The sequence below is a fragment of the Kitasatospora phosalacinea genome, from assembly GCF_000717185.1.
In the GTDB taxonomy this organism is placed as follows: Bacteria; Actinomycetota; Actinomycetes; order Streptomycetales; family Streptomycetaceae; genus Kitasatospora; species Kitasatospora phosalacinea_A.
In genome coordinates this window covers 1-54,768 of the sequence record NZ_JNYE01000042.1, presented here as the reverse complement: position 1 = coordinate 54,768, position 54,768 = coordinate 1, and the positions used below count along the sequence as shown (strand labels likewise).

The following is a 54,768-nucleotide window of genomic DNA, read 5'->3' as shown; positions in this document are numbered from 1 at the left end:
GTGGCGGGGGTGGTGGCGGGCGGGGTGGGGTTGTTGCACGCGGCGCGGCAGCGGGTGCCGGTGCGGGGGCCGTCGGCGGCGGGGGGCGGGGCGTGGGAGAAGGTGACGGAGGGGCTGACGGCGGCGTTGGCGGCGAAGGACGAGGAGGCGTTCGTCAAGCCGTTCGCGGCGGGGGCGACGAAGGAGAAGCAGCGGCTGGTGTTCCGCAACCTGGTCAGGATCCCGTGGGAGACGGCGCGGTGGGAACCGGGCCTGACGATCGACGGGCAGCTGACGGTGGACTTCGTGCACCAGGTGAAGGGGGTGGACAACTTCCCGGTCACCGAGCAGTACGGGTGGAAGGTGCTGTCCGCCGCCTCGGGCCCGAGCCCGGATCCGGTGGCGGGCCCGCCGCCGGGGATAGACGAGGTGGTCACCGAGGTCGGCGGGGTGAAGGACAGTCAGGGCAAGGACGCCGGGTTCGGCTACTACCCGGCCCCGTGGGACGCGTACGACGAGTTGGCGGTGCGGGTCCGCGACCACCTGGTGGTGATGTCGGACAAGGGGCAGGCGGCCGAACTGGACCGGGACGCGGACGTCCTGGCGCGGGCGGCGGAGGACGACCTGGCGGCCTGGCGGGAGTACGCTCCGGCGCCGACGGGCGAGCGCCGGGGGGCGAGCGGGTTCTTCGTGGTGCTGGAGAAGGACCGGGACGTCTACAACAAGCTGTACCGGGGCGACGGGAAGCCGGACGACAGCCTGGAGGCGGGCGTCAACATGCCGATGCCGGCCGCGGACGGGTCGAAGGCGGGCGGCGGCGACCTGCTGGTCGGCGGCAGCCGGATCGTGATGGACACCACCGGCAGCCGCTTCACCGGCGACCAGTGGCGGGACGGCGTGACGGACATCGGCCGGCACGAGATGGCGCACGCGATCGTCGCCCCGCTGCTCACGACCTCGGGCGGCTTCGACGGGAAGGGGGGCCCGCACGACTGGGTCTCCGAGGGCTTCGCGGAGTACATGGCGCTGCGCGGCAAGGACTCGCTGGCCCGCGACGAGCTGGACGCGTACCTGAGGGGCATCCCCTTCGACGGCCAACTGCCGGGCGACAGCGGCGAGTTCTACGCCGACGACGCCGACCGGAGGACGGCGAACTACACGCTGGCCGGTGACGCGCTGCGGTTCATGGCGTCGAAGCACGGCGACGCGAAGGTGTTCGCGTTCGTGGCGGCGCAGTACGGGCAGCCCGGGGAGTACGAGCAGCAGGTCACCGCGGCGACCGGCCAGCCCCTGGGGCAGTTCCGGGCGGCCTGGGCGGCGCACGTCCGCGCGGCCGTGCCCGCCCGGCGCTGACCCCCGCCCGGCGCTGACCCCCGTCGCGGAGGGGCCGCCCGTCGCGGAGGGGCCGCCGGGAGGGGCCGCCCGGGAGGGGCCGTCAGGCCGGCGCGATCGCGTCCTCCGGCAGGATCGGCAGCCGCCCCACCGGCAGCCCGGTCGCGGCCCGGACGGCGGCCGCGACCGCGGCGGGGGCGACCACGGCGGGCACGGCGCTGACGGCCTTGGCGCCGAAGGGGGCGACGACGTCGCGCTCCTCCAGCAGGGCGGCGATCCGGACGTCGGGGGTGTCCAGGGCGGTGGGGAGCCGGTAGCCGGTGAGCGAGGCGTTGACGGGGACGCCGCCCTCGGTGCGCAGGTTCTCCAGCAGGGCGAGTCCGACGCCCTGGGCGACGGCGCCCTCGATCCGGTCCTCGATCTGCCGGGGGTTGAGGGCCCGGCCGACCTCCTGGGCGACCGTGACGTCGACGACCCGGACGGCGCCGAGTTCGATGTCGACGTCGACGACGGCGCGCATCGCGCAGAACGCGATGGAGACGAAGGCGTCGCCCTGGCCGGTCTCGGGGTCGAGCGGCTCGGTGGGGTGCGGGCGGCACTGGGCGGTGGCCCAGAGCTCGCGGCCCTCCAGGGCCTCGCTGACCGGCATGCCGAGCACGCCGTCGTACGAGGTGATCTTCCCGTCGTTGATGGTGAGCAGTTCGACGGACATGCCGAAGTCGGCGGCGATCGGCTGCAGCATCTGGTGGCGGACCATCAGCGCGGCCCGTTCGACCGCGCCGCCGGAGACCCAGGTGTGGCGGCTGCGGGCGGACGGGCCGGCCGCGGACTGGTCGGAGTCGACGGGCGCGATGTAGACCTCGCTGACGCCGAGCACGCTCTGCACGATCTGCCGGGCGAGGGTGGCGAAGCCCTGGCCGGAGTCGACGGCGGCGCAGATGACGGTGGCGTGGTCGCCGGAGACCCGGACGGTCGCGGTGGCGACCTCGTCCTCGCCCTCGGCGCCGAGCATGTGCACCATGCCGACGGCGTAGCCGATGCCGCGCCGCACCGCGGCGGGGTCGCCCGCGCCGCCGGGGCCGCCGGGCAGCAGCCAGTCGGCCTCGGGGTCGTCGAGCGGGAGGGCGGGCAGCGGGGTGGTGTCGAGCGCGTCGAGCAGGGCCCCGACGGGGGCGGGGCAGGTGACGGCCTGGCCGGTGGGCAGCGGGTCGCCGGTGGTCATGGCGTTGCGGCGGCGGATCTCCACCGGGTCGATGCCGAGCTGCTTGGCGAGCTGGTCGAGCTGCGACTCGTACGCGAAGCAGGCCTGTAGGGCGCCCTCGCCGCGCATCCGGCCGGCCGGCGGGTTGTTGGTGCGCACCGCCCAGGCGTCGACGAAGACGTTGGGGCAGGTGTAGGGGCCGACCGAGAAGGCGACGGCGGAGGCCAGCGCCTCGGCGGAGACGTCGGCGTAGGCGCCGCCGTCGAGCAGGACCTGCGCCTCGACCTTGACCAGCCGGCCGTCGGCGTCGGCGTGGTGCCGGTAACGCAGCAGGGCGGGGTGGCGGGTGGTGTGGGCCTGGAAGGACTCGGCGCGGGTGAGGGTCATCTTGACCGGTCGGCCGGTGCGCAGCGCGAGCAGGGCGAGGGTGACCTGGAAGGAGAGGTCCTCGCGGTCGGTGGTGGCGCCGGGGACGCCGGTGCCGACGAGGCGGACCCGGTCGGGGTCGATGCCCAGGCAGGCGGCGGTGCGGTCGCGGTCGCCGTGCGGGTCGGTGGAGGACAGGTGCAGTTCGACGCCGCCGTCGGGGCGGGGCACGGCGAGGCCGGCCTCGGCGCCGATCGGGGCCGGGTCCTGGCGGCCGACCTGGTAGAGGCCCTCGACGACGACCTCGCCGACCGCGTCGGGGTCGCCGGTGCGCAGCGGCAGGTGCCGCAGCAGGTTGCCGTCGGGGTGCAGCGGCGGGGCGTGGAAGGCGGCCTCGGGGTCGGTGACGGGCTCCAGCGGCTCGTACTCGACGAGGATCGCGGCGGCGGCGAGCCGGGCGGTGTCGGGGTGGTCGGCGGCGACGGCGGCGACGGGTTCGCCGTGGTGGCGCACGACGCCCGCGGCGAGCACCGGGCGGTCGGCGGTGACCTGCCCGGTGGGGGCGCCGTCGGGGGTGCCGTCCGGTCCGGCGGGCAGGTCGGCGGCGGTGACCACGGCGTGCACGCCGGGGATCGCGAGGGCGGGGGCGGTGTCCACCGAGAGGATCCGGGCGTGCGGGTGCGGGGAGCGCAGCACGGCGCCCCAGAGCAGGCCCTCGGCCCACAGGTCGGCGGCGTACGGGTAGATGCCGAGGGCCTTGGGGAGGGCGTCGGTGCGCAGCGGGGAGGTGCCGAGGCCGGTGGTGCCCGTCCCGGGGTCCGCGGGGGCGGGCGCCGGGAGCTCGGTCGCGGAGGTCATGCGTTCTCGTCCTCGGGGAGGCGGATGCCGTGGGCGGGGGTGGCGTCGTAGCCGGGGTACGGGGTGCCGTAGCCGTCCGTGCCGTAGCCGTCGGTGGCGTAGACGGTGCCGTCGTAGGGGCCCGCGTCCTGGTACGTGGTGGTGCCGAACGGGTCGGTGGCGGCGGGGGCGGGGGCGGGCTGCCAGTCGGCCGGGACGGGGGTGCCGTGCGGCGGGGTGGGCGGGTAGGCGTAGCCGCCGGTGCGCGGGGTCTCGCCCTGCGGCTGGGCGGGGATCAGCTGGTCGGCCTCGTGCCAGAGCTCGGAGTCGGCGTACAGCGGGAGCTCGGCGCCGTGGTCGGGCTGCGGCGGGGCCGCGGCGGGGGGTGCGGCGGCCGGGCCCGCGGCGGCGGCCTGCGCGGCGGCGTCGAGTTCGGCTTCGAGGGCGGCCTCGCGGGCGTCGGCGACGGCCTGGACGGCGGCGAGCGCGCCGCGGTAGCCGGTGCAGCGGCACAGGTTGCCGCACAGCGCCTGGCGGGCCTCGACCTCGCCGGGGCGGTGGTTGCGCTGCAGCAGGTCGTGCACGGCCATGGCGAGGCCGGGGGTGCAGTAGCCGCACTGGACGGCGCCGGAGTCGGCGAGCGCCTGCTGGACGTCGCTGGCGCCGCCCGCGCCGGACAGGCCCTCGACGGTGCCGATCTCGCTGTCGGCGGCGAGCGCGGCGGGCACCAGGCAGCCGTTGACCAGCTGCCCGTCGACCTGGACCGAGCAGGCCCCGCACTCGCCCTGCTCGCAGCCGTCCTTGGCGCCGGCCAGGCCGAGCCGCTCGCGCAGCACGTAGAGCAGGCTCTCGCCGATCCAGGCGTCGGTGACGGGCCGCTCCACGCCGTTGACGCGCAGCGTGTACGAGGCGGTGGGGCGCACGTCGCCGGTGGGCGCCCCGGGGTGGTTCAGCAGTTCGTCCGTCACTTCAGCGCCCTTCCCAGTGCCCTGCGGGCCAGCACCGCCACGGTACGTCGCAGCCGGGCCGCGGCCGAGCCCGACCCCTCTCCGTGCGCCCCGCCCTCGGGGACGCACGCCCCGGCCACGTACTCGCCGAAGGCGGCGAGCGCGGCGGGGTCGATCAGGACCGCGCCCTCGGCGCCGCGGGCGTCCCAGTCGATGCAGCCGGCCACCCAGTTCTCGGCCTCCAGCGGCCGCAGCGGGACGGGGGCGACGGCGCCGACGGCGCAGCGCACGCCGCGCCGGGCGGGGTCGAGGACGAGGGCGACGGAGGCGGTGGCGCGGGCCGGGCCGCTGCGGCCGGTGGACTTCAGGAACACCTGGGGGGCGTGCAGCAGCGGGACCCGCACCCAGGTGAGGAGTTCGCCGGGGCGCAGCGGGTCGAGGCCGGTGAGCAGGTGGCTGACCGGCACCTCGCGGACGCCGCCGGCCCGGGCGAGGGTGGCGGTGGCTTCGAGGGCGGCGAGCACCGGGAGGGTGTCGCCGGCCGGGGCCGCGGTGGCGATGTTGCCGCCGAGGGTGCCGACGTTGCGCACCTGCGGGGGCCCGGCGGTGCGGGCGGCGTCGGCGAGGGCGGGGATGAGCGCGGCGAAGTCGGGGCGGTCCATCCGGGCGTGGGTGAGTCCGGCGCCGAGGACGGCGGTGCCGCCGTCCTCGTAGCGCCAGCCGCGCAGTTCGGTGATCCGGCCGAGTCCGATCAGCGCGGCGGGCCGCAGCCGGCCGGCGTTGACGGCCTCCATCAGGTCGGTGGCGCCCGCCACCGGCACCGCCCCCGGGGTGACGGCCAGCGCTTCGACCGCCTCGTCGACCGAGGCCGGCAACATGATCGTCCGGTTCACCAGGTTCCCACCGTGCTCCATTTGCAGTGCGGCCTGCCGCCCGTAGGGTACGGGCGATCGGTGCGGGTTGGGCAACTCTGGCACACAAAGACCGCTGATCACTTCCCGGGTCGCGGACAGGTCCGAACAACTCGGGACAACTCCGGACGCGACCGCGATCAGGTCGTGGCCGAGGTGATCGGTTGTTCACCCGGTCATGACGATCGGGCCTCGCCCGGAGTTCCCTCCTGCTGACGCTCCGTCACGGAGTCCGCGGGCTCACGGGGCGGTGCCCTCGCCGGACGGCCCGGGCGGGCCGTCCAGCGGGCGGCCGACGATGCCGGGCTTGCGCTGCCAGGGGCGCGGACCCTCCGGGTGGCGGTACTCGATGCCGAGCGCGTCCAGCCGCGGGTAGTGGGCGGCCATCCGGCGCTCGAAGCCGGCCCAGTCGCGCTCGGCCGGGTCGCGCGGCAGGTCGGACCAGGCGACCTCGGCGAACGCGGCCAGCCGCGGGAACGCCTTGTAGTCGACGTCGCGCCCGCTGTACATGAACTCGGTCCAGAGGTTCGCCTGGGTGCCGATGACGTGCGCGGCGGCGGCCGCGTCGAGCTGCGGCGGGACGGGCTCGAAGCGGTAGACGTCCTCCAGGGTGCGCACCCAGCCGACCGGGACCGGCTCGTCCTCGCCGTCGGCCTGCCGGTGGTCGAGGTAGACGTGCTGCTCGGGGCACATCACCACGTCGTGCCCGGCGTTCGCGGCGGCGATCCCGCCCTCGTAGCCGCGCCAGGAGGAGACGGCGGCGCCGGGGGCGAGGCCGCCCTCCAGGATCTCGTCCCAGCCGATCAGGCGGCGGCCGCGCGCGGCCAGCCAGCGGTCGAAGTGCCGGATGACGTGGCTCTGCAGTTCGAACTCGTCCTTGAGGCCGAGTTCGGCGATCCGGGCCTGCGCGGCGTCGGAGCGCTTCCACTGGTCCTTGGGGCACTCGTCGCCGCCGAGGTGCACGAAGGTCGAGGGGAAGACCTCCAGCAGCTCCTCCAGCACGTGCTCGTAGAAGCGCAGGGTGGCCTCGGAGGCGTTCAGGATGTTCTCGCTGACGCCCCAGTCGGTCCAGGTGCCGAGCGCGGCGGTGTCGACCACGTCGGTGTTGCCGAGCTCGGGGTACGCGGCGACGGCGGCCTGGTTGTGGCCGGGCAGGTCGATCTCGGGGACGACGGTGACGCCCCGGGCGGCCGCGTACGCGACGATCTCGCGCAGGTCGTCCTGGGTGTAGTGGCCGCCGTGCGGCTGGTCGTCGCGCCGCCCGCCCGCCCGGTAGCCGACCATCGAGCGCTCGCGCCAGCCGCCGACCTCGGTGAGCCTGGGGTAGCGCCTGACCTCGAACCGCCAGCCCTGGTCGTCGGTCAGGTGCAGGTGCAGGACGTTGAGCTTGTGCGCGGCGAGCTGGTCGACGAAGCGCAGCACCCCGGCCTTGGGCATGAAGTGCCGGGCGACGTCCAGCATGGCGCCGCGCCAGCCGAACCGGGGCGCGTCGTGGACCTCCACCGCGGGCACCGTCCAGCTCGCCCCGGGCAGCGGGGCGCTGCGGTACGCGGCGGGGCCGAGCAGCTGGCGCAGGGTCTGCGCGGCGTGCGCCAGGCCCGCGGCGCTGCCGCCGGTGAGCCGGACGGCGGCGGCGTCGGCGCTCAGCCGGTACTCCTCGGCGCCGAGCTCCGGGTCGAGGGCCAGCCGCAGGTCGCCGTCCTCGCCCGCGGGCGCCGGGTCGAGGTCGAAGCCGGTGGCGGCGGAGAGTTCGGCGCGCAGCCGGCGGGCGGGGGCCTCGGTGCCGGGGGCGGCGGCGATCCGGGAGCCGGCGTGCAGGACGAAGGGCGGGGCGCCGGTGCGGGCCTGGACGCGCAACGGGGCGGGGATGAGGTCCATGTGCCCCATCCTGCCCCGGACCGCCCCAACTGGCATAGACCAGTTGAGGGAGATTTCCGCAGGTCGCCCGCGGTCAGTCCTTCTTGTCGTCCCCGCCCTGGTTGTTCAGCCCGTCGAAGATCTCCTTGCACATCGGGCAGACCGGGTACTTCTTCGGGTCCCGCCCGGGCACCCAGACCTTGCCGCACAGCGCCACCACGGGGGACCCGGAGAGCGCGCTCTCCATGATCTTGTCCTTCTGGACGTAGTGGGCGAAGCGCTCGTGGTCGCCGTCCCCGTGCGAAGTCTGCGGGACGGGCTCGACCAGGGTGCCGGTGCCGAGACCGCGCTCGGGCTCAAGAGTGCTCATGGGTGCCAAGTCTATGGGGGCCGCCCGGAACCGGGCCACCACGGGAGGGCGGGCGGCCTCAGTTCAGCAGCGGGTCGTCGGGGTAGGTGGCGAGCATCGCCAGCGGGCCGCGCTGGCGGCGCAGCACCTCCCGCCAGAGCCGGTCGGGCCGGCTGCACGAGAGGTCACCCGCCTCGCAGTCGACCAGGTGCCAGGCGCCCTCGGCGATCTCGTCCTCCAGCTGCCCGGGCGACCAGCCCGAGTACCCGGCGAACACCCGCATCCCGCCGAGCACCCCGGCCAGCACCTCGGGCGGCGCCTCCAGGTCGACCAGGCCGATCGCGCCGTGCACCCGGCGCCAGCCGAGCGGGGCGTCGTGGTGGTCCTCGCCGGGGACGACGGCGACGGCGAGCGCGGAGTCCAGCGCGACCGGGCCGCCCTGGAACAGCACCGCCGGGTCGCCCGCCAGCGGCGCCCAGCCGTCCAGCACCGCGGCCACGTCCACCGGGGTGGGCCGGTTGAGGACCACGCCCAGCGCCCCCTGCGGGTCGTGGTCGAGCAGCAGGACCACCGACCTGGCGAAGTTCGGGTCGGTCAGCACGGGCGTCGCCACGAGCAGTCGCCCGGTGAGCGAGGGGGCCGCTTCCATGTCTGACATCATGCCCCGTACCGGCCTCCCCGGGACACCCGGCGGCCGTCCGCGCGGGCCACCCGTACGGACCAGCGGCGGTGCTGTGGAGCCGCTCCTACAGCATGATCACCATTAGGGCACACGGGAACCAATCGCCCACCCCCTACCATCTAGGGGTGGCGAGGGGCCCTTCCCCCGACTCCGCAGCCGAAAACCTCCTGCGCACCCGGATTGCGAGAACGATGACCGACGACGTCCTGCTGGTCCACGGCGGAAACCCGCTCGAAGGCGAGATCCAGATCCGCGGCGCCAAGAACCTGGTCCCCAAGGCCATGGTCGCCGCACTGCTCGGCCAGGGCCCCAGCAGACTGCGCAACGTGCCGGACATCCGGGACGTCAAGGTCGTCCGCGGCCTGCTGCAGCTGCACGGGGTCACCGTCCGCACCGGCGACGAGGACGGCGAGCTGATCCTCGACCCGTCGCACGTGGAGTCCGCCAACGTCGCGGACATCGACGCGCACGCCGGCTCCTCGCGGATCCCGATCCTGTTCTGCGGGCCGCTGCTGCACCGCCTGGGCCACGCGTTCATCCCGGGCCTGGGCGGCTGCGACATCGGCGGCCGGCCGGTCGACTTCCACTTCGAGGTGCTGCGCCAGTTCGGCGCGACCATCGAGAAGCACCCGCAGGGCACCTACCTGGTCGCCGCCCAGCGGCTGCGCGGCACCAAGATCGAGCTGCCCTACCCGTCGGTCGGCGCGACCGAGCAGGTGCTGCTGACCGCGGTCCTCGCCGAGGGCGTCACCGAGCTGCGCAACGCCGCGATCGAGCCGGAGATCGTCGACCTGATCTGCGTGCTGCAGAAGATGGGCGCGATCATCTCGCTGGGCACCGACCGCACCATCCTGGTCACCGGCGTGGACGAGCTCGACGGCTACACCCACCGGGCCCTGCCGGACCGCCTGGAGGCGGCGTCCTGGGCGTGCGCGGCGCTGGCCACCAAGGGCGACATCTACGTCCGCGGCGCCGAGCAGATCCCGATGATGACCTTCCTGAACACCTTCCGGAAGGTCGGCGGCGCCTACGAGATCGACGACGCGGGCATCCGCTTCTGGCACCCGGGCGGCGAGCTCAAGGCGATCGCCCTGGAGACCGACGTGCACCCGGGCTTCCAGACCGACTGGCAGCAGCCGCTGGTGGTGGCGCTGACCCAGGCCGCCGGCCTGTCCATCGTGCACGAGACGGTGTACGAGTCGCGGCTGGGCTTCACCGGGGCGCTGAACCAGATGGGCGCGCACATCCAGCTGTACAGCGAGTGCCTGGGCGGCACCCCGTGCCGGTTCGGGGCCCGCAACTTCAAGCACTCCGCGGTGGTCTCCGGCCCGTCCAAGCTGATGGGCGGCGAGCTGGTCATCCCCGACCTGCGCGGCGGCTTCTCGTACCTGATCGCGGCGCTGGCGGCCGAGGGCACCTCCACGGTGCACGGCATCGACCTGATCAACCGCGGCTACGAGAACTTCATGGACAAGCTGCGCGACCTGGGCGCGCACATCGAGCTGCCGTCGGCGGCCGAGACGGCCGAGGTCCAGCTGACCGCCTGAGCGCGGCCCGCGGAAAAGCCGGTGGCCGGCCTCCCCGAGGGGAGGCCGGCCACCGGTGCGTTCAGCTGCGGGGGGTCACTTGCCCTTGGCGGCTTCCTTCAGCTTCGAGCCGGCGCTCACCTTGACGCTGTAGCCCTCGGCGATCTGGATCGGCTCACCGGTCTGCGGGTTGCGGGCGGTGCGGGCGGCGCGCAGGGTGCGCTCGAAGGTCAGGAAACCGGGGATGGTGACCTTCTCGTCGCCCTTGGCGACGACCTCGCCGGTGATCTCGGCGAAGGCGGCCAGCACGGCGTCGGCGTCCTTGCGGGTCACCTCGGCGCGCTCGGCCAGCGCGGCCACCAGCTCACTGCGGTTCATGTGTACTCCTGTGGTCTGTTGCTCTGCCGTGCGCGGAGGCGTGGCCGGTCCGCGCGACGGTGTTCGTTCAGGCGAGGGGTGGTCAGGGGCCGGGCTCGCACCGCGAAGCGCCGCAAACTGCCCGCCTGGGTACGAATCCTGCCCCGACCGGCACTGAGAAAGCCAATCGGGAAGCGGCGCGGTTGACCCGAACAGCGCCCGCCCGGCGGAGGTGTGACGCTCCGTCGGCTCCGGCGGGGCCGGAACGGGCGGCGGCCGGGACGACACGCCGTGGCGCAACCGGGGACGTACCGTACTTGTCGGACACGCCTCCCCGTCGCAGGGCTACCGTACGCCCTGGCACCGACAAGCCCAAACACGCCCCTTGCCCTTGTGTCGCAAGGGCTCCGGTGCCCCCGCGCGCGGCGGGGGCGCCGGAGCGGCGGAGGTCAGAGCTGAACGGCCGGGAAAGCACCGGTGTCGAGCGTCCCGACGATGCCCGCGGTGGGCCGCTCCGGGGCCGCCTCGGCGTCGCCGCGGGCCGCCAGTGCGGCGTCCCGGACGGCGGCGGCGACGGTCTTGGCCACGCCGGGGTGGAAGACGCTGGGGATGATGTAGTTCGGGTTCAGCTCGTCGTCGGCGACGGTGGTGGCCAGCGCCCGGGCGGCGGCCAGCATCATCTCGGTGTCCACGCTGGCGCTCTGCGCGTCCAGCAGGCCGCGGAAGACGCCGGGGAAGACCAGCACGTTGTTGATCTGGTTCGGGAAGTCGCTGCGGCCGGTGGCGACCACCGCGGCGGTCTGCCGGGCCACCGCCGGGTCGACCTCCGGGTCGGGGTTGGCCAGCGCGAAGACGACCGCGTCCTTGGCCATGGTGGCCAGGTCGTCGCCGTCCAGCACGTTCGGGGCGGAGACGCCGATGAACACGTCGGCGTCGGCCACCGCCTCCTTGAGGGTGCCGGTGCGGCCGGAGCGGTTGGTGTTCTCGGCGATCCAGCGCAGGCTGCCGTCCAGGTCGTCGCGCCCCTGGTGGACCACGCCGCGGACGTCCGCCACGGTGGCGTGCGCGACGCCGGCCGCCATCAGCAGCTTGAGGATCGCGGTGCCCGCGGCGCCCGCGCCGCTCATCACCACCCGGATCTCGCCGATCTCCTTGCCGACCACCTTCAGCGCGTTGGTCAGCGCGGCCAGCACCACGATCGCGGTGCCGTGCTGGTCGTCGTGGAAGACCGGGATGTCCAGCGCCTCGCGCAGCCGGGCCTCGATCTCGAAGCAGCGCGGCGCCGAGATGTCCTCCAGGTTGATGCCCGCGAAGCCCGGCGCGATCGCCTTCACGATCGCCACGATCTCGTCGGCGTCCTGGGTGTCCAGGCACAGCGGCCAGGCGTCGATGCCCGCGAACCGCTTGAACAGGGCCGCCTTGCCCTCCATCACCGGCAGCGCGGCCTTCGGGCCGATGTTGCCCAGGCCCAGCACCGCCGAGCCGTCGGTGACCACCGCGACGCTGTTGCGCTTGATGGTCAGCCGGCGGGCGTCCTCCGGGTTCTCGGCGATCGCCATGCAGACCCGGGCCACGCCGGGGGTGTAGATCATGCTCAGGTCGTCGCGGTTGCGGATCGGCAGCTTCGAGGACATCTCGATCTTGCCGCCGAGGTGCATCAGGAAGGTGCGGTCGGAGACCTTGCCGATGCTCACGCCGTCGATGGTGCGCAGCTTCTCGACGATCTCCTGGCCGTGCGCGACCGAGGACGCCGCCACGGTGACGTCGATGCGCAGCGCCTCCAGGCCGGAGGCGGTGACGTCGAGGCCGGTGACCGAACCGCCGGAGGACTCCACCGCGGTGGTGATCGAGCTCACCGCGTTGCCGGTGGCCGGGACCTCCAACCGGACCGTGATCGAGTTCGAGACACTGGGCACCGTCGCCATCGACGTTCCTTCTTCCTGAATCAACAAATTGTTGAAGTTCATGCCGCTCGGCATGCTAGACCTCGATGGTCGCACCGACCAAGGGCTCGCCAGAAATAACGTGCGTTGAGTGTGCGGATCCGACAAACCGACCGGTCCGGACCTGCTCCTCCTTGCCCGTCGGCGCGGATGCGTTACATTGGAACGGCACCGGCTCGATCCAAGCCCCCGGGCCCAACCTTCGTCCCTTCGAGGGACCACTTGCCGCGAGGCGAGCATGGCGGGTCGGTGTTCAACGTGACGGAGGCCCCCACCCATCGGGTGGGGGCCTCCGGTCCTTCCTACCGCTACTTCAGCAGCGCGGGCACGCCCGCGGCGTCCGGCAGGTCGTCCGGGCCGGACAGCACCGTCAGCCGCTGGGTGGCCCGGGTCAGCGCCACGTACAGCACCCGCAGGCCCGCCTCCGACTCGCCCGCGATGCCGGTCGGGTCGGCCACCACCGTCGCGTCGTACTCCAGGCCCTTCGCCTCCAGGCTGCCCAGCGCCACCACCCGGTCGCCCAGGCCCTCGGTCCAGCCCGCCGCCTCGGCGCGGCGGTCCATCGGGACCACCACCGCGACGGTGCCGTCCACCTCGGCCAGCAGCCGCTCCAGCTCGGCCCGGGCCGCCGCGCCGAACGCCGCCGCGTCCGGCTCGCGGACCGCCGCGAACCGCGGGTGCGCGCCGGTGGCCCGCACCGCGCTCGGCGACGGGGTGCCCGGGGCGGCCAGCTCCAGCACCTTCGCCGCCACCTCGGCGATCTCCGCCGGGTTGCGGTAGTTCACGGTCAGCGTGTGCCGGCGGCGCGGCTTGCCCGCCAGCACCTCGTCCATCGCCGCCTGCGCCTCCTGCGGGAACGGCCAGGAGGACTGCGCGGGGTCGCCGACGATCGTCCAGGTCGCCATCCGCGAGCGGCGCCCGATCATCCGCCACTGCATCGGCGTCAGGTCCTGCGCCTCGTCCACGATCACGTGCGCGTACTCGCGCCGCTCCTCCGGCACCCGCTCGCGCTGGCGGTAGGCCCGCTCGCCGTACGTGGTGACCTCGTCCAGGCCGGTCAGCAGGTCGACCGCGTCCACCTCGCGCGCCTTCGGGCGGGCCGGCTCCCCGAGCAGCACCTGCAGCTCGTCCACCAGCGCCACGTCGTGCGCGGACAGCCCGCCCGCGCCGCGCTCGTCCAGGTGCCGCCAGGACGCGGCGAGCAGCCGGGACTCCTCCGGGGTGACCGCGCGGCGGGCGATCCGGTTGGTGTGCCGGTGCTGCTTGAGGGTGGCCAGCACCCGGCGCGGGGTCAGGGCGGGCCACCAGGCGTCCAGGAAGGCCAGGAACGGCGCCTCGTCGGACACGTACTCGTCGAAGGACTCGCGCTCCTCCTGGCGCTGCTCGCGCTCCGCGTACGTGCTCGGCTTCGGCAGGTCGCGGACCGCCTCCGACCAGAGCGCGTCCAGCAGCAGGCGGCGGGCCCGCGGGCGCAGCAGGTTCAGCGGCGTGCCGCCGCCGCCCACCACGTTGCCGCGCACCGCCTTCAGCCGGCCCGCGTCCAGCCGCAGCACCCGGCCGCGGGCGAACACCTTCAGCTCGGTCGGCGCGCCCAGCTCCAGGGCCCCCCGGGCGGCCCGGCGCAGCAGCTGCACCATCCGCGCCGAGCCCTTGATCCGGGCGGTCTCGGGGCTGTCGTACCGGGACGCCTCGATCCCGTCGACCAGGCTGCCGACCGCGCGGATCGCCACCTGCCCCTCCTCGCCCAGCGAGGGCAGCACGCCCTCGGTGTACGAGACCAGCAGCGGCGTCGGGCTGACCACCAGGATGCCGCCCGCGTACCGGCGGCGGTCCTGGTACAGCAGGAACGCGGCCCGGTGCAGCGCGACGGCGGTCTTCCCGGTGCCGGGGCCGCCGGTCACCAGGGTCGCGCCCGCGGCGGGCGCCCGGATCACCTCGTCCTGCTCCTTCTGGATGGACGAGACGATGTCGCGCATCGAGTGCCCGCGGGCCCGGCCCAGCGTCGCCATCAGCGCGCCGTCGCCGACCACGGCCAGCTCCTCGCCGCCCAGCGTCGGCGTCAGGTCGGGACGCAGCAGGTCGTCCTCGACGCCGATCACCTTCCGGCCCTTCGACCGGATCACCCGCCGCCGGACCACCCGGCCCGGCTCCAGCGGCGTCGCCCGGTAGAACGGCGCCGCCGCCGGGGCCCGCCAGTCGATCACCAGCGGGCCGAACTCGGCGTCCAGGACGCCGAGGCGCCCGATGTGCAGCGTCTCGGCGACCGCCGGGTCGGCCGGGTCCAGCGGGGTCTGGGACGGGATCCCGTGCTCCTCCGGCGCGTCGGCCTGCTGCAGGTCGACGCGCCCGAACAGGAAGTCCTCGAACTCGTTGTTCAACCGCTGCAGGTGCGCCCCGGCCCGGTACACCTGGGCGTCCCGCTCGGCGAGCGCGCCGGGCGTGCCGACCTGCACGCGCTTGGCGGCGTCCTCCAGGATGTACTCCGCCTCGGCGAGCTTCTCCTCGAGCCGCCGGTAGACGGTGTCGAGATGCTGCTGCTCCCCCGCGATCTCGCGGTCGCGGACAGTGTCGGATCGGTGCTCGGCTGTACCGTGCGCGCCCAAGGAGCCCCCAAAGGTGCGGAGAAAAAGGCGGACGGAAGATCTTACAGGGAAACCGGACACCTTTCCGACCGGCCGAGCCCCTGACGAGCCCTCCGGGGGGCCTGCTCAGTGGTCGAGGGTCAGCCGGTACCCGCGCTTGACGACGGTGGTGATCAGCCGCGGCACGCCGAGCGACTGGCGCAGCCGGGCCATCGCCGTCTCGACCGCGTGCTCGTCGTCGCCGCTGCCCGGCAGGGCCTTGAGCAGGTCGGCGCGCGGGACGACCCAGCCGGGGTGGCGGGCGAGGGTGCGCAGCAGGGCCATGCCGGCCGGGGGGACGGGGCGGAGGTGGCCGTCGACGAGGGCGGCCTGGCCGCGCAGTTCCAGGGTGTGGCCGGCCACCGGGAGGCGGCGGGCGCGCTCGGGGAGGGCGGCGGTGAGGGTCTGGACCATCGCGCCCAGCCGCATCCGCTCGGGCCAGACGGTGGGGACGTCCAGCTCGTCGAACGGGGCGGAGGTGACCGGGCCGACGCAGACCGCGAGGACGTCGCGGCGCAGGGCGTGCAGCAGTTCCGCGGTGCGGCCGCGCTCGGCGGCCCGGTCGAGCAGGCTGATCGCGGCGGGCGCGGAGGTGAAGGTGACGGCGTCCAGCGCGCCGGCGCAGGTCGCGTCCAGGAGGCGGTCGAGCGGGCCGGGGTCGGCGGGCGGGAGCCAGCGGTAGACCGGGACCTCGACGACCTCGGCCCCGGCGGTGCGCAGCGACTCGACGAAGCCGGGCAGCGGGGCGCCGTGCAGCTGGACGGCGATCCGGGCGCCGTCGACGCCCTGCTCCAGGAGGTGGGAGAGGACCTCCGCGGAGGACTCGGTGGCGGCGGAGAAGGACTCGCGCAGCCCGGCGGCGCGGATCGCGCCCTTGGCCTTGGGGCCGCGGGCGAGCACGGAGGCCCCGCCGAGGGCGGTGCGCAGGTCCTCGCCGAGGTCCCAGCCGTCGGCGGCCTCCATCCAGCCGCGGAAGCCGATGCCGGTGGTGGCGACGGCCAGGTCGGGCGGGTCGGCGACCAGGGCGCGGGTGGCGGTGTGGAGTTCGGTGTCGTCGGCGAGCGGGACGATCCGCAGGGCGGGTGCGCGCAGCACGCTCGCGCCGCGGCGTTGCAGCAGGGCGGTGAGCTCGTCGGCGCGGCGGGCGGCGGTGATGCCGATGGTCCAGCCGGCGAGCGGGCCGGTCTCGGCGGGCTCGGGTTCGTCCTGCAGGCGTCGGGTCGGGTCGGCCATGCGGTGTCGTCCTTAGGTGCGCCGCCCCGGGTGTCCTGGCGGGGGACGGGGGGCGGCGGTCGGTCGGGTGGGTGGTTGATCAATCGTGGCCGGTCGCGGTGTCACCCCCGGGTCGCTCCGATTACCGGCGTGTTTCACTGCCGGTCGGGGCGGACCCGGGGGTGTGACGGTGGTTCAGACCTGTTCGAGGGCGGGGGAGGCGGTGGTGGCGGCGGCCGCGACCGGGCGGCGGAGGTAGACGACCCAGGTCAGGACGAAGCAGACCGCGTACGCGGCGAGGAAGGAGACGAAGGCGGGGGTGCCGGACTTGGCGACCAGGAAGGACTGGCGGAAGGCGAGGTTGATGAACAGGCCGCCGAGGGCGCCGACCGCGCCGATCACGCCGATCGCGGCGCCGGACATCTTGCGGGACCAGGCGGCGGCGTCCTCGGGGGCGGCGCCGGCCGCGATCCGGTCCTGGGCCTTGGCGTCGAAGATGCCCGGGATCATCTTGTAGGTGGAGCCGTTGCCGAGCCCGGCGAGGGCGAACAGGGCGACGAAGCCGGTGAGGAAGACCGGCAGCGAGCGGATCGACGAGGCGTAGGTGACGACGCTCGCGGCGACGGCCATCGCGGCGAAGTTCCACAGCGTGATCCGGGCGCCGCCGAACCGGTCGGCGAGCTTCCCGCCGAGCGGGCGGACCACGGAGCCCAGCAGCGGGCCGAGGAAGGTCAGCTGGGCGGCCTGCAGCGGGGTGCGGCCGAACTGGTTCTGCAGGACCAGGCCGAAGGCGAAGGAGAAGCCGATGAAGGAGCCGAAGGTGCCGACGTACAGCACCGACATCAGCCAGGTGTGCTTCTCCCGGACGATCGCGGCGAGCGAGCCGGTGTCGGCCTTCATCGGGGCCAGGTTGTCCATGAACAGGGCGGCGCACAGCGCGGCGACCACGATCAGCGGCAGGTAGATGCCCAGCACCACCCGGGGGTGCCCGGCCCCGGCCCAGGCGATCACGCCGAGCGAGACCAGCTGGATCACCGGCACGCCGATGTTGCCGCCGCCCGCGTTGAGGCCGAGCGCCCAGCCCTTGTGCCGGGCCGGGTAGAAGGCGTTGATGTTGGTCATCGAGGAGGCGAAGTTGCCGCCGCCGAACCCGGTGAGCGCAGCGACCAGCATGAAGGTGGTGTACGAGGTGCCGGGGTGCATGACGTACGCGGCGGCGAGGGCGGGCAGGAGCAGCAGCAGCGCGGAGACCACCGTCCAGTTCCGGCCGCCGAAGCGGGCGACCGCCACGGTGTAGGGGATCCGGACGAAGGAGCCGACCAGGGTGGGCATCGCGACCAGGAAGAACTTCCCGGCCGGGTCGATGCCGTAGTCCTTGCCCATGAAGAGCACCATCACCGACCACAGGCTCCAGATCGAGAAGCCGACGTGCTCGGAGAACACCGAGAAGGCGAGGTTGCGCCGGGCCGTCCGGCGGCCGGTGGCCTCCCAGAACTCGGCGTCCTCCGGGTCCCATTGCTGGATCCAGCGGCCGCCCGTCCTGCCGTTCGTGGTGCTGCTGTCCATGGGCTCGCTCCTTAGAGTGCGGGTGTCCAAGACCCTGTGCCGTTGACGCTAGGAGTCCACGATTTCGGGTTCGTTGTGCGGTGTGAAGGGCACGGAACCGTCCTCTCACCCGCCGGGGGCCCTCCGTGTGAGGGCCGCGGAACGCACGAGAGCCGCCCTCCGGGGTGGAGGGCGGCTCTGCGATGCACATGGGGCGGTGGAGATGCCGGGAATCGAACCCGGGTCCAGTGAAGTGGATTCAGGACTTCTCCGAGCGCAGTCCGCTGTGATTTTCTCGGCCCTGGCAGTCACGCGGACAAGCCGCCAACAGGCCCAGCCACTGTTTGGTTTCCCCTCCACCCCCGCGGCCGGGGTGGAGGGTTGAGTTCCCTAGATTATGCCAGGATCCGGGTCGGGAACGCCCCGGGCTGACACCCATTCACTTTCGCAGACTAGGCAGCGAGAGCGAACTGCTGGGAATCGCGCTTAGAGTTGGCGATTATTTTTTTGCGACATATGGTTAACGAGATCATTGCCGCGTTCCTCGGCTCGCTTCTCCTGTTTCGACTGTCACTGTCGAAACCGATCATCCCCATGTTTTTTTGACAAACAGCCCCGGCGGGAGGCGGACCCCTCTCCGGGTGGTGCACTGCCATACTACTCAATCGGCGCGTCAAGGGTCCAGCGCATTAACGGACCGTGGCGACCCCGGCGGCCTCACCCCTGCCCGGAGCGGCGGCGGGCGGCGGCCACCGCGCGGTCGGACTCGCGGCGGTCCTGGCGCTCGCGCAGGGTCTGCCGCTTGTCGTACAGCTTCTTGCCGACGGCCAGGGCGAGTTCGAGCTTGGCGCGGCCGTCCTTGAAGTACAGGGACAGCGGGACCAGCGTGTGGCCGGTCTCCTTCACCTTGGACTCGATCTTGCGGATCTCCATCTTGTGCAGCAGCAGCTTGCGCTTGCGCCGCGCCGAGTGGTTCGTCCAGGTGCCCTGGGCGTACTCGGGGATGAAGACGTTGTCGATCCAGGCCTCGCCGCCCTGGACGTACGCGTAGCCGTCGACCAGGTTGGCCCGGCCCTCGCGCAGCGACTTGACCTCGGTGCCGGTGAGCACCATGCCGCACTCGTAGGTGTCGAGAATGGTGTACTCGTGCCGCGCCTTCTTGTTCTGCGCGACCAGCTTCTTGCCCGTTTCCTTTGCCATAGCCCGGCCATTCTCGCACCTCGGCGGCGGCCGCGGCAGCCCCTTTACGGCGCGGCGGGCGCGCTACGGCACGGCGGGCGCGCCGGACGCGGGGGCCGCCGGGGGCGCGGACGCGGGGGCCGCCGGGATGGCGGGGGCGGAGCTGCTGAGCCCCTCCAGCACCCGGAGCGCCAGCGCCCGCGGGTCCTCGCCGGCGGCCGGGACGTCGGGCTGGACGCCGCTGCCCTCCGGGGAGCGGCCGGCCGGGGTCTGGTAGCGGCCGACGGTGAGTTCCAGCACCGAGCCGTCGGCGAGCCGGCTGGGCTGCTGGACGGTGCCCTTGCCGAAGGTGCGGCTGCCGACCAGGACGGCCCGGCCGCGGTCCTGGAGCGCCCCGGCGAGCAGTTCGGCGGCGCTCATGGTGCCGCCGTCGACCAGCACCACCAGCGGGGCGGACGTGCTGCGGCCCGCGGCGGCGGTCAGCTCGCGGTGCTCGCCGTGCACCTGGTAGCTGGCCACCGGGCCGCCGTCCAGGAACACCGAGGCGGTCGCGACGGCCTCCTCGACCAGGCCGCCGGAGTTGCCGCGCAGGTCGAGCACCACGCCCCGGGAGCCGGCCGCGGCGGCCCGCACCTGCTCGGCGACGCCCTCGGTGAAGGCGTGCACGGCGATCCGCGCCACGCCGGGCGCGGGGTGGTCGACCTCGACCTCGCGGGCGGCCAGTTCGGCCCGGGTGAGGGTGAGCTGGCGCACCGGCCCGGCCTCGTCGTCCCGGACGCCCACGGCGACCGCGCTGCCGGCCGGTCCGCCGCGCAGCCGGGAGACCACCTCGGTGACCGGGAGCTGCTCGGCGGGCGCCCCGTCGACGGTGACCAGCCGTTCGCCCGCCTCGATCCCGGCCCGGGCGGCGGGCGAGCCGGGCAGCACCTCGGCGACCAGGGTCGGGCCGCCGGCCTCCCGGTCCACGCTCAGCCCGACGCCCGCGTACCGGCCGCCGGTGAGGTCCGCGTACTGCTGCGGGCTCAGGTAGGCGGCCCAGCGGTCGCCGCTGCTGCCGACCAGCTGCCGGGCCTGCTGCGGGGTCAGGTCGGCCCCGGTGAGGTCGGGGCCGGGCGGGAGGGCGTCGGACGACGAAGGGGCCCGGGTGGAGCCTTCCGGCTCCCCCCAGGCCCCTGACGCGGCTCCGGCGAACAGCACCGCGCCGAAGACGAGCCCGAGCGTCATCCCCTGGCGTACCCGCGGCGCTGTCGGCATGCCTGCGAGTCTAGGCGGGCGGGCGCGCCCACCGGTAGCACCGACGGGTCGTCAGACCTTCAGGTACTTGCGGAGGGTGAAGAACGCGGCCACCGCCGCCATCCCCATGCCGACCACGACCAGCAGCGGGATGACCGCCACCACCGAGGACAGGCCGATGAAGGTGATGAACTGCACCTTCTTGGCCAGCCAGTGCTGGACGAAGAAGTGCCCGCCGACCAGCAGTCCGGAGGCCAGCGCCGAACCGAGCAGCGCGGCGAACGCGGCCTCCGCGATGAACGGCATCTGCACGTAGAAGTTGGACGCGCCGACCAGCCGCATGATGCCGGTCTCGCGCCGTCGGCTGAACGCGGACACCCGGACGGTGTTGACGATCAGCAGCAGCGCGACGAACAGCATCAGCACCATGATCACGAACGCCGCGGTCTGCAGGCCGCGCAGCAGGCCGAACAGGTTCTCCAGGATCTTCCGCTGGTCGTCGACCGACTTGACGCCGGGCTTGCCCGCGAAGGCGCTCTGGATCACGTCGAACTTGGTCGGGTCGCTCAGCTTGACCCGCCACGACTGCGGCATCGCGTCCGGACCGACCGCCGCCAGCAGCGGGTTGTCCGGGTTGCTGTCCTTGAAGTGCTTGTACGCCTCCTGGGAGGACTCGTACGTCGAGCTCTGCACCAGCGGCGCCATCTTGTCCAGGTCGGCCTTCACCTGGGCGACCTGGTCGTCGGTGGCCGCGCCCGCCGCGCACTGCGGCGAGTTGTGGTCCGCCTTGATGCAGAAGTAGATGCTGACTTCGACCTTGTCGTACCAGTAGTCCTTCATGGAGTTGACCTGGTCGCGGACCAACAGCGAGGCACCGGCGAGGGCGAGCGACAGCGCGACACTGACCACGACGGCGATGGTCATGGTCAGGTTGCGGCGGAGACCGACGCCGATCTCCGACAGAACGAACTGGGCGCGCATGCTTCTCTCTTCTAGCTCTGGTATCCGTAGACGCCGCGGGCCTGGTCGCGGACCAGCAGGCCCTTGTCGAGTTCGATGACGCGCTTGCGCATCTGGTCGACGATGGCCTGGTCGTGGGTCGCCATCAGCACGGTGGTGCCGGTCCGGTTGATGCGGTCGAGCAGCTTCATGATGCCGACCGAGTTCTGCGGGTCGAGGTTGCCGGTGGGCTCGTCGGCGATCAGCAGCATCGGCCGGTTCACGAACGCGCGGGCGATCGCCACGCGCTGCTGCTCACCGCCCGAGAGCTCGCCGGGCATCCGCTCCTCCTTGCCGCCGAGGCCGACCAGGTCGAGCACCTCGGGCACCACCTTGTTGATGGCGCTCTTCGGCTTGCCGATGACCTCCAGGGCGAACGCCACGTTCTGCCCGACGGTCTTGTTCGGCAGCAGGCGGAAGTCCTGGAAGACGGTACCCAGTTGGCGCCGCATGTGCGGCACCTTCCAGTTCGAGAGCTTGCCCAGGTCCTTGCCCAGCACGTGCACCGCTCCGGTGGACGGGCGCTCCTCGCGCAGGCACAGGCGCAGGAACGTCGACTTGCCCGACCCGGACGAACCGACCAGGAAGACGAACTCGCCCTTCTCGATCTCCAGCGAGACGTTGTCCAGGGCCGGACGGTTCTGCTTGGGATAGGTCTTGGAGACGTTGTCGAATCTGATCACGGCTGCATCACGGGGGCCATCCTAGGTGGATCGGAGCCAGTGACCTTACGCGATGCCCCTCCGCACCCGCAGTCGCCGGATGCCTACTGACCGTGGTTTCGTCAGGTGTTGTTCCGGTTCGGACCGGAAATTGCGAGGTACGTCACAGATCGATAACCCTTCTCCTCCGGGAGCCGAGGGGTACGGAACCTGGCAGAGTGGTAAGCAGTCGGAACCGAACCCGCTCCCGGCGCGTTGGCTATGCAGCAAGGAGGAGATCGCATGACCTGCGACCAACTGGTGTGCGCCAACTGCAACGGCCGCGTGAGCGACGGCCGCTGCCCGGTCTGCCGCGCCAACCGCGCCCGGCTCCAGCAGGAGCAGCACGGGCCGTTCGCGACGCTCAACCCCGCGGTGCTGCTGGCCCTGCTGTCCGCCGCGGTGCTCATGCTCGCCCTGCTGCTGCGCTGACCCGAGGACCACGAAGGGCCCCTCCGCCGAGGCGGAGGGGCCCTTCACCGTGCTGTGCGCTGCGCGGCTACGCCTCGCGCTGCTTGCGCCAGCGGATGCCCGCCTCGATGAAGCCGTCGATGTCGCCGTCCAGCACGCCCTGCGGGTTGCCGACCTCGTGCTCGGTGCGCAGGTCCTTGACCATCTGGTACGGGTGCAGGACGTAGGAGCGCATCTGGTTGCCCCAGGAGGAGCCGCCGTCCTTGAGCGCGTCCATCGCGGCGCGCTCCTCCTGGCGGCGGCGCTCCAGCAGCTTGGCCTGGAGGACGTTCATCGCCGAGGCCTTGTTCTGGATCTGGGAGCGCTCGTTCTGGCAGGAGACCACGATGCCGGTCGGCAGGTGGGTGATGCGGACCGCGGAGTCGGTGGTGTTGACGCCCTGGCCGCCGGGGCCGGAGGCGCGGTAGACGTCGATCCGCAGGTCGCCCTCGTCGATGTCGACGTGGTCGGAGGTCTCGACGACGGGGAGCACCTCGACGCCCGCGAAGGAGGTCTGGCGGCGGCCCTGGTTGTCGAACGGGGAGATCCGCACCAGGCGGTGGGTGCCCTGCTCGACGGAGAGGGTGCCGTAGGCGTAGGGGGCCTTGATGGTGAAGGTCGCGGACTTGATGCCGGCCTCTTCGGCGTAGGAGGTGTCGTAGACCTCGGTCGGGTAGCCGTGCCGCTCGGCCCAGCGCAGGTACATGCGCATCAGCTGCTCGGCGAAGTCGGCGGCGTCGACGCCGCCCGCCTCGGCCCGGATGTTGACCAGGGCCTCGCGGGCGTCGTACTCGCCGGAGAGCAGGGTGCGGACCTCCAGCTCCTCCACGGCCTTCTGTACGGAGACCAGCTCGACCTCGGCCTCGGCGCGGGTGTCCGCGTCGTCCTCGTCCTCGGCCAGTTCGAACAGGACGCCCAGGTCCTCGACCCGGCCGCGCAGGGTCTCGACCTTGCGCAGCTCGCCCTGGAGGAAGGAGAGCCGGCTGGTGACCTTCTGCGCGTTCACGACGTCGTCCCACAGGGTGGGGGCGGCTGCCTCCTCCTCCAGGGTTGCGATGTCGGCCCGGATCTTGTCCAGGTCGAGGACTGCCTCGATCGACGACATGGTCGAGTCGAGGTTCTTGAGCTCTTCGGAAGGATCGACGGCTGCCACGCCTCAAGGGTAATGGTTCCGCGGGGGGGCTCGGCTACAACCGGGGGTGCCAGGAGGCGTGCACCGCGGCGGAGGCGCCCGCGGGGGGCTCGGCGGCGAACGCCGTCCACGCGGCGGCGGCGCCCGCCAGCAGCAGGACGACCGCGATCAGCACGGCCAGGGTGCGGCGGCGGCGGATCGTCTGGGCCCGGGTGCGGCGGTGGGTGGCGGCGGGCTGGGCGCGCTGCGCGCGGGACTCCTCGGCGTAGGAGGCGAGCTCCCGGGGGGACGGGCGGCGCAGGCTGGTGTGGGTGTCCCGGGTCGAGTCGGGCTGCGGGCCGGGCACCAGCGGGACGGCGGGGCCGCGGCGGCGGCGGTGGGTGCCGCTGCCCGCGAAGGCGTCGGCCTCGGCGTAGACGGCCTCGCCGGGGGTGGGCACCTCCTCGGGGGCGCCGCGCTGGGCGGGCACCGCGATCGGGCCGAGGCCGGACAGCTCGGGGAGCAGTGCGCGCAGCCGGGCGGCGAGTTCGGCGGCCCGCAGCCGGGAGGCGGGGGCCTTGGCGAGGCACTCGGAGATGATCCGCCACAGGCCGTCCGGCATGCCCTCGACCGGGGGGACGTTCTCGGTGACGTGCCGGCGCAGCACCGCGCCGGTGTGGCCGCCGCCGAACGGGGTGGTGCCGGTGAGCAGTTCGTACAGCACGGTGGCGGTGGCGTAGATGTCGACGGCGGCGCGCGGCTCCAGGCCCTCGATGATCTCGGGGGCGAGGTAGTCGGGGGTGCCGATGATCCGGGTGGCCCGGGTGCGGCGGGGGGCGTCGACCAGCCGGGCGATGCCGAAGTCGGTGAGCTTGGCGCGCGGGGCGCCGCCGGGGCCGGGCGGGGCGGCGAGGTCGAGCAGGACGTTCTCCGGCTTGACGTCGCGGTGCACGATGCCCGCGGCGTGCGCGGCGGCCAGGCCGTCGGCGACGTCGGCGATCACCGAGGCGGCGACGGCCGGGCTGAGCACGCCGTCGCGCTCCAGCCGGGTGCGCAGGTCGCTGCCCTGGACGAGGTCCATCACCAGGGCGAGGTCGCTGCCGTCGACCACCATGTCGTGGACGCCGACCACGTGCGGGTGGTCGAGGCCGGTGAGGGCGGCGCGCTCCTGGACGAAGCGGCCGACCAGCACCTGGTCGGCCGCGAGGTCCTCGCGCAGCAGCTTCACCGCGACCGGGCCGTCGGGGCCCTCACCGAGCCACACGGTGCCGGCCGAGCCGCGGCCGATCACCTGGTGGACGGTGTACCGGCTGCCGATCTTGCGTGCCAATGCTGCTCCGTGGGCTCGTGAGGTCGGTGCTCGACGAACAACCTACGCGCCCGCGGGGCCTCCGGGGGCGCCGGAGGGCCCCCGGAGGGGTACCGATCCGGGGGAATTTCACGGGATTGTCGACAAACCGTCAATTCCACCGCCCGGACCGCCCGGACCGGCCGTCCGGTCGTCCGGCCGTCAGGTGTGGCTGGTGACCCAGTCGCTCGCCGTGTGGTACCAGCCGACCACGTTGTCCCAGTAGTGCGGCAGCGGCGTGAAGTTCCACAGCGCCAGGCAGCCCACCGCCAGCACCACCAGCACCAGCAGGCAGCCCTTGAGGCAGCCCAGGCCGGGGATCCGCATCCGGTTCGGGCTGCGGCGGCGCGGCTCCCGCTCCCGGGGCGCCTCGCGGGCGGGCTCCGGCTCCCGGCGCGGCGGCTCCTGGTGGCGCGGCGGCGCGGGCTCGGGGCGGCGCTGCGGGGCGCCGTAGCCCGGCGGCTGCCCGCCGTGGCCGCCGGGCGGGGCGGCCTGCGGCGGCTGCTGGGCCTGCTGGGCCTGGTACGGCGGCGGGGCGACCGGCGGGCGACCGCCCCGCTCCTGCTGCCCGTGCCGGCCCTGCGGCGGCCGGGGGTGCTGCTGCTGCGGCTGGTGGGGCCGGTACGGGCCCTGCTGCGGGGCGTAGCGGCCGTCCTGCGGGGGGTGGCCCGGCTGGCCCTGGTACGGCGGCGGGGCGACCGGCGGGCGGCCGCCGGGGCCCGGCGGCGGGTACTGGCCGGCCTGGTAGGGGCGCGGGGCGACCTGCGGCTCGCCCAGGTCCTCCGGCTCGAAGTGGCCGATCCGGGTCTGCGCGTTGCGGTCCCGGGCGGCGCGCAGCTGGGTCTGCCACGGGTGCGGGCCCTCCGGCTGGGCGGGGGCCTGCTCGGGGCCGGGCGGCAGCGAGGGGCCGGGCGGCACCGAGGGCATCACCCGGGTGCGGTCCGCGGCCGGGGCGGTCGGCGGCGCGGCCGGGGGCTGCGGGCTCATCAGCTGGGTGCGGTCCTCGGCGCCGGGCACCGGCGGCCGGTGCGCCATCACCTGGGTCGCGGCGGCCGGGTCGTACCCGACGCCCGCCAGCGTGGCGTCGTGCGGGGAGACCGCGGGCGCGGCGGGGGCCAGCGCCGGGTCGGGCACCAGCAGCTCGCCGACGGCCAGCGCGGCGTCCACCGCGGCCGGGGCGGAGTGCACGCCGACCCCGGCGGCGACCACCCGCAGCGCCTCGGCCAGCGACACCGCGGTGGGGCGCTGGGCCGGGTCCTTGCGCAGGCAGCGCTCGACCACCGTCCACAGCGGCTCGGGCATGGTGCGGGGGCGCTGCGGCTCCTGGGCGAGGTGCGCCTGGAGGACCGCCAGCGGGTTGTCGCCCTGGAACGGCGGACGGCCGGTGACCAGCTCGTACAGCATGATGCCCGCGCCGTAGACGTCCACCGCGGCGGTCTGCGGGCGGCCCTCGGCGGACTCGGGGGCGACGTAGGCGGGGGTGCCGACGAACTCGTGGGTGCGGGTGATGCCCGGGGAGTCGGCGAGCCGGGCGATGCCGAAGTCGGTGAGCATCGGGTGCATCCGCTCGTCGCCGTCCACCGCGAGGGTGGCCAGCAGCACGTTGGCGGGCTTGAGGTCCCGGTGCACGACGCCGTCGGCGTGGCTGGCGGCCAGCGCGTCGGCGATCTGGGCCATCAGCAGGGAGCCCGCGATCGGCGACAGCGGGCCGGACTCGCGCAGGTAGCGGTACAGGTCGGGGCCGTCGACCAGGTCCATCACCAGGGCGAGCAGCTCGCCCTCGACCACCAGGTCGCGGGTGCGGACGATGTTGGGGTGGGTCAGCCGGAGCAGGACGGAGCGCTCGCGCAGGAAGCGCATCACCACGTCCGGGTCGGCGGCGAGCTCCTCGCGCAGCACCTTGACCGCGACCGCCTGCCCGGGCACCAGGCCCGGCACCGCGGCGTCCTCGCGCACCCGGCCGCGCCAGACCGTTCCGGTCGCGCCGCGCCCGAGGCCCTCCTCCAACACGTACTTGCTGCCGACAGGCCGCACCTGTGCACTCCGTTCGGTCACCCGGCGCCCGCTGCCGGGGCCGCGTTCCGGCACTCCCCCGTTCCCGTGAACGGCGCCGGGGCCTGAGGAGCCCTCCCGGCCGGGCGGGCTCCGTATTTTCGGCAACTCTAACGGTGCCCGCGCGGGTTTCCGAGGTGTTCCCCGGCCGGGCCGCGCGCGGTCGGGCGGCGGGGCGAGCGGGTGTCCTTGACCTGACGTGTCGTCGGATCCACCATGGCGATGATCGCAAGATCGTCAAATCCGGTACCGTGCGCGGACTGTCCGTCCCGAGTGGCAGGATGGCAGGCACCACACGTGTGCAGAAGGGACCCCGGGCGAGATGCAGATCCGGCTCACCGTCCTTCGACCGCGCAGCGGCCCGGCCGCCCCCGGCAGCATCGGCAGCGCCACCGACGTACTGGTCACCGCGCCGGCCGGCACCGTGCTCGGCGCCGTCGCCACCGCCCTGGCCGGCGCGGTCGGCGTCCGCGGCGCCCGCTCCGCCACGCACGTCCACCTCTACGACGGGGAACGGCGGCTGGACGAGCAGACCCCGCTCGGCCACCCCCCGCTGGTGGACGGCGCGGTCCTCGCCCTCGGCGAGCCCGACCCGGGCAGCGGGGGCGCCGACGAGCCCGCCACCGCCGAACTGCGCGTGGTCGGCGGCCCCGACGCGGGCGGCGTCCACCGCCTGCACGGCGAGCTGATCCGGATCGGCCGCTCCACCGAGGCCGACGTGCCGCTCGACGACCCCGACGTCTCCCGCCTGCACCTCTCCCTGCGCCTGGCCGCCGACGGCCGCGCCACCGTCCGCGACCTCGGCTCCACCAACGGCACCCGCCTCGACGAGGACTGGCTGCCCGAGGACGGCGCCGACATCGCCCCCGGCACCCTGCTGCGGATCGGCGAGTCGACCCTCCAGCTCGCCCGCGCCGAGGGCATAGCGGCCCGCCCCACCACCCCCGACGGCGAGGGCCGGATCCGGCTCGCCCCGCGCACCGGCGCCCGCACCTCCCCCGGCCGCCCCGCCGCGCCCCCCGGCCCGCCCGAGGCCGAACCGGCCCCCGCCGCCGGGCGCGGCAGCCGCTGGCTGCGCCGCGGCAGGGCCGAACCGGCCGCCGCCGACCCCGGCCGCCGGCACGACGCCGCCCGCCTGCGCCAGGCCGCCAACCAGCGCGAGCGCTGGCCCGACCCGGCCGCCCTGCTGCTCACCGCGCTCGGCACCGGCCCCCGGCTGTGGGAGCGCGGCCCCGACCACCCCGACGCGCTCACCCTCCGGCTCGGCACCGCCGACCTGCCCGGCGGCCCCGGCGCCGCCCCCGGCAGCCCGCTGCCCGCCGTCCCGGTCACCGTCGACCTGCAGACCGCGGGCAGCCTCGGCCTGGCCGGGCCCCGGCACCGCCTCACCGGCCTGGCCCGCGCCGCCCTCGCCCAGCTCGCCGCCCTGCACCCGCCCAGCGGCCTCGCCCTGGTCGTGGTCAGCGCCGACCGGCCCGCCGGGGACTGGGCCTGGGCCCAGTGGCTCCCGCACCTGCGCCCCGCCCACGGCCAGGCCTGCCGCCTGCTGTACGGCCTCGGCCCCGAGCAGGCCGAGGCCCGGCTCACCGAGCTGGCCGCCGCCACCGCCGGGCCGCCCGCCACCGTCGTCCTGGTCGACGGCGACCCGGGCACCGACGCCGGGCGGCACGCCCTCGGCCTGCTGCTGCGCCAGGGCCCCGCGGCCGGGGTCTTCGCCCTCTGCCTCGCCGAGGCCCCCGAGGAGCTCCCCACCGGCCTCGGCGCGGTCGGCACGGTCACCGGCGAGGTCTCCACCCGCCTCACCCTCGACCGCCCCGCCAACGGCACCCGCGAGCGCCTCACCGACGTCGCCCTGGACGCGGTCTCCCCCGCCTGGGCCGAGCGCCTCGCCCGCACCCTCGCCCCGCTCGCCGAGTCCGACGCCCAGGCGCCGCCGCGCGGCCCGCTCCCCGACGCCCTGCGCCTGCTCGACCTGCTGCGCGCCGAGTCGCTCTCCCCCGCCCGGCTCGCCGAGGGCTGGCAGTCCCTGCCCGCCGGGGCGGGCGGCGCGACCGCCCTGCTCGGCACCGCCCGCGCCGCCGACGGCGAGGAGGACTGCACCGTCGACCTCGCCGAGGACGGCGACCACCTGCTGATCGGCGGCGGCCCCGGCTCCGGCAAGTCCGAGCTGCTGCGCAGCCTCGCCGCCTCGCTCGCCGTGGCCGAGCGCCCCGACCGCCTCGCCCTGCTGATGGTCGACGGGGACCGCGCGGAGGACGGCGGCCTGTCCGGCTGCACCGACCTCCCGCACGTCACCGGCCACGTCAACGCCGCCGAGGACCCGCGCGGCGCGCTGCTCGCCGCCGAGCGCCTGAGCGACGAACTCGCCCACCGCGAGGCCCTGTTCGACGGCCTGACCTTCACCGAGTGGCACACCCGGCGGGCCCTCGCCCTCGACAAGACCCCCGCCCTGGTCGGCGGCCCCGCCGCCGCGGACGCCCCCGCCCAGGCCCGGGTGATCGAGCCCCGCCGCGCCCCCGACGCGCCCCCGGCCGACGCCGCCCCGCCCCGGCTGGTGGTGCTGGTCGACGACTACGACGCGCTGCTCGGCCCGGCCTCCCCGGGCGGCCGCCCGCTCGCCCGGGCGCTGGCCTCCGTCGCGGTGCACGGCGCCCGGCTCGGGGTGCACGTGGTCGCCGCGACCGGCTCGCCCGAGAGCACCGCGGGCACCGAGGTGGACGAGGCCGCGCAGCTGCGGATCGCCCTGCGCACCGAGCAGCCCGGCGACTCCGACCTGCTCGTCCACCTCCCCGACGCCGCCGCCCTCCCCGGCACCACCCCCGGCCGCGGCTACCTGCGCCGCGCGGACGGCGCCGTCACCGCCTTCCAGGGCGCCCGGGTCAGCGGCCGCATCCCCCGCACCGCGACGCTCCGCCCGACCGTCGTCGCCCAGCGCCTGGAGGACCACGGCGCCGCGCCCTCGCCCCGCCCGGTCCGCGAGCTGGGCAACGGCCCCACCGACCTGGCCCTGCTCGCCTCGGCCCTACGCCGCGCCACGGAGAGCTGAGAACGGCGGGCCCGCAACGGCCGGGGCCGGGGGCGACTTGCCGCCCCCGGCCCCGGCCGTTCCCGAACTGCCCCCGTCTCAGCGGCCGTTGCGCAGCAGCGTGCGGATCACCCGCATGGCGACGGAGAGGCTGGACAGCTCGTAGTGGTCCGAACCCCTTATGTCGTCGAGCGTGGTGCGGGCCCGGCTGAGCAGGGTGCCGTTGAGCTCGGACCACGCCGTGTAGCGCTCCTCGGGGCTGGACCCGGCGGGCCCGGCGGCGAGGACGTCCGCGGTGAGGGCGGCGTGCGCGGCGAACAGGTCCTCGCGGATCGCGGCGCGGGCCATCGAGGACCACCGGTCGGTGCGCGGCAGGTCGATGACGCGGTCGAGCAGGTGGCTGATCTGGAGCCGGTCGCCGAGGTCGTAGTACAGCTCGGCGACCTCCATCACCTCGGTGTCCGAGCGGTCCGCGACGCCGACGATGTCGAGGGTCGGGAACGCGGAGGACAGCCCGGCGATCCGGGTGGCGAGCTCGTCGGGGACGCCGGCCGCGGACAGCTCCCGGTGGACGGACTGGAACCAGGCGAGGTCCTCGCCGACCAGCGGCTTGGGCAGCGCGTCCCAGACCTGGTTGACCCGGTCGTGGAAGAACGCGATGGTGCCGGCGATGTCGAGCGGCTGCCGGTTGTTGAGCATCCACCGGGTGGCGCGCTCGACCAGGCGGCGGGCGTGCAGCCGCATCTTGGTCTGGACGCGGGCGGCGACCTTGTTGTCGAGGCGCTCGACCTGGTCCCAGATCTGCTCCAGGCCGAAGACGGCGCGGGCCGCGGCGTGGGTGCGGGCGATCTCCTCCATGGTCGCGCCGGTCTCCTCGCGGAGCCGGAACGCGAAGGTGCAGCCGCCGCGGTTGATCGTGTCGTTGACGATCAGGGTGGTGATGATCTCGCGGCGCAGCGGGTGGTGGTCGATCTGCTCGGCGAAGCGGGCCCGCAGCGCGCTGGGGAAGTACGCGTGCAGCACGTCCCGGAAGTACGGGTCGTCGGGCAGGTCGGTGGCGAGCAGCTCGTCGGCCAGGGTGATCTTGGTGTAGGCGAGCAGCACCGACAGCTCGGGCTGGGACAGGCCGCGGCCGGCCTGCTGGCGGTCGCGGATCTGCTTCTCGGTGGGCAGGTACTCCAGGGCCCGGTCGAGCTGCCCGTTGGACTCCAGCCGGTTGATCATGCGGGAGTGCACGTTGACCATGCTGGCGGCCTGGGCGACGGCGTTGGCGAGCACGACGTTCTGCGCGTAGTTGTTGCGCAGCACGAGGTGGCCGACCTCGTCGGTCATCTCGGCGAGCAGGGCGTTGCGCTGCTTGACCGTCAGGTCGCCGTCGGCGACGACCTGGTTGAGCAGGATCTTGATGTTCACCTCGTGGTCGGAGGTGTCGACGCCGGCCGAGTTGTCGATGGCGTCGGTGTCGATCCAGCCGCCGGCGCCCCGGGGGCCGCCGCTGGCGGCGAACTCGATCCGGCCGAGCTGGGTGCAGCCGAGGTTGCCGCCCTCGCCGATGACCCGGGCGCGGACGTCGCCGCCGTTGACCCGGATCGCGTCGTTGGCCTTGTCGCCGACCTCGGCGTTGGTCTCGGCGGAGGACTTGACGTAGGTGCCGATGCCGCCGTTCCAGAACAGGTCGACGGGGGCCTGCAGGATCGCCTTCATCAGCTCGGCGGGGGTGAGCTTGGCGGCGTCGGTGCCGAGCCGCTCGCGGACCTGCGCGGAGAGCTGGATGGCCTTGGCGGAGCGCGGGTAGACGCCGCCGCCGGCCGAGATCAGCGACCTGTCGTAGTCGTCCCAGGAGCTGCGCGGCAGGTCGAACAGCCGGCGGCGCTCGGCGAAGGAGGCCGCCGCGTCCGGGTTCGGGTCGAGGAAGATGTGCCGGTGGTCGAACGCGGCGACCAGCCGGATGTGCTCGGACAGCAGCATGCCGTTGCCGAACACGTCGCCGGACATGTCGCCGATGCCGATGACGGTGAAGTCCTCGGACTGGGTGTCGACGCCGAGTTCGCGGAAGTTGCGCTTGACCGACTCCCAGGCGCCGCGGGCGGTGATGCCCATGCCCTTGTGGTCGTAGCCCGCCGAGCCGCCGGAGGCGAACGCGTCGCCGAGCCAGAAGCCGTACTCCTGGGCGACGCCGTTGGCGATGTCGGAGAAGGTCGCGGTGCCCTTGTCGGCGGCGACCACCAGGTAGGTGTCGTCCTCGTCGTGGCGCACCACGTCGACCGGGTGCACGACCTCGCCCGCGACCAGGTTGTCGGTGATGTCGAGCAGCGCGGAGATGAAGGTCTTGTACGAGGCGATGCCCTCGGCGAGCCAGGCGTCGCGGTCCACCGACGGGTCGGGCAGCTGCTTGGCGACGAAGCCGCCCTTGGCGCCGACCGGCACGATGACGGTGTTCTTGACCATCTGGGCCTTGACCAGGCCGAGGATCTCGGTGCGGAAGTCCTCGCGCCGGTCGGACCAGCGCAGGCCGCCGCGGGCGACCTTGCCGAAGCGCAGGTGGACGCCCTCGACGCTGGGCGAGTACACCCAGATCTCGAAGGCGGGGCGCGGCGCGGGCAGGTCGGGGATGGCCTTGGGGTCGAACTTCATCGACACGTACGAGTGCCAGCGGCCCTCGCCGTCGTGCTGGAAGAAGTTGGTCCGCAGGGTGGCCTTGATCAGGTGCAGGAAGGAGCGCAGGATGCGGTCCTCGTCCAGCGAGGCGACCTCGTCGAGGGCGCCCTCCAGCTCCTCCAGGATGCCCTCGGTGAGCTCCTCGCTGCCGGAGCGGTGGCTGGGCGAGAGCCGGGCCTCGAACAGGTTGACCAGCAGCCGGGTGGTGTGGGTGTTGTTGCGGAGCGCGTCCTCCATGTAGTCCTGGGAGAACGTGGAGCCCGCCTGCCGCAGGTACTTGGCGTACGCGCGCAGCACGACGGCCTGCCGCCAGGTCAGCTTGGCGGTGAGGACGAGTTCGTTGAAGCCGTCGTTCTCGGCCTCGCCGCGCCAGGAGGCGGAGAAGGTGTCCTGGAAGCGCTCGCGGTCCTCGTCGTTGAGGTCGGTGCCCTCGCGGAGCTTGAGGCCGAAGTCGACCACCCAGGCGGTGGTGCCGTCGGTGCGGCGCAGCGCGTACGGATGCTCGTCGAGGACCTCGACGCCCAGGCGCTGCAGGACGGGGAGGACCTCGGTGAGCGAGATCGGGCCGCCGACCCGGTAGATCTTGAAGCGGCGCTCGTCGTCGCCCGCGCCGACCGGCTGGTACAGGTTGAGCCGGAAGTCGCCCTCGCCGCTGAGCGACTCGATCTGCTTGAGGTCGGCGACGGCGGTGCGCGGCGGGAAGTCGGCGCGGTAGCCGTCGGGGAAGGCGGTGGCGTACTTGTGCGACAGCTCGGCGGCGCGCTCCTCGCCGAACTCGCTCTGCAGCTGGTCGTTGAAGCCGTCCATCCAGAACCGGGCGGCCTCGGCGAGCCGGTTCTCGATCCGCTCGATGTCGGAGTCGGACAGCTGCGGCAGCTCGGTGCCGGGGGCGACCCGGACGACGAAGTGCAGGCGGGTGAGGACCGACTCGGTGGCGTACACCGTGTAGTCGATGGTGTCGCCGCTCAGCTCGGTCTTCAGGATGTCGGTGAGGGCGAGCCGGATCCGGGTGGTGTAGCGGTCGCGCGGCAGGTAGACGTACGCCGAGTAGTAGCGGCCGTACTCGTCCTGGCGCAGGAAGAGCCGCAGCCGGCGGCGCTCCTGGAGGTAGAGGACGCTGGTGGCGATCGACTGGAGCTCGGCGACGGCGGTCTGGAACATCTCGTCGCGCGGGAAGGTCTCCATGATCTGGAGCAGGTCGCGCCCGTCGTGGCTGTCGCCGGAGAAGCCCGCCCCGGTCATGACCTCCTGCACCTTGCGGCGCACCACCGGGATCCGGGTGACGGACTCGGTGTACGCGGCGGAGGAGAACAGGCCGAGGAAGCGGCGCTCGCCGACCGGCTCGCCGGCCGCGTTGAACTTCTTCACGCCGACGTAGTCGAGGTACGCGGTGCGGTGCACGGTGGCGCGGCTGTTGGCCTTGGTGAGGACCAGCAGCTTCTTCTCGTGCGCCTTGGCGCGGACGGGGGCGGAAAGCCGCCCGAAGGCCTCGGAGACCGGGTGGTGGTCGGTGTCGTGGCTGAGCGGGTCGGCGCGCAGGATGCCCAGGCCGGTGCCCGCGACGGCCTTGAGGACCTCTTCGCCCTCGTGCTCGACCAGGTCGTACTCGCGGTAGCCGAGGAAGGTGAAGTGGTCGTCGGCGAGCCAGCGCATCAGCTCCCAGGCCTCGCCGACCTCCTGCTCGGGCAGGTGCGCGGGGGGCTCCTCGGCGAGCTCGTCGGCCAGTCGGAGCGCGGAGTCGCGCATCTTCGACCAGTCCTCGACGACCTCGCGGACGTCGCCCAGCACCCGGCGCAGGCCGCTCTCCAGGGTCCGCAGGTCCTCGCGGTCGGTCTCGCGGTCGATCTCGATGTGCATCCAGGACTCGACCACGGCGTCGGCGGGCCAGTCGGTGCCCGCGGCCTGCGCGCGGTTGCACGCGTCGGTGTCGAGGATCTCCAGCAGCTTGCCGGTGATGTCGCGGCGCACGGCGAGCTGGGGGTGGACGACCAGGTGGATGGCGCGGTCCAGGCGGGTCAGCTCGTTGGTGACCGAGTCGACCAGGAACGGCATGTCGTCGGTGACGACCTCGACCACGGTGTGGCCGCAGGACCAGCCGTTCTCCTCGACGGTCGGGGTGTGCACCCGGACCTCGGCGGTGCCCTGCGGGCGCTTGAGGCCCAGCCGGTAGTGGGAGGCCGCGGCCCCGTAGACGTCCACCGGGTCCCGGTTGATCACGTCCTCGGGGGCGGTGTGGAGGTAGTAGTGGTGCAGGTAAGCGGCCAGAGCACCGTTGCTCAGGCCCTCCCCCGGCGCCGCTCCCCCCACCTGGCTGTTCTCAGCGGCTGCTGCTGCTTTCCTGAGCAGGTCGGCCTTGGCTGCGTCCAGCTTGGTCTGCATGGCTGTTTGGCTCCTGTCGCGCGCCGTTGCGTGACTCGGTGATGACTGTGGGTGCTCTGCCGGGCCCCGGCGGCAATCCTCCCGTACGCGAGGGGTGAAAAGCGCTCACGGCACGCATGAGTCGCGTTCCGCCCGGGTACGACAGCACGTTTGGCCTGCCTGACCGATAACCGGCGACGCCGTCAGCCTAGCCTGACGAAACGAAGGTGTCAGGGGACACCGAGGCGCAATCCCGCAGGAAGATCCAACCTTCCTGGACACCTTGTCCAACGCCTTCCCCTTCCGGTGTCCGTCATTCGGGTGACCACTCCATGTGCGGGTGGACGTAGTCGGTCGGCGGGGTGAACGTCTCCTTGATCGAGCGGGTGGACGTCCAGTGCAGCAGGTCCCGGGCCGCGTCCGCGCCGCCGTCCCCGGTCGGCTCCCCGTTGACCCGCAGGTCGCCCGCCGCGAACCGCAGCCGCTCCACCGCCCCGGCCAGGGCCCGCCGGTCCTGCCCGAACACCGAGCCGGACGGGCCGCCGTCCGGGGCGTCCCGGACGACCAGCTCCAGCGCCTCCTCCCAGCGGGCGTCCTCGTACACCTGCACGGCCAGCAGCGGCCCCGCGCACCCGGCGTACCGGTCGGTGCCGCCGAGCAGCACGGTGGGGCGGACGAACCAGCCGATCGCGTCGTCGTACTGGCCGCCCGCCAACAGCTGCACCGCCGGGTCGGCCTTCGCCCGCTCGACCGCGTCGACGGCCGCGTCGAAGGTCCGCCGGTCGATCAGCGCGCCCATGAAGTTGCTCGGGTCGGTGACGTCTCCGACGGCCAGCCCGTCCACCTCGCCGAGCAGGTCCGCCCGGATCCGCCGCCACAGCTCGCGCGGCAGGTACGCCCGGGACAGCGCCGAGCGGCCCTGGCCCTGGTGCTCGAAGGCGCCGCGGACCAGCGCGGTGCGCACCGCCGCCGGGTCGGCGGAGGGGTGGGCGAGCAGGAAGTCCCGGCCGCCGCCGCCCGTGCCGACGATCCGCGGGTAGCCGCGGTAGCGGGCGATGTTCGCGCCGACCTCCCGCCACAGCCGCTGCAGGACGGCGGTGGACCCGGCGAAGTGCACCCCGGCCAGCGCCGGGTCGCGCAGCGCCACCTCGCCCACCGCCTGCCCGCCGCCGGTGACCAGGTTGACCACCCCGGGCGGCAGCCCGGCCTCCTCCAGCAGCAGCAGCGTCAGGTGCGCGGCCAGGGTCTGGGCGGGCGCGGGCTTCCACAGCACGGTGTTGCCCAGCAGCGCGGGCGCGGTCGGCAGGCCCCCGGCGGCCGCGGTGGAACCGGCCGGGGTGAGCGCGCAGACGAAGCCCTCCAGCGGACGGTGGTCGGCGCGGTTCCACGCCCCGGGCCCCGAGGACGGCTGCTCGGCCAGCAGCAGCCGGGCCGCGCGCACGTCGGAGCGCCAGCGGTCGGCCAGGTCGCACGCCGCGTCGGTCTCGGCCTGCCACACGCTCCTGGACTGCCCGAGCACGGTCGCGGCCACCAGGGTCTCCCGCCACGGCCCGGCCAGCAGGTCCGCGGCGCGCAGCAGCACCGCCGCCCGGTCGTCGAAGGACAGCTGCCGCCAGCCCTCCCCCGCCGCCAGCGCCGCGTCCACCGCGGCCCGCACGTCGGCGGCCGTCGCCTCGCCCAGCACGCCGAGCTTCGCCGCGTGGTGGTGCGGCTGCACCAGTGCGGTCCGCTCGCCGCCGCCGAGCCTGCGCTCCCCGCCGACCACCATCGGCAGCGAGGTGTGCCGCCCGGCCAGTTCGTCCAGTCTCCGCCCCAGCCGGGCCCGTTCGGCACTGCCCGGGGCGTACCCGCGGGGCTGCTCGGGGACGGGGGCGGGGACGGTGGTGACCGCGTCGATCGGCATGGTGCGGGGGTGCTCCCTAGGGGGTCGACTGCTTCGTACTGCTCCCCCCACCCTGAACGCGCCCACCCCCAACGCCCGGACGTGACACGCCTATCCGGCGAGTTCCTCCGCCACCGCGACGGCCTCGGCGAGCGAGTCCACCACCGGCACGCCGAGGTGCACCAGCTTCTCCCGGGTGTGCGAACCCCCGGTGTACAGCACCGACTTGATGCCCGCCGAGAGCGCCGCCTCGGCGTCGTCCGCGGCGTCCCCGACCAGCACCGTCCGCCCGCGGTCGATCGCCCCGCCCATCGCGTCCAGGTGCGCCGCCAGCTCCCCGGCCTTGCGGCCGCCGGCCGCGCCGCGCCGCCCGTCCACCCGCAGGAAGTGCCGGGTCAGACCGAACGCGTCCACCGCCGGGACGAGCTTCGCGTGCTCGTACATCGACAGCACCGACTGGCTGCGCCCGGCCGCCGTCCACCCCTCCAGCAGCGCCTCGACGCCCGGGGTCAGCCCGCAGCCCGGGAACAGCTCCGTGTACGTGACGTGGAACGCGTCGTCCAGCGCCAGCCACTCGGCCTGGCTCGGCATCCGCCCCATCAGCCGCTCGTAGAACCGCGGGATCGGGATCTCGTACTGCGCCCGGTACTCCTCCAGCGTCATCGGCGCGATGCCGACCGTCGCGAAGGCGGCGTTGCTCGCCCCGACCACCGCCGCCATGTCCGACAGCAGGGTGCCGTTCCAGTCCCAGACTATGTGTGTGCGCACCCGGCAAGGGTACGCGCGGTCAGTTGAAGGCGTCCGGGTCCGGGCCGGTGCGCAGGTCCCGGTCGGAGGCGGCGAGCGCGGCCAGGTCGTCCGCGGTGAGCGCGAAGTCGAGGACGTCGAGGTTCTGCCGGATCCGGGCCGGGGTGACCGACTTGGGGATGACCACGTTGCCGAGCTGCAGGTGCCAGCGCAGCACCACCTGGGCCGGGGACCTGCCGGTGCGCGCGGCGATCGCGGTGACCGCCGGGTCGTCCAGCACGGCGCCCTGGGCGAGCGGGCTCCACGCCTCGGTGGCGATGCCGTGCGCGGCGTGGAAGGCGCGCAGCTCGGCCTGCTGGAGGCCGGGGTGCAGCTCGACCTGGTTGACGGCCGGGACGAGTCCGCCCGCCTCGATCAGCCGGGTCAGGTGCGCGGGCCGGAAGTTGGAGACGCCCGCGGCCCGGATCCGGCCCTCGGCGGCGAGCCGCTCGACGGCCTTCCAGGAGTCGGCGTACAGGTCCCGGGCCGGGGCGGGCCAGTGGATCAGGTACAGGTCGAGGTACTCCAGGCCCAGCGCGTCGAGGCTGGCGTCGAAGGCCCGCAGCGTGGCGTCGTGCCCCTGGTCGGTGTTCCACAGCTTGGTGGTGACGAACAGCTCCTCGCGCGGCAGCCCCGACGCGGCCAGCGCCCTGCCGACCCCGCGCTCGTTGCCGTAGACCGCCGCGGTGTCGACGCTGCGGTACCCGGCCGCCAGCGCGGTGGCGACGGCCGCGGTGGTCTCCTCGTCCGGCACCTGGAAGACGCCGAAGCCGAGCTGCGGCATCTCGACGCCGTTGTTGAGGGTGACGCGGGGGACGGTGGTGCTCATGTTCCTTCTCCAGTACGGGAGTCCGGTGGGTTTCAGTGGTTCGGGACGGGGGCGCGGACGGCCGCGGGGGCGGCCTGCTCCCGGCGTTCCAGGGCGGCGGAGACCAGGGCCAGCGCCAGCGCGGAGGCGGCCAGCAGCGCACCCACCCAGTTCGGGGCGGTGTAGCCGTACCCGGCGGTGATCACGGCCCCGCCGAGCCACGCGGCCAGCGCGTTGCCCAGGTTGAACGCCCCGATGTTGACGGCCGAGGCCAGGGTCGGCGCGCCGTGCGCCTGGTCGAGGACCCGCTTCTGCAGCGGCGGCACGGTGGCGAAGCCCAGCGCCCCGATCAGCAACAGGGTGGCGGCGGCGGTGGCCTCGTTGCGGGCGGTGACGGTGAACAGCGCGAGCACGACGGCCAGGCCGCCCAGCGTGGTGAACAGCATCGGCATCAGCCGGCGGTCGGCGAACCGCCCGCCCAGCAGGTTGCCCAGGAACATGCCCGTCCCGAGCAGCACCAGCAGCCAGGTGACCGAGCCCTCCGAGAACCCGGCGACCTCCGTCATCATCGGCTTGACGTAGGTGATCGCGGCGAACACCCCGCCGAATCCGAGCACCGTCATGCCCATCGCCAGCACCACCTGCACGTTCCTGAACGCCGCCAGCTCCCGCCGCAGGTGCGCGCCCGCCGGCCGGGGCAGCTCCGGCACCAGCTTCGCGATGCCCAGCAGCCCGACCACGCCGAGCCCGGCCACCGCGGCGAAGGTGGTCCGCCAGCCGACCTGCTGGCCGACGAAGGTGCCCAGCGGCACGCCGACGACGTTGGCCACCGTCAGCCCGGTGAACATCGTCGCGATCGCCCCGGCCCTCCTCTCCGGCGCGACCAGCTCGGCGGCGACCACCGACCCGATCCCGAAGAACGCCCCGTGCGCGAGCGAGGCCACCACCCGCCCCGCCAGCATCGCCCCGAACCCGGGCGCGGACGCGGACAGCAGGTTCCCCGCGACGAACAGCCCCATCAGCAGCATCAGCATCCGCTTGCGGCTGATCCGCGTCCCGAGCACGGTCATCAGCGGCGCCCCGACCACCACGCCGACCGCGTAGCCGGTGACCAGCAGGCCCGCCGTCGGGATGCCCACCCCGAAGTCGGACGCGACCTCGGGCAGCAACCCCATGATCACGAACTCGGTGGTGCCGATCCCGAACGCCCCGATGGCCAGGGCGAGAAGCGCGAGAGGCATGACGCGGACCTCCAAGTGATTGCCGGTGCGCCTTACGTGCTTCGACAATAATTGCAGACGCATAATCTTGCAAACGCAATGAATCCCGTCCGGGCCCGGCCCGCAACGCGGAGGACCCCGCCCGGCCGGGTGGCCGTGGCGGGGTCCTCGGGGGCGCGCGGGTGTCAGGCGATCAGGCCGGGGATCTCCTGGACGGCGAACCAGAGCAGTTCGTGGTCCTCCGCGCCGTCCACGGTGAACTGGGCGTCCTGGTCGCCGCCGTCCGCGGCGGCGACGGCACCGGCCGCGGCGTCCACGTCGGCGAGGACGTCGGGGTCGGTGTCGTCGGCGTGCACCGCGGCGGCCTTGGCCAGCCGGATCGGGCCGCCCAGGACGACCCGCCCGAGCGAGGCCTGGTCCTGGTACTCGTCGCCGGGGAACGGCGTCACCGCGGAGTCGGCCACCTCGACGGCCAGGACGACCCGGCGGCGCGGGGCGTCCGGGTCGGCGGCCAGCAGGCGGACGGAGGAGAGGGCCGCCCGGTTCAGGGCCGCGTACTCCAGCTCCTCCAGGTCGTCGCTGACGTACCACTCGCGCAGCGCGGGCGTCACCGCGTAGGCGACGCTCTGCTCCAGGACGCCCTCGGGGTGCGCCACCGCCAGGTCCTTCAACGTGGTCGGCACGTACACGCGCATCGGGGCACCCTTCTGACGGTCTCACTGTGCGACGGGTCAAGAATACGCAGCCCGCCCGGCCGCCCGCGATGGCCGGTCCGCCCGCCGGCCCGGTGCGCCGATCAGGTCACGCCCGGCGTCCCCCTACGGGCCGTTCCGGCACCCGACCTGCCGTCAACTTCCCTCCCCGCGACCGCCCGCACCGGCCTTGCCGCTGACGGGCCGCCACCCGTACGGGTGGATTTCGGAGAACGGCCGGAACGCGGGAAACCCCCTTGGAGCGGTCTCCGCCCGCCCGGTAGCAATGGCCCCGTCAGCCGCACGCCGCACTTCGCACCCAGCACCCAGCACGCCGCACCCCGCACCCCGCACCCCACCGAGAGGGCCCCCGATGACCGAGCAGCTCACCCGGACGCCCGGCCCGCCGGCCCACCCGCCGGTCCACCCGCTGGTCCACCCGCTGGTCCGCCCGCTGGTCCACCCCGTGCCCGGCGCCCGCCGGCCGGTCCGCCACCCCCACCCCGTCCCGCCGCCGGACGGGACCGCGCCGCGCACCGCCCGCAGCCCGCGCGCGGCCTGCGACGGCTCCGGCCCACCGTACCGGCCCCGGACGGCCGCGCCCAGCAGCACCGGCCACGCCGAGCTGGCCGGGCGGTTCGCGCACCGGCTGGTGGAGGTGCTGTGCGGGGCCCGCCCGGTGCACCAGCTGCAGCGGCACACCACGCTGCCGGGCTTCCACCAGCTCGCGGCGCTGGTCCGCACCGGCCCGCTGCGCCCGCGCGGCCGGGTGCTGCGTCCGCGGCTGGGCCGGGTGCACGACTGCGCGCCGGGCCCGGGCGCGGTGGAGGCGTGCGTGCGGGTCGAGCTGGGGCCCCGGCACCACGTGCTGGCGTTCCGGCTGGAGCGGCACACCCGCACCGGCCAGTGGCAGTGCGCGGCCGTGGAGACCAGGTGACGGGGCCCGGGAACGCGGCGGGGCGCCACCCCCGGGCGGGAGTGGCGCCCCGACGGCGGGCAGGCCGGTCAGGCCTTGCGGCGGCGACCGCTCTTCGCGGCCTTGGCGGCCTTGCGGCGCTCGGCGCGGGTCAGGCCGTCTCCCTCGGGGACCAGCCCGTCCTCGTCGAAGTCGCCCTCGATGACGCCGCCGCCGATCTCGTCGGACGGGGCGGTGTAGTGGAGCTTCTTGCGCTCGGGGGCCTCCAGGCCCTTGGCGCGGATCTCCGGGCGGGCGGCCGGGACGGCGGCGTCCTTCTCCAGCTTGTCGAGCAGCACCTGCTCGTCGTCCGGCACCGGGACCTCCTCGACCTGCTGCTCGACCTGGACCTCCAGGTTGAACAGGTAGCCGATGGACTCCTCCTTGATGCCCTCCATCATCGCGGAGAACAGGTCGAAGCCCTCGCGCTGGTACTCGACCAGCGGGTCGCGCTGGGCGTAGGCGCGCAGCTGGATGCCCTCCTGGAGGTAGTCCATCTCGTAGAGGTGCTCGCGCCAGCGGCGGTCGAGCACCGAGAGGACGACCCGGCGCTCCAGCTCGCGCATGATCTGCTCGCCGAGCTGGTCCTCGCGGCGGCCGTACGCGGCGGCGATGTCCTCCTGGATGGCCTTGGTGAGGAACTCGGGGGTGAGGCCGCCGCTGTCCGCGGCCTCCTCCTCCAGCTCGTCCAGGTCGAGCGAGACGGGGTAGAGCTGCTTGAGCGCGGTCCACAGCTTGTCGAGGTCCCAGTCGTCCTCGAAGCCCTCGCCGGTGGCGGCGTTGACGTACGCGGCGACGGTGTCGTCCATGAAGTGGCCGACCTGCTCCTGCAGGTCCTCGCCCTCCAGGACGCGGCGGCGCTCGCCGTAGATGACCTCGCGCTGGCGGTTGAGGACCTCGTCGTACTTGAGGACGTTCTTGCGGATCTCGAAGTTCTGCTGCTCGACCTGGGTCTGCGCGGAGGCGATGGCGCGGGTGACCATCTTCGACTCGATCGGCACGTCGTCCGGGACGTTCGCCATCGACAGGACGCGCTCGACCATGCTCGCCTTGAACAGGCGCATCAGGTCGTCGCCCAGCGACAGGTAGAACCGGGACTCGCCCGGGTCGCCCTGGCGGCCGGAGCGGCCGCGCAGCTGGTTGTCGATCCGGCGGGACTCGTGCCGCTCGGTGCCCAGGACGTACAGGCCGCCGATCTCCTGCACCTCCTCCTGCTCCGCCTTGACCGCGGCCTTGGCCTTCTCCAGCGCGGCCGGGAAGTTGGCCTCGTACTCCTCCGGGGTCTCCTCCGGGGTGATGCCGCGCTGGGCCAGCTCGGCGGCGGCCAGGTGCTCGGAGTTGCCGCCGAGCATGATGTCGGTGCCGCGGCCGGCCATGTTGGTGGCGACGGTGACGGCGCCCTTGCGGCCGGCCTGCGCGACGATCTGCGCCTCGCGCTCGTGGTGCTTGGCGTTCAGCACCTCGTGCGGGATGCCGCGCTTGCGCAGCTCCTGCGACAGGTACTCGGACTTCTCGACCGAGACGGTGCCGACCAGGACCGGCTGACCCTCCTCGTGGCGCTTGGCGATGTCCTCGACCACGGCGGCGAACTTGGCCGGCTCGGACTTGTAGATCAGGTCGGGCTGGTCGATCCGCTTGGGGGCCCTGTTGGTCGGGATCGGGACGACGCCCAGCTTGTAGATCTGGTGGAACTCGGCCGCCTCGGTGGTGCCGGTACCGGTCATGCCGGACAGCTTGTCGTACAGGCGGAAGAAGTTCTGCAGGGTGATGGTGGCCAGCGTCTGGTTCTCGTTCTGGACCTCGACGCCTTCCTTGGCCTCGATCGCCTGGTGCATGCCCTCGTTGTAGCGGCGGCCGGCCAGGATGCGGCCGGTGTGCTCGTCGACGATCATGACCTCGCCGTTGATGACGACGTAGTCCTTGTCGACCTTGTACAGCTCCTTCGCCTTGATGGCGTTGTTCAGGAAGCCGACCAGCGGGGTGTTCACCGACTCGTAGAGGTTGTCGATGCCGAGGTAGTCCTCGACCCGGCCGACGCCCTCCTCCAGGATGCCGACGGTGCGCTTCTTCTCGTCGACCTCGTAGTCGCGGTCGACCTTGAGGCGCTGCACCAGCTTGGCGAAGTCGTTGTACCACTTGGTGGCCTGGTCCGCCGGACCGGAGATGATCAGCGGGGTGCGGGCCTCGTCGATCAGGATCGAGTCGACCTCGTCGACGATCGCGAAGTTGTGGCCGCGCTGCACCAGCTCGTCCTGCGACCACGCCATGTTGTCGCGCAGGTAGTCGAAGCCGAACTCGTTGTTGGTGCCGTACGTGATGTCCATCGCGTACTGGCGCTTGCGCTCGGCCGGCGACATGTTCGCCAGGATCACGCCGACCTCCAGGCCCAGGAAGCGGTGCACCCGGCCCATCCACTCCGAGTCGCGCTCGGCGAGGTAGTCGTTGACGGTGATCAGGTGGACGCCCTTGCCGGTCAGCGCGTTCAGGTACGCGGGCAGGGTGCCGACCAGGGTCTTGCCCTCGCCGGTGCGCATCTCCGCGACGTACCCGTGGTGCAGGGCGGCGCCGCCCATGATCTGGACGTCGTAGTGGCGCTGGCCCAGGACGCGCTTGGCGGCCTCGCGGACGGTCGCGAACGCCTCGGGGAGGACGTCGTCGAGGCTCTCGCCGTCGGCCAGGCGGGACTTGTACTCGTCGGTCAGCGCGCGCAGCTCTTCGTCGGTGAGGTTGACGAAGTCCTCTTCGATCGAGTTGACCTGGGCGGCAATCCGCTGCAGCTTGCGGAGGATCTTGCCCTCGCCTGCGCGCAGGATCTTGTCGAAGACGGACACGTGAGCGGGCTCCTTGCCTCATTCGGCTCTGGATGACTGCCGGTGGGGAGTGCACCCCACCGTACGGGCCATCGTATGCGAGGAGTCCGAGCGGCCGGGAGGTCCGTCAGCACGGTATTCCTGTGTCACCCCTGGGAGCACATCGGCCGATGCCGGGTCCAAACGGTCAAAGCGGTTCGGCGGCGGCCGGTTGTCAGTGCCCCCGACTAGCCTCGCCACATGGCCCAGACCCCCGCCGCGCTGCCCTCCCCCGCCGTCCGGATCACCGCGGACCACGCCCGCCGGCTCGCGCTGCGCGCCCAGGGGCTGCTCGGCTCGCCCGACCGCCGGGCCGGTGCCCGGGGCGTGCTCCAGCAGCTCGGCGCCGTCCAGTTGGACACCATCTCGGTGCTGGCCCGCTCGCACGAGCTGGTGCCGTACGCCCGGCTCGGCGCGGTCGGCCGCCGCCCGGTCGAGCAGGCGTACTGGGGGCGGGGCACCGCCTTCGAGTACTGGTCGCACGCGGCCTGCGTGCTGCCGATCGAGCAGTGGCCGCTGTTCGCCTTCCGCCGCCGCGCGTACCGGGACCGGGGCCGGGTCTGGGGCCACCGGGTCTCCCCGGAGGCGTACGCCGCGGTGGTCGACCAGCTGCGCGCCGAGGGCCCGCTGACCTCCACCGGGCTCGGCGGCGCCAAGCGGACGTCGGAGTGGTGGGACTGGTCCGACACCAAGATCGCCGTCGAGCGGGCGCTCGCCTTCGGCGACGTGGTGGTCACCGAGCGCCGCGGCTGGAAGCGGGTCTACGACCTGGCCGAACGGGCCGTCCCGGCCGGGCTGTTCGGCCGGGAGCCGTCGGACGCCGAGTGCCTGGCGGAGCTGGTCTCCCGGGCCGGGGCCGCCCTCGGCGTGGCCACCCGGGCCGACCTGCTGGACTACCACCGCCTCAAGGGCGCCCAACTGGACGCCGCGCTCCCGGAGTCGGGCCTCGTCCCGGTCGAGGTCGAGGGCTGGGCCGCCCCCGCCTGGGCCGACCCGGCGGCGCTGGCCGCCGAGCCCCGCGGCCGCCACCGCACCACCCTGCTCTCCCCGTTCGACTCGCTGGTCTGGGACAGGCCCCGCACCGAGCGGATCTTCGGCATGACCCACCGCCTGGAGGCCTACACCCCCAAGCACAAGCGGGTGCACGGGTACTTCGCGATGCCGCTGCTCACCGGCGGCCGGCTGGTCGGCCGGGTCGACCCGGCGCGGGAGGGCCGCACCCTGGTCGCCCGCCAAGTCTCGCTGGACGCACCGAAGTTCGTCCCCGCACTGGCCGAGGCGCTGCGCGAGGCGGCCGACTGGGTGGGCTGCTCGGACGTCCGGGTGGAGCGGCTGGCGGACGAGTCGCTGCGGCCGGAGCTGGAGAAGCTGCTGGGCTGAGCCGCCCGGCGGCGGCTCCCGGCCCGCACTCAGCCTATTTCGAGGATCTTCTCACGCATCGCGTACACCACGGCCTCCATCCTGGAGTGGAGTTGGAGCTTCTCCAGGATGTTGCGCACGTGGTTCTTCACGGTGTTCTCGCTGATGAACAGCTCCTTGGCGATCTCCCGGTTGTTCATCCCGGTGGCCACCAGCTTGAGCACCTCCAGCTCCCGGTCGGTCAGCCGGGGCGCGGGCAGCAGCTCCCGGTCGTCCGAGCGGCGCTGGATCATCGACTTGAACTCGGTCAGCAGCTTGGCCGCCATCGACGGGCTGATCTGCGACTGCCCGTCCGCCACCGCGCGAATCGCGGTGGCCACCTCGTCGGTGGAGATCTCCTTCAGCAGGTAGCCGGTGGCCCCCGCCTTGATCGCCTCGTAGAGGTCGGCCTCCTCGTCGCTGATCGTCAGCATGATGATCTTGGCGCTGGGCACCACGTCCTTGATCGCGGTGCACGCCTCGATGCCGCTGCGCCGGGGCATCCGGACGTCCATCAGGATGATGTCCGGCAGCAGGTCGGCGGCCTTCAGCACGGCCTCCGCCCCGTCGCCCGCCTCGCCGATCACCCGGATGTCCGGCTCCTCGGCCAGCACGATCTCCAGGCCGCGGCGGAACAGCGCGTGGTCGTCCACCACCAGCACCCGGATCGGCTCCGCGCGGTGCGGGGGGAGACCGGCGTCCCCCGGCCCCAGGCCCTCGCGCGAAAGCTCCCCCATCCGCCCCTCCCCCGCCCTCAGGTCACGTTCGACGCCGCCCATCATTCCACGGCCGGGGCCCGTCGCGGTCACCCTGCGCCGCCGAACCGCCCGGCTGGGTGACCCCGGGCGCGCCGGTGCCCCGACGGCCGGTGCGGCCGCCGGGGTCACCCGCCGCCCTCCGCGGGCGGGGTCCGCCGTCAGTCCTCGTCGGCCCCGTTGATCGCGCCGCCCGCCCCGGCGGCGTCCACCGCGGCGGCCATGTCCTCCTTGAGGTGGATCACGCCGTAGTGGTAGCCGTGCCGGCGGTAGACCACGCTCGGCAGCCCGCTGTCCTTCTCCTGGAACAGGTAGAAGTCGTGGCCCACCAGCTCCATCGCGTACAGCGCCTGGTCCAGCGACATCGGCGCCGCGGCGTGGGTCTTCTCGCGGACCACCAGCGGCCCGTCCCCCTCCACCTCCAGGTTGCCCGCGACGGTCCTGCGGGCCGTTCCGTTGACGCTCGGGGCGGCCTCGGTCGCGGGCAGCTCGGCCAGCGCGGCGGTCGCGGCGGCGACGCTGACCGGCGCCCGCCCGTTGGTGCCGCCCTTGTGCACCCGGCGGCGGTCGGCGGACTTGCGCAGCTGCGCCTCCAACTTCGCGGAGGCCAGGTCCAGGGCCGCCCACGGGTCGCTCGCGGACGCCTCGGCCCGGATCACCGGGCCCCGGCTGCGGAGGGTGATCTCCACCCGGTCGGCGCGGTCGGCCTGGCGCGGGTTGGGCTCCTTGGACACCTCGACGTCCAGGCTGATCGCCTTGGTGTCGAACTTCTGGACCTTCTCCAGCTTCTCGGCCACGTGCTCGCGGAACCTCTTGGGCACCTCGGTCTTGCGGCCCTTGACGACGATGTCCACGCAGAACTCCGATCCCTCGTGCTGACCGGTCCGGAGTGCGTCCCGAACCGGCGTGAGACCCAGCCGGACCAGCCGGCCACCGCCACCCGCCGGGCACCGCCCGGAGAAGCCGCGAGGACCACCGGCCCTTACCTCACTTCCTCCCCACCAGGAGCGTTCGAAACCCCTGGAAACCTCATGCAACACCTGACACGGGGATCTCGCCTCCCCAGTCGAACGAACGTACCGACGGACGGTCGGCGGCCCGGCTGTTCCCCCCTGTTTACCCACCTACGGGTGAAACACCGGTGAACGGCTGGACAACACGCCCGGCACCGCCCACCGTATGGCTGATGTCGCCGCCCGGCGAGCGTTCCGGAGGGGTTCCGTGACGAGCCGCAGCACCGCCCACCAGCCCGGATCCGGCCCCGCACCGGTCCTCGCCGCCCTGCTCGACCTGCTGCTCCCCGCCCGCTGCGCCGGCTGCGGAAGCGGCTTCTCCGGCCTCTGCCCGCCCTGCCGCGCACTGCTCGACGGCGGCGCCGCCGGGCCCGCCGGGCCGCACCGCCCGCCGCCCGGGCTGCCGCCGGTGCACGCCGCCGCGCCCTACGCCGGGCCGGTGCGCCAACTGCTGCTCGCCCACAAGGAGCGCGGCGCGCTCCGGCTGGCCGCCCCGCTCGGCCGCGCGCTGGCCGCCGCCGTGCGCTCCGCCACCGGCGCGGGCGCCGCCCCGCTGCTGCTGGTGCCGGTGCCCTCGGCGCGCGCCGCGACCCGGGCCCGCGGCCACGACCCGACGCTGCGGCTGGCCCGCGCCGCCGCCCGCGAGCTGCGCCGCGGCGGCGTCGCCACGCTGGTCGCGCCGGTGCTGCGGCACAGCCGCCCGGTCGCCGACCAGGCGGGCCTGGGCGCGGCCGAGCGGCGGCGCAACCTGGACGGGGCGCTGGCCGTGCCCGCCCGGCTGGCGCCCCGGCTGGCCGGGCACCGGCTGGTGCTGGTGGACGACCTGGTCACCACCGGGGCGAGCCTGGCCGAGGCGGCCCGGGCGCTGCGCGCGGCGGGCTGCCCGCCGCGGGCGGCGGCCACCGTCGCGGCCACCGCCCGGCGCGGCCCCGGGGCGGGGCGGCGCGGCGCGGTGGCCGGGGAGGCCGCGGGGGAGGCCGGGCTCAGCCCGGGTAGGTGAACGCCTTCGCCTCGGACTTGCTGGGCACCTCGTGCCACTGGTTGTCCTTGAGCCGGTAGAGGCCGTGCTCGGAGGAGGTGAGCACCGCGGGGCCGGACGGGCTGGTCGGGTCGGCCGGCAGCCGGGCCTCGGTCGCGGACAGCGCGGTCATCGACTCGCCGCCCTGCAGCGGGGAGTCGGTGGACTGCGAGCCGTCGGTGCCCAGGAAGTGCAGCTGCTGCAGCCGGTCGGTCTCCTTGCCGAGCACCACCAGCTGGTCGGTGTCGCCCCAGGAGACGGCGGCGACCTCGGACAGCTGCGGTGCGATGTCGCGCAGCGCGGTGATCCTCGCGGTGGGGGCCCCGGAGGTGCCGCCGTGCTCGACCAGGCCGAGCGCCAGCCTGGTCGGGCCGCCGCCCTGGCTGAGCAGCAGGGCGATCCGGGTGCCGTCGGAGGAGATCCGCAGCGACTGCACGGTGCGCCCGTCCAGGCCCTCGACCTGCACCTGGACGACGGTGCGGTCGCGCACCATCAGCACCCGCGGCGCGGCCGGGTCGCGGTCGACCAGCCACAGGTCCTGGCGGCCGTCCCAGCTGGGCGAGGCCAGGCCCTTGCCGGGCTGCGCGGAGCGGGTGCTGACGACCGGCTCGCCGTACGTGCCGCCCTCGGTGAGCCCGGTCTCGACCAGGTCGCGGCCGTCGGCCCCGATCACCGCGGCGACGGCGGCGTCCCGGCGGACCGCGACGGTGCCGGGGCGGAACTGCCCGGGCTGCGGGGCCTGGCCGAGCACCCCGGGGACGGGCAACGGCTCCATGCCCTCCTGGAGGTAGCGGGTGAGCCGGCCGTCCTCCAGCTGGATGAACGCCTGCACGCCGTTGTCGGCCCCGGCCAGCGCGCCGGGGGCGACCAGGGCGGCCTCGGCGCTGCTGAGCGAGCAGCCGCTGCCGCCGCCGGTGAACGTCAGGTCGATCCGGTCCAGCTTGCTCTGCTGGTCGGCGAGGGTCTGGAAGAGCTGCTGGGCCATCTGCTTGCAGGCGGCCGGGTCGCCGCCCCGCAGCTTGACGGTGGCCACCCGGTTGTCGCCGACGGTGGCGCCCTCCACCCGGACGCCGTCCAGCTCGGAGGCCACCACCGGGCCGAGCCAGTGCGACGGGCCGTCGGCGGTGGCCTGGGCGGCCTCGGTCAGCGGGTCTATTCGGCGGCGCAGGTAGATCGGGTCGGGCACCAGCACCCGGGCGGCCTGCGGGCCGGGGCCGGAGGCGTCGGTCCGGGCGAAGAAGTAGCGGTGGACCGGCTTGTAGGTGTTCTTGAAGTTGGTCTGGTCGACGATCAGGCCGTCGGGCAGGTCGCTGATCCGCCACTCGCCCTTGTCGGGCCCGTCCGTCTCCTTCACGAAGGTGAAGGCCCGCTGGTAGGTGTCGCCGGAGTGGGCCTGGTAGGTGTGCTGCTCGTCCAGCCCGGCGACCTGCTTGCCCTCGACGGTCAGCCGGACGGTGACGTCGTCGTCGGCCGGGGTGGGGCCGCTCGGGGTCGGGGCGCCGGCCAGCACCACCACGCCCGCGTCGGGCTTCCAGGTCTTCGCGGCGAGGGCCGTCAGGTACTGCTTGGCGGTGTCGTAGTTGGCCTGGTCGGCGTTGGAGGAGTCGAGGAACCCGGCGAGCAGGTCGCGGGGGCTCCCGCCCTTGCGCGGGGCGACCGGGTAGACGTGCACCTGGAGGCCGTCGGCGGCGTTCTGCGGGGCCTCCAGGCGCTGCGGGGCGCCGCCGGAGGGCATCGAGACGCAGCCGGTGGCGGCGGTGGCCAGCAGCACCGCCCAGCCGATCGCCAGGGCCCGCCGGTCAGCCGTCCTGTCGGTCCTGTCCACCGGCGGTCCCCTCCTGGTCGGTGTCGGCGCCGTCCGGTCCGGGCGGGGCCGACTGGGTCGGGCGGCCGCGGTCGACCACGACCTGTGCACCGGTGGCACCGTAACCCGTGACGTCCGAGGGGTCGGAGACCGGGGCGGCGGCGGGCCGGCCCAGGCCCGGGCCGATGCTGAGCACGCCGCCGAGGCCGGAGCCGAAGGCGTGCCGCTCGGTGTCCGGGGTCTCCGGGACGGACGTGGACTCGCTGCCGGGCAGCGCGCCCGCGCCGCGCGCGGCGCGGCGGTAGGGGGCGCCGGCCGAGGACATCCCGCGGTTGTACCGGGAGTCCTCCGGCTCCAGCCGGAACGGGGCCCGGGAGATCTCGCCGCCGCGGGTGCGCGGCAGGGTCAGCCGGAAGTGCGAGCCGCCACCGGGCTCGCCCCAGGCCTGCAGCCAGCCGCCGTGCAGGTGGGCGTCCTCGACCGCGATGGACAGGCCCAGGCCGGTGCCGCCGGTGGTCCGCACCCGGGACGGGTCGGCCCGCCAGAAGCGGTGGAACACCCGGGAGGCCTCGCCGGGCTTGAGGCCGATGCCGTAGTCGCGCACGCCGACGGCGACCGCGCCCTCGGCCGAGCCGAGCCGGATCACCACGTCCCGGCCCTCGCCGTGCTCCAGCGCGTTGACCACCAGGTTGCGCAGGATCCGCTCGATCCGGCGGCCGTCGACCTCGGCCAGCACCGGGTCCTCGGCGCCGCGGATCAGCACCGCGCTGCCCTTGGCCCGGGCCAGCGGGTCGGCGGCCTCCACCACCCGGGTCACGATGCCCCGCAGGTCGACCGGTTCGGCGTCCAGGATCGCCGCGCCCGCGTCGAACCGGCTGATCTCCAGCAGGTCGGCGAGCAGCGACTCGAAGCGGTCCAGCTGGTCCTGGAGCAGTTCGGCGGAGCGGGCCGCCATCGGGTCCAGGTCCTCGCGGCTGTCGTAGATCAGGTCGGCGGCCATCCGGACGGTGGTCAGCGGGGTGCGCAGCTCGTGCGAGACGTCCGAGACGAAGCGCCGCTGCACCCGGGAGAGCTCCTCCAGCTTGCGGATCTGCGCCTGCAGGCCGTTGGCCATCCGGTTGAACGACTCGCCGAGGCGGGCGATGTCGTCGGTGCCGGTGACCTTCATCCGCTCGTCGAAGTGCCCGGCGGCGAGCCGCTCGGAGATCCCGGCGGCCATCCGCACCGGCGTGACGACCTGCCGGACCACCACCCAGGCGATGCAGCCGAGCAGGATCACCAGGAACAGCCCGGCGGTGGCCAGGGTGCCGATCACCAGGTTGAGGGTGGAGGTCTCCTGGTAGAAGGAGAAGACGTAGTACAGCTGGTACGGGGTGCCGTCCGGGCCGGTGAACTGCTTGCCGATCGCCAGGCCCTTGTCGTCGCCGGGCGGGGTCTGGCTGTTCGGGGCGCGGTGCAGCTCGACCGGCTGCTCCTGCGGGTTGGACGAGTCGGCGGCGACCTTGGCGCGCAGCTCGGGGGTGATCGAGTCGGGCAGGATCGAGCCGGAGTAGCGGGCGCCGCGCAGTCCGGCGCTGGGGGCGCTGGCCTCCTGGTCGCCGGGGGCGAGCGCGATCACCGAGTAGACGCCGGAGCCGCCGGAGGCCAGGTCGGAGACCTGCTTGGTCAGCCAGGCGTTGATCTGGTCGCGGGTCGGGTCGGCGGTCGCGCCGGCCTTGGCCTGCAGGTTGATCGCCTCGTTGATCTTGTCCTGCTCGATCTGGAAGCCGCCCAGGGCCTGCCCGTGCGCGGACTTCTGCTTGGCCTCCAGCAGGCCGGTGCGCACCTGGGCGACCACCACCACGCCGAGCACCAGCACCACGACGAAGGACAGCAGCAGGGTCATCGCGACCACCCGCAGCTGGATCGAGCGGCGGTACAGCGCCAGCACCCGGCCCACCGGGTGCCGGAACGGGCGGACCAGCGGGGCGAGCAGCCCGGCCCACCACCGGCGCCGGCGCGGCCTGCCGGTGGTGGTGGAGCTCAGCACGTCGCCGCGCACAGCGTGCTCCCCGCCGGACCGGTCGTCCGACGGGGAGTGGTCAGCCCTGGTGTCGCTCATCCTCAGCTGGGCCCGGCCTTGTACCCGACACCGCGCACGGTGACGACGATCTCCGGGCGCTCCGGGTCCTTCTCGATCTTGGAGCGCAGGCGCTGCACGTGCACGTTGACCAGGCGGGTGTCGGCCGCGTGCCGGTAGCCCCAGACCTGCTCCAGCAGCACCTCGCGGGTGAACACCTGCCAGGGCTTGCGGGCCAGCGCGACCAGCAGGTCGAACTCCAGCGGGGTCAGCGGGATGCCGCGCCCCTCGCGCTTCACCGAGTGCCCGGCGACGTCGATCACCAGGTCGCCGATGGTCAGCTGCTCCGGCGTGGGCTCCTCGGCCCGGCGCAGCCGGGCGCGCACCCGGGCGACCAGTTCCTTGGGCTTGAACGGCTTGGTGACGTAGTCGTCGGCACCGGACTCCAGGCCGACCACGATGTCGACCGTGTCGGTCTTCGCGGTCAGCATGACGATCGGAATGCCCGACTCGGCCCGGATCTGGCGGCACACGTCGATGCCGTCCCGTCCGGGCAGCATCAGGTCGAGTAGTACGAGGTCCGGCTTGGTCTCCCGGAAGGCGGCCAGCGCCTTGTCCCCGTCAGCGACGAAAAACGGCTCAAAACCTTCACCCCGCAGCACGATGCCGAGCATCTCGGCCAGTGCGGTGTCGTCATCGACGACGAGGACGCGTCCCTTCATGTCTCCATCTTCTCATCACCCGAATGTGACCTGCGCCGCACGGCCCCGCCGTCCTGCGGCTCCACCCCCCGCCGAACCAGTCATACCATCGCAAAGGTCCTGGCTCGGCGGCCTTGTCCGGACCGTTGTGGATCAGCAACGGGATACCCCTGGGGTACGCGTGCGCACCATGGCACGATAAGCACCCCGAAGCACCCGAGCCAGGGTGCCCCGACGAGGAGCGTCGATGACCGAGTCCCCGGGTTGGACCTCACCCGGTTCTCCCGAAGCACCGCCCGGCCCCGCCGGAACCGGCCACTCGGCACCCACCCCGCCCCCCGCGGCCGGCACCGCGCCCGTCCCGCCTCCGCCCGTCCCCGCGCCCGCCCCCGTCGGCCCGGGCATCGGCCTGATCCCGCTGCGGCCGCTCGGCTTCGGCGAGCTGATGGACGGCACCTTCGCCCTGGTCCGCCGCAACTGGCGGGCCGCCTTCGGGCTCACCCTGGCCCTCGCCGCGGTCCTCGAACTCCTCCAGGCCGGCATCGACTGGTGGATCCACACCGGCGGCGGCGGGACGGAGCCGCTGCTGTCCGGCAACTACCTGGCCCCGCTCGCCCTGTTCTTCGGCGTCCTGGCCTCCGGCCTGCTCGCCCCCGTGGTCAGCAACGGCATGCTCGGCCGCGACACCTCGCTCGCCGAGGCCTGGGCCCGGGCCCGCGCCCGGCTCGGCCGGCTGACCGGCCTGTGCCTGCTGCTGGCCGCGATCGGCATCGGCGCGCTCGCCCTCGCCGTCGTCCCGCTGCTCCTGCTGGCCTTCGCCACCGACCTGCCCGGGCTGCTCGCCCTGCTGCTGCTCACCGTGCCGCCGGTGGTCTGGCTGACGGTCCGGCTGTCCCTCGCCGTGCCCGCGCTGGTGCTGGAGGAGCAGCCCGTCCTCGGCGCGCTCAAGCGCTCCTGGCGGCTCTCCCGCGGCGCCTGGTGGCGGATCTTCGGCCTGACCCTGGTGTTCCGGCTCTGCCTCACCGCGGTCGCCGCCGTCCTGGCCGGCCCCGGCGAGATCGTCGCCATGGTCCTCGACGGCGTCTCCGGCAGCGGATCGGCCGGGGACGGCCCCGCCGCGATCAGCATCGCCGCCCTCGCCGTCTTCGGCATCGTCGCCCGCACCGTCACCCTCCCGCTCGAAGGCGCCCTGCAGACGCTGATCTACGTCGACCAGCGGATCCGCCGCGAGGCCCTCGACCTGGAACTCGCCCACGCCGCGGGCCTGCCCGGCTACGTCCGGCCCGCCGCGGCCGCCCCGTCGGGAGCCTGACCGCCATGGGATTCCGGGGGGAGGGGGCGCTGCTCACCGACGGCGCCCCCGTCGACGTACCGCGCGACGCCGCCCGCGAGGCCGCGCACGAGGAGCTCCGCAAGGCCGTCTACCACCAGAACGAGCCCGGGCCGGTCGAACGCCTCGTCGACTGGATCAAGGAGCAGTTCCACCGGGCCGTGGACGACGTCGCCTCGCCGCTGGGCGGCGGCGGCAACGCCGCGCTCGTCGTGCTGCTGCTCCTGCTGCTCGTCCTGGGCGTGGTGCTCTGGCGCCGCTACGGCGCGCCCCGCCGCGCCGCCCGCGCCGCCGGGCTGTTCACCGGCCCCCGGGGCCCGCGCAGCGCCGCCCAGCACCGGGCCGACGCCGCCGCGCACGCCGCCCGGGGCGACTGGGAGGACGCCGTCCGCGAACAGATGCGCGCCCTGGTCCGCGGCCTGGAGGAGCGCACCGTCCTCTCCCCCCGCCCCGGCCGCACCGCCGACGAGGCCGCCGCCGAGGCCGGCCGCGCCCTGCCCGACCAGGCCCGCGCGCTCGCCTCCGCGGCACGGCTGTTCGACGACATCGCGTTCGGCGAGCGCCCCGCCGACGAACGCGCCTACCGCCTGCTCGCCGACCTCGACCAGACCCTCGGCCGCACCCGCCCGGTGCCCGCCGCGGTCGGCGGAGGGACCGCATGACCGTCACCGCACCGCCGCCCGCCACCGCCGAGGCCGCCCCCGCCCCCGCCCCCGCCC

At 74.1% G+C, this 54,768-nt stretch carries 39 protein-coding genes, 1 other RNA gene and 1 pseudogene; 9 read left to right on the top strand and 32 right to left on the bottom strand.

What is annotated here, in order from left to right; all coding sequences use genetic code 11:
• On the bottom strand, positions 1-209 hold a 209-nt coding region (locus OO57_RS45710; protein ID WP_033253753.1), incomplete at its 3' end, for a hypothetical protein.
• Here OO57_RS45710 and OO57_RS19110 point away from each other — a divergent pair.
• Positions 199-1,332: a hypothetical protein gene (locus OO57_RS19110; protein WP_033253752.1), complete on the top strand. Its 1,134-nt coding sequence runs from the start codon at positions 199-201 to the stop codon at positions 1,330-1,332. The genes OO57_RS45710 and OO57_RS19110 overlap by 11 nt on opposite strands.
• Before the next feature lie 82 nt (positions 1,333-1,414).
• Here the strand turns inward: OO57_RS19110 and OO57_RS19105 are convergent, their stop codons facing one another.
• The 6 genes and pseudogenes from OO57_RS19105 to OO57_RS19080 all read right to left on the bottom strand — a co-directional run bounded on the left by OO57_RS19105 (position 1,415) and on the right by OO57_RS19080 (position 8,437).
• The gene (locus tag OO57_RS19105) at positions 1,415-3,736 is read right to left on the bottom strand and encodes a xanthine dehydrogenase family protein molybdopterin-binding subunit (RefSeq protein ID WP_033253751.1); all 2,322 of its coding nucleotides are present in this window, start codon (positions 3,734-3,736) and stop codon (positions 1,415-1,417) included.
• 329 nt (positions 3,737-4,065) lie between these two features.
• A pseudogene (locus OO57_RS45705) lies at positions 4,066-4,659 on the bottom strand ((2Fe-2S)-binding protein); the annotation flags it as partial.
• A 20-nt stretch (positions 4,660-4,679) separates the two neighbouring features.
• Positions 4,680-5,576, bottom strand: a complete 897-nt coding sequence (locus OO57_RS45700) for an FAD binding domain-containing protein (RefSeq protein WP_033253750.1) — start codon at positions 5,574-5,576, stop codon at positions 4,680-4,682.
• A gap of 237 nt (positions 5,577-5,813) precedes the next feature.
• Positions 5,814-7,451, bottom strand: coding sequence for a beta-N-acetylhexosaminidase (locus tag OO57_RS19090; RefSeq protein WP_033253749.1), 1,638 nt, complete (start codon positions 7,449-7,451; stop codon positions 5,814-5,816).
• A gap of 73 nt (positions 7,452-7,524) precedes the next feature.
• A complete protein-coding gene (locus OO57_RS19085; RefSeq protein WP_033253748.1) occupies positions 7,525-7,800 on the bottom strand; it encodes a DUF3039 domain-containing protein in 276 nt (91 codons plus the stop codon).
• A gap of 58 nt (positions 7,801-7,858) precedes the next feature.
• Positions 7,859-8,437 (bottom strand): YqgE/AlgH family protein, encoded by a 579-nt coding sequence (locus OO57_RS19080; RefSeq protein WP_033253759.1) that lies wholly within the window; start codon positions 8,435-8,437, stop codon positions 7,859-7,861.
• Between the two features lie 215 nt (positions 8,438-8,652).
• Between OO57_RS19080 and murA the strand changes: the two genes are divergently transcribed.
• Positions 8,653-10,008, top strand: a complete 1,356-nt coding sequence (gene murA / locus OO57_RS19075; RefSeq protein ID WP_033253747.1) for a UDP-N-acetylglucosamine 1-carboxyvinyltransferase — start codon at positions 8,653-8,655, stop codon at positions 10,006-10,008.
• Positions 10,009-10,083: 75 nt separating this feature from the next.
• On the opposite strand, the gene OO57_RS19070 is transcribed toward murA, so the two are convergent.
• From OO57_RS19070 to ftsE, 10 genes are all read right to left on the bottom strand, one after another.
• Positions 10,084-10,365, bottom strand: coding sequence for an HU family DNA-binding protein (locus OO57_RS19070; RefSeq protein WP_030459611.1), 282 nt, complete (start codon positions 10,363-10,365; stop codon positions 10,084-10,086).
• A 428-nt stretch (positions 10,366-10,793) separates the two neighbouring features.
• Positions 10,794-12,269, bottom strand: a complete 1,476-nt coding sequence (locus tag OO57_RS19065; protein ID WP_033253746.1) for an NAD-dependent malic enzyme — start codon at positions 12,267-12,269, stop codon at positions 10,794-10,796.
• A gap of 326 nt (positions 12,270-12,595) precedes the next feature.
• Positions 12,596-14,890: a HelD family protein gene (locus OO57_RS19060; RefSeq protein WP_033253745.1), complete on the bottom strand. Its 2,295-nt coding sequence runs from the start codon at positions 14,888-14,890 to the stop codon at positions 12,596-12,598.
• Between the two features lie 105 nt (positions 14,891-14,995).
• Positions 14,996-16,141, bottom strand: coding sequence for a uroporphyrinogen-III synthase (locus tag OO57_RS19055; protein WP_033253744.1), 1,146 nt, complete (start codon positions 16,139-16,141; stop codon positions 14,996-14,998).
• Positions 16,142-16,315: 174 nt separating this feature from the next.
• Positions 16,316-17,686: a nitrate/nitrite transporter gene (locus OO57_RS19050; protein ID WP_033253743.1), complete on the bottom strand. Its 1,371-nt coding sequence runs from the start codon at positions 17,684-17,686 to the stop codon at positions 16,316-16,318.
• A 194-nt stretch (positions 17,687-17,880) separates the two neighbouring features.
• Positions 17,881-18,259: a transfer-messenger RNA gene (gene ssrA, locus OO57_RS40420) on the bottom strand.
• 123 nt (positions 18,260-18,382) lie between these two features.
• The gene (gene smpB / locus OO57_RS19045; protein ID WP_014136009.1) at positions 18,383-18,865 is read right to left on the bottom strand and encodes an SsrA-binding protein SmpB; all 483 of its coding nucleotides are present in this window, start codon (positions 18,863-18,865) and stop codon (positions 18,383-18,385) included.
• Positions 18,866-18,928: 63 nt separating this feature from the next.
• Entirely contained in the window at positions 18,929-20,098 is a 1,170-nt protein-coding gene (locus tag OO57_RS19040; protein WP_081973788.1) for a S41 family peptidase, read from the bottom strand.
• 51 nt (positions 20,099-20,149) lie between these two features.
• Positions 20,150-21,058, bottom strand: a complete 909-nt coding sequence (gene ftsX, locus OO57_RS19035) for a permease-like cell division protein FtsX (protein ID WP_033253742.1) — start codon at positions 21,056-21,058, stop codon at positions 20,150-20,152.
• Between the two features lie 11 nt (positions 21,059-21,069).
• Positions 21,070-21,759 (bottom strand): cell division ATP-binding protein FtsE, encoded by a 690-nt coding sequence (gene ftsE, locus OO57_RS19030; protein ID WP_033253741.1) that lies wholly within the window; start codon positions 21,757-21,759, stop codon positions 21,070-21,072.
• 261 nt (positions 21,760-22,020) lie between these two features.
• Here ftsE and OO57_RS19025 point away from each other — a divergent pair, with 261 nt between their 5' ends.
• Positions 22,021-22,209, top strand: a complete 189-nt coding sequence (locus tag OO57_RS19025) for a hypothetical protein (RefSeq protein ID WP_033253740.1) — start codon at positions 22,021-22,023, stop codon at positions 22,207-22,209.
• A 67-nt stretch (positions 22,210-22,276) separates the two neighbouring features.
• Here the strand turns inward: OO57_RS19025 and prfB are convergent, their stop codons facing one another.
• From prfB to OO57_RS19010, 3 genes are all read right to left on the bottom strand, one after another.
• Positions 22,277-23,380, bottom strand: coding sequence for a peptide chain release factor 2 (gene prfB, locus OO57_RS19020; protein WP_033253739.1), 1,104 nt, complete (start codon positions 23,378-23,380; stop codon positions 22,277-22,279).
• Between the two features lie 34 nt (positions 23,381-23,414).
• Positions 23,415-24,668: a serine/threonine-protein kinase gene (locus OO57_RS19015; RefSeq protein ID WP_033253738.1), complete on the bottom strand. Its 1,254-nt coding sequence runs from the start codon at positions 24,666-24,668 to the stop codon at positions 23,415-23,417.
• A gap of 180 nt (positions 24,669-24,848) precedes the next feature.
• Complete coding sequence (locus OO57_RS19010) at positions 24,849-26,720, bottom strand: serine/threonine-protein kinase (protein ID WP_033253737.1); 1,872 nt, start codon at positions 26,718-26,720, stop codon at positions 24,849-24,851.
• A gap of 340 nt (positions 26,721-27,060) precedes the next feature.
• On the opposite strand from OO57_RS19010, the gene OO57_RS19005 reads away from it, so the two are divergent.
• Positions 27,061-29,784: an FtsK/SpoIIIE domain-containing protein gene (locus OO57_RS19005; RefSeq protein WP_033253736.1), complete on the top strand. Its 2,724-nt coding sequence runs from the start codon at positions 27,061-27,063 to the stop codon at positions 29,782-29,784.
• A gap of 78 nt (positions 29,785-29,862) precedes the next feature.
• Here the strand turns inward: OO57_RS19005 and OO57_RS19000 are convergent, their stop codons facing one another.
• The 6 genes from OO57_RS19000 to OO57_RS18975 form a co-directional block, all read right to left on the bottom strand.
• On the bottom strand, positions 29,863-34,800 hold the full coding sequence (locus OO57_RS19000) for an NAD-glutamate dehydrogenase (protein WP_033253735.1): 4,938 nt from the start codon (positions 34,798-34,800) through the stop codon (positions 29,863-29,865).
• 292 nt (positions 34,801-35,092) lie between these two features.
• On the bottom strand, positions 35,093-36,676 hold the full coding sequence (locus OO57_RS18995; RefSeq protein ID WP_033253757.1) for an aldehyde dehydrogenase family protein: 1,584 nt from the start codon (positions 36,674-36,676) through the stop codon (positions 35,093-35,095).
• A gap of 96 nt (positions 36,677-36,772) precedes the next feature.
• Positions 36,773-37,429 carry an HAD family hydrolase gene (locus OO57_RS18990; protein ID WP_033253734.1) on the bottom strand — a complete coding sequence of 219 codons (657 nt, stop codon included), beginning with the start codon at positions 37,427-37,429 and terminating at the stop codon, positions 36,773-36,775.
• Positions 37,430-37,448: 19 nt separating this feature from the next.
• A complete protein-coding gene (locus OO57_RS18985) occupies positions 37,449-38,276 on the bottom strand; it encodes an aldo/keto reductase (protein ID WP_033253733.1) in 828 nt (275 codons plus the stop codon).
• A 32-nt stretch (positions 38,277-38,308) separates the two neighbouring features.
• Positions 38,309-39,496: an MFS transporter gene (locus OO57_RS18980; RefSeq protein ID WP_033253732.1), complete on the bottom strand. Its 1,188-nt coding sequence runs from the start codon at positions 39,494-39,496 to the stop codon at positions 38,309-38,311.
• Between the two features lie 164 nt (positions 39,497-39,660).
• Entirely contained in the window at positions 39,661-40,170 is a 510-nt protein-coding gene (locus tag OO57_RS18975; RefSeq protein WP_033253731.1) for a DUF6912 family protein, read from the bottom strand.
• 370 nt (positions 40,171-40,540) lie between these two features.
• Here OO57_RS18975 and OO57_RS18970 point away from each other — a divergent pair, with 370 nt between their 5' ends.
• Positions 40,541-41,104: an Rv3235 family protein gene (locus OO57_RS18970; RefSeq protein WP_051777943.1), complete on the top strand. Its 564-nt coding sequence runs from the start codon at positions 40,541-40,543 to the stop codon at positions 41,102-41,104.
• A gap of 68 nt (positions 41,105-41,172) precedes the next feature.
• Here the strand turns inward: OO57_RS18970 and secA are convergent, their stop codons facing one another.
• Positions 41,173-43,953: a preprotein translocase subunit SecA gene (gene secA / locus OO57_RS18965; RefSeq protein ID WP_033253730.1), complete on the bottom strand. Its 2,781-nt coding sequence runs from the start codon at positions 43,951-43,953 to the stop codon at positions 41,173-41,175.
• A 219-nt stretch (positions 43,954-44,172) separates the two neighbouring features.
• Here secA and OO57_RS18960 point away from each other — a divergent pair, with 219 nt between their 5' ends.
• Positions 44,173-45,351 (top strand): winged helix-turn-helix domain-containing protein, encoded by a 1,179-nt coding sequence (locus OO57_RS18960; RefSeq protein ID WP_033253729.1) that lies wholly within the window; start codon positions 44,173-44,175, stop codon positions 45,349-45,351.
• Between the two features lie 29 nt (positions 45,352-45,380).
• Here the strand turns inward: OO57_RS18960 and OO57_RS18955 are convergent, their stop codons facing one another.
• Positions 45,381-46,106 carry a response regulator gene (locus OO57_RS18955; protein ID WP_033253728.1) on the bottom strand — a complete coding sequence of 242 codons (726 nt, stop codon included), beginning with the start codon at positions 46,104-46,106 and terminating at the stop codon, positions 45,381-45,383.
• Between the two features lie 179 nt (positions 46,107-46,285).
• Complete coding sequence (hpf, locus tag OO57_RS18950) at positions 46,286-46,978, bottom strand: ribosome hibernation-promoting factor, HPF/YfiA family (protein WP_033253727.1); 693 nt, start codon at positions 46,976-46,978, stop codon at positions 46,286-46,288.
• 367 nt (positions 46,979-47,345) lie between these two features.
• Between hpf and OO57_RS18945 the strand changes: the two genes are divergently transcribed.
• Positions 47,346-48,137, top strand: a complete 792-nt coding sequence (locus tag OO57_RS18945; protein WP_051777942.1) for a ComF family protein — start codon at positions 47,346-47,348, stop codon at positions 48,135-48,137.
• Here OO57_RS18945 and OO57_RS18940 read toward each other — a convergent pair.
• The 3 genes from OO57_RS18940 to mtrA are packed head-to-tail and all read right to left on the bottom strand — an operon-like array spanning position 48,121 to position 52,740.
• The gene (locus OO57_RS18940) at positions 48,121-49,980 is read right to left on the bottom strand and encodes an LpqB family beta-propeller domain-containing protein (RefSeq protein ID WP_033253726.1); all 1,860 of its coding nucleotides are present in this window, start codon (positions 49,978-49,980) and stop codon (positions 48,121-48,123) included. The genes OO57_RS18945 and OO57_RS18940 overlap by 17 nt on opposite strands.
• On the bottom strand, positions 49,955-52,060 hold the full coding sequence (mtrB, locus tag OO57_RS18935; protein WP_033253725.1) for an MtrAB system histidine kinase MtrB: 2,106 nt from the start codon (positions 52,058-52,060) through the stop codon (positions 49,955-49,957). The genes OO57_RS18940 and mtrB overlap by 26 nt, the downstream gene beginning before the upstream one ends.
• Positions 52,061-52,062: 2 nt before the next feature.
• Positions 52,063-52,740 (bottom strand): MtrAB system response regulator MtrA, encoded by a 678-nt coding sequence (mtrA, locus tag OO57_RS18930; RefSeq protein ID WP_030459579.1) that lies wholly within the window; start codon positions 52,738-52,740, stop codon positions 52,063-52,065.
• Between the two features lie 226 nt (positions 52,741-52,966).
• On the opposite strand from mtrA, the gene OO57_RS18925 reads away from it, so the two are divergent.
• Both OO57_RS18925 and OO57_RS18920 read left to right on the top strand, forming a co-directional pair.
• Entirely contained in the window at positions 52,967-54,031 is a 1,065-nt protein-coding gene (locus OO57_RS18925) for a glycerophosphoryl diester phosphodiesterase membrane domain-containing protein (RefSeq protein WP_033253724.1), read from the top strand.
• 5 nt (positions 54,032-54,036) lie between these two features.
• Positions 54,037-54,711, top strand: coding sequence for a DUF4129 domain-containing protein (locus OO57_RS18920; protein ID WP_033253754.1), 675 nt, complete (start codon positions 54,037-54,039; stop codon positions 54,709-54,711).
• The last annotated feature ends 57 nt before the right edge of the window (positions 54,712-54,768 follow it).

Bases quoted from the DNA above. Each gene is read 5' to 3' on its own strand.
- OO57_RS18925 (WP_033253724.1), top strand. From the start codon at position 52,967: ATGACCGAGTCCCCGGGTTGGACCTCACCCGGTTCTCCCGAAGCACCG.
- OO57_RS18975 (WP_033253731.1), bottom strand. From the start codon at position 40,170: ATGCGCGTGTACGTGCCGACCACGTTGAAGGACCTGGCGGTGGCGCAC.
- OO57_RS19105 (WP_033253751.1), bottom strand. From the start codon at position 3,736: ATGACCTCCGCGACCGAGCTCCCGGCGCCCGCCCCCGCGGACCCCGGG.
- OO57_RS18920 (WP_033253754.1), top strand. From the start codon at position 54,037: ATGGGATTCCGGGGGGAGGGGGCGCTGCTCACCGACGGCGCCCCCGTC.
- OO57_RS19065 (WP_033253746.1), bottom strand. From the start codon at position 12,269: ATGGCGACGGTGCCCAGTGTCTCGAACTCGATCACGGTCCGGTTGGAG.
- OO57_RS19000 (WP_033253735.1), bottom strand. From the start codon at position 34,800: ATGCAGACCAAGCTGGACGCAGCCAAGGCCGACCTGCTCAGGAAAGCA.
- murA (WP_033253747.1), top strand. From the start codon at position 8,653: ATGACCGACGACGTCCTGCTGGTCCACGGCGGAAACCCGCTCGAAGGC.
- mtrB (WP_033253725.1), bottom strand. From the start codon at position 52,060: ATGAGCGACACCAGGGCTGACCACTCCCCGTCGGACGACCGGTCCGGC.
- OO57_RS18970 (WP_051777943.1), top strand. From the start codon at position 40,541: ATGACCGAGCAGCTCACCCGGACGCCCGGCCCGCCGGCCCACCCGCCG.
- ftsX (WP_033253742.1), bottom strand. From the start codon at position 21,058: ATGCGCGCCCAGTTCGTTCTGTCGGAGATCGGCGTCGGTCTCCGCCGC.
- OO57_RS19080 (WP_033253759.1), bottom strand. From the start codon at position 8,437: ATGTCAGACATGGAAGCGGCCCCCTCGCTCACCGGGCGACTGCTCGTG.
- OO57_RS19025 (WP_033253740.1), top strand. From the start codon at position 22,021: ATGACCTGCGACCAACTGGTGTGCGCCAACTGCAACGGCCGCGTGAGC.
- OO57_RS19005 (WP_033253736.1), top strand. From the start codon at position 27,061: ATGCAGATCCGGCTCACCGTCCTTCGACCGCGCAGCGGCCCGGCCGCC.
- mtrA (WP_030459579.1), bottom strand. From the start codon at position 52,740: ATGAAGGGACGCGTCCTCGTCGTCGATGACGACACCGCACTGGCCGAG.
- OO57_RS19070 (WP_030459611.1), bottom strand. From the start codon at position 10,365: ATGAACCGCAGTGAGCTGGTGGCCGCGCTGGCCGAGCGCGCCGAGGTG.
- OO57_RS19050 (WP_033253743.1), bottom strand. From the start codon at position 17,686: ATGGACAGCAGCACCACGAACGGCAGGACGGGCGGCCGCTGGATCCAG.
- OO57_RS18960 (WP_033253729.1), top strand. From the start codon at position 44,173: ATGGCCCAGACCCCCGCCGCGCTGCCCTCCCCCGCCGTCCGGATCACC.
- OO57_RS18955 (WP_033253728.1), bottom strand. From the start codon at position 46,106: ATGGGGGAGCTTTCGCGCGAGGGCCTGGGGCCGGGGGACGCCGGTCTC.
- OO57_RS19040 (WP_081973788.1), bottom strand. From the start codon at position 20,098: ATGCCGACAGCGCCGCGGGTACGCCAGGGGATGACGCTCGGGCTCGTC.
- OO57_RS19090 (WP_033253749.1), bottom strand. From the start codon at position 7,451: ATGGACCTCATCCCCGCCCCGTTGCGCGTCCAGGCCCGCACCGGCGCC.
- OO57_RS18980 (WP_033253732.1), bottom strand. From the start codon at position 39,496: ATGCCTCTCGCGCTTCTCGCCCTGGCCATCGGGGCGTTCGGGATCGGC.
- OO57_RS19085 (WP_033253748.1), bottom strand. From the start codon at position 7,800: ATGAGCACTCTTGAGCCCGAGCGCGGTCTCGGCACCGGCACCCTGGTC.
- smpB (WP_014136009.1), bottom strand. From the start codon at position 18,865: ATGGCAAAGGAAACGGGCAAGAAGCTGGTCGCGCAGAACAAGAAGGCG.
- OO57_RS19055 (WP_033253744.1), bottom strand. From the start codon at position 16,141: ATGGCCGACCCGACCCGACGCCTGCAGGACGAACCCGAGCCCGCCGAG.
- OO57_RS45700 (WP_033253750.1), bottom strand. From the start codon at position 5,576: ATGGAGCACGGTGGGAACCTGGTGAACCGGACGATCATGTTGCCGGCC.
- OO57_RS18985 (WP_033253733.1), bottom strand. From the start codon at position 38,276: ATGAGCACCACCGTCCCCCGCGTCACCCTCAACAACGGCGTCGAGATG.